Annotated in this window: 40 protein-coding genes and 2 pseudogenes (1 of these 42 only partly in view); 19 read left to right on the top strand and 23 right to left on the bottom strand. The window is 70.3% G+C overall.

The features are described from left to right. The first annotated feature begins 405 nt into the window (after positions 1 to 405). From ACFYQA_RS23750 to ACFYQA_RS23735, 4 genes are all read left to right on the top strand, one after another. Positions 406 to 654 (top strand): hypothetical protein, encoded by a 249-nt coding sequence (locus ACFYQA_RS23750; protein ID WP_388921207.1) that lies wholly within the window; start codon positions 406 to 408, stop codon positions 652 to 654. Beyond that, entirely contained in the window at positions 651 to 1,052 is a 402-nt protein-coding gene (locus ACFYQA_RS23745) for a DNA-binding protein (RefSeq protein WP_388921204.1), read from the top strand. Before ACFYQA_RS23750 ends, ACFYQA_RS23745 begins: the two co-directional genes overlap by 4 nt. Positions 1,053 to 1,456: 404 nt before the next feature. Next, positions 1,457 to 3,364: a TerD family protein gene (locus tag ACFYQA_RS23740; protein WP_388921201.1), complete on the top strand. Its 1,908-nt coding sequence runs from the start codon at positions 1,457 to 1,459 to the stop codon at positions 3,362 to 3,364. Positions 3,365 to 3,926: 562 nt separating this feature from the next. Next, positions 3,927 to 4,124, top strand: coding sequence for a hypothetical protein (locus tag ACFYQA_RS23735; protein WP_388921198.1), 198 nt, complete (start codon positions 3,927 to 3,929; stop codon positions 4,122 to 4,124). Between the two features lie 1,068 nt (positions 4,125 to 5,192). On the opposite strand, the gene ACFYQA_RS23730 is transcribed toward ACFYQA_RS23735, so the two are convergent. Continuing rightward, positions 5,193 to 5,792 (bottom strand): hypothetical protein, encoded by a 600-nt coding sequence (locus tag ACFYQA_RS23730; RefSeq protein WP_388921195.1) that lies wholly within the window; start codon positions 5,790 to 5,792, stop codon positions 5,193 to 5,195. 609 nt (positions 5,793 to 6,401) lie between these two features. On the opposite strand from ACFYQA_RS23730, the pseudogene ACFYQA_RS23725 reads away from it, so the two are divergent. The 4 genes and pseudogenes from ACFYQA_RS23725 to ACFYQA_RS23710 all read left to right on the top strand — a co-directional run bounded on the left by ACFYQA_RS23725 (position 6,402) and on the right by ACFYQA_RS23710 (position 9,542). Further along, a pseudogene (locus ACFYQA_RS23725) lies at positions 6,402 to 7,398 on the top strand (alpha/beta fold hydrolase). A gap of 142 nt (positions 7,399 to 7,540) precedes the next feature. Further along, positions 7,541 to 7,966, top strand: coding sequence for a VOC family protein (locus tag ACFYQA_RS23720; protein WP_388921193.1), 426 nt, complete (start codon positions 7,541 to 7,543; stop codon positions 7,964 to 7,966). 409 nt (positions 7,967 to 8,375) lie between these two features. Next, positions 8,376 to 8,957 (top strand): hypothetical protein, encoded by a 582-nt coding sequence (locus ACFYQA_RS23715; RefSeq protein WP_388921190.1) that lies wholly within the window; start codon positions 8,376 to 8,378, stop codon positions 8,955 to 8,957. Positions 8,958 to 9,029: 72 nt separating this feature from the next. Then, complete coding sequence (locus ACFYQA_RS23710) at positions 9,030 to 9,542, top strand: DUF6584 family protein (RefSeq protein WP_388921187.1); 513 nt, start codon at positions 9,030 to 9,032, stop codon at positions 9,540 to 9,542. A 164-nt stretch (positions 9,543 to 9,706) separates the two neighbouring features. Here ACFYQA_RS23710 and ACFYQA_RS23705 read toward each other — a convergent pair whose 3' ends face one another. The 3 genes and pseudogenes from ACFYQA_RS23705 to ACFYQA_RS23695 form a co-directional block, all read right to left on the bottom strand. Then, positions 9,707 to 11,164 carry an FG-GAP and VCBS repeat-containing protein gene (locus tag ACFYQA_RS23705; protein WP_388921184.1) on the bottom strand — a complete coding sequence of 486 codons (1,458 nt, stop codon included), beginning with the start codon at positions 11,162 to 11,164 and terminating at the stop codon, positions 9,707 to 9,709. A gap of 267 nt (positions 11,165 to 11,431) precedes the next feature. After that, a pseudogene (locus ACFYQA_RS23700) lies at positions 11,432 to 11,677 on the bottom strand (plasmid stabilization protein); the annotation flags it as partial. A 216-nt stretch (positions 11,678 to 11,893) separates the two neighbouring features. Next, positions 11,894 to 13,048 carry an aromatic acid exporter family protein gene (locus tag ACFYQA_RS23695; protein ID WP_388921181.1) on the bottom strand — a complete coding sequence of 385 codons (1,155 nt, stop codon included), beginning with the start codon at positions 13,046 to 13,048 and terminating at the stop codon, positions 11,894 to 11,896. A 218-nt stretch (positions 13,049 to 13,266) separates the two neighbouring features. Here ACFYQA_RS23695 and ACFYQA_RS23690 point away from each other — a divergent pair, with 218 nt between their 5' ends. Beyond that, the gene (locus tag ACFYQA_RS23690; protein ID WP_388921178.1) at positions 13,267 to 14,466 is read left to right on the top strand and encodes a YihY/virulence factor BrkB family protein; all 1,200 of its coding nucleotides are present in this window, start codon (positions 13,267 to 13,269) and stop codon (positions 14,464 to 14,466) included. A 137-nt stretch (positions 14,467 to 14,603) separates the two neighbouring features. Further along, positions 14,604 to 14,966, top strand: a complete 363-nt coding sequence (locus tag ACFYQA_RS23685; protein ID WP_388921175.1) for a hypothetical protein — start codon at positions 14,604 to 14,606, stop codon at positions 14,964 to 14,966. A 56-nt stretch (positions 14,967 to 15,022) separates the two neighbouring features. On the opposite strand, the gene ACFYQA_RS23680 is transcribed toward ACFYQA_RS23685, so the two are convergent. Beyond that, positions 15,023 to 15,379 carry a zinc ribbon domain-containing protein YjdM gene (locus tag ACFYQA_RS23680; RefSeq protein ID WP_388921172.1) on the bottom strand — a complete coding sequence of 119 codons (357 nt, stop codon included), beginning with the start codon at positions 15,377 to 15,379 and terminating at the stop codon, positions 15,023 to 15,025. Between the two features lie 207 nt (positions 15,380 to 15,586). Between ACFYQA_RS23680 and ACFYQA_RS23675 the strand changes: the two genes are divergently transcribed. After that, complete coding sequence (locus tag ACFYQA_RS23675) at positions 15,587 to 16,588, top strand: phosphorothioated DNA-binding restriction endonuclease (protein WP_388921169.1); 1,002 nt, start codon at positions 15,587 to 15,589, stop codon at positions 16,586 to 16,588. Here the strand turns inward: ACFYQA_RS23675 and ACFYQA_RS23670 are convergent. Together ACFYQA_RS23670 and ACFYQA_RS23665 are read right to left on the bottom strand one after the other, a co-directional pair. Beyond that, positions 16,577 to 17,065, bottom strand: a complete 489-nt coding sequence (locus ACFYQA_RS23670; RefSeq protein WP_388921167.1) for an HAD domain-containing protein — start codon at positions 17,063 to 17,065, stop codon at positions 16,577 to 16,579. The genes ACFYQA_RS23675 and ACFYQA_RS23670 overlap by 12 nt on opposite strands. Positions 17,066 to 17,077: 12 nt before the next feature. After that, positions 17,078 to 17,494, bottom strand: coding sequence for a DUF2000 family protein (locus ACFYQA_RS23665; protein ID WP_388921164.1), 417 nt, complete (start codon positions 17,492 to 17,494; stop codon positions 17,078 to 17,080). Positions 17,495 to 17,543: 49 nt separating this feature from the next. Between ACFYQA_RS23665 and ACFYQA_RS23660 the strand changes: the two genes are divergently transcribed. After that, the gene (locus ACFYQA_RS23660) at positions 17,544 to 18,425 is read left to right on the top strand and encodes an AraC family transcriptional regulator (protein WP_388921161.1); all 882 of its coding nucleotides are present in this window, start codon (positions 17,544 to 17,546) and stop codon (positions 18,423 to 18,425) included. Between the two features lie 185 nt (positions 18,426 to 18,610). Here the strand turns inward: ACFYQA_RS23660 and ACFYQA_RS23655 are convergent, their stop codons facing one another. Continuing rightward, positions 18,611 to 19,129 carry a YbjN domain-containing protein gene (locus ACFYQA_RS23655; RefSeq protein ID WP_388921158.1) on the bottom strand — a complete coding sequence of 173 codons (519 nt, stop codon included), beginning with the start codon at positions 19,127 to 19,129 and terminating at the stop codon, positions 18,611 to 18,613. Continuing rightward, on the bottom strand, positions 19,122 to 20,459 hold the full coding sequence (gene mshA, locus ACFYQA_RS23650) for a D-inositol-3-phosphate glycosyltransferase (RefSeq protein WP_388921155.1): 1,338 nt from the start codon (positions 20,457 to 20,459) through the stop codon (positions 19,122 to 19,124). Before mshA ends, ACFYQA_RS23655 begins: the two co-directional genes overlap by 8 nt. Before the next feature lie 353 nt (positions 20,460 to 20,812). Between mshA and ACFYQA_RS23645 the strand changes: the two genes are divergently transcribed. From ACFYQA_RS23645 to ACFYQA_RS23635, 3 genes are all read left to right on the top strand, one after another. After that, positions 20,813 to 21,604 carry a class I SAM-dependent methyltransferase gene (locus ACFYQA_RS23645; protein WP_388921222.1) on the top strand — a complete coding sequence of 264 codons (792 nt, stop codon included), beginning with the start codon at positions 20,813 to 20,815 and terminating at the stop codon, positions 21,602 to 21,604. A 146-nt stretch (positions 21,605 to 21,750) separates the two neighbouring features. Further along, complete coding sequence (locus ACFYQA_RS23640; RefSeq protein WP_388921152.1) at positions 21,751 to 23,010, top strand: NlpC/P60 family protein; 1,260 nt, start codon at positions 21,751 to 21,753, stop codon at positions 23,008 to 23,010. Between the two features lie 432 nt (positions 23,011 to 23,442). Continuing rightward, on the top strand, positions 23,443 to 24,891 hold the full coding sequence (locus ACFYQA_RS23635; protein WP_388921149.1) for a PP2C family protein-serine/threonine phosphatase: 1,449 nt from the start codon (positions 23,443 to 23,445) through the stop codon (positions 24,889 to 24,891). Between the two features lie 93 nt (positions 24,892 to 24,984). Here the strand turns inward: ACFYQA_RS23635 and ACFYQA_RS23630 are convergent, their stop codons facing one another. The 3 genes from ACFYQA_RS23630 to ACFYQA_RS23620 all read right to left on the bottom strand — a co-directional run bounded on the left by ACFYQA_RS23630 (position 24,985) and on the right by ACFYQA_RS23620 (position 26,825). After that, complete coding sequence (locus ACFYQA_RS23630; RefSeq protein WP_388921219.1) at positions 24,985 to 25,317, bottom strand: DUF2516 family protein; 333 nt, start codon at positions 25,315 to 25,317, stop codon at positions 24,985 to 24,987. 153 nt (positions 25,318 to 25,470) lie between these two features. Then, positions 25,471 to 26,100 (bottom strand): hypothetical protein, encoded by a 630-nt coding sequence (locus ACFYQA_RS23625; RefSeq protein WP_388921146.1) that lies wholly within the window; start codon positions 26,098 to 26,100, stop codon positions 25,471 to 25,473. 122 nt (positions 26,101 to 26,222) lie between these two features. Next, on the bottom strand, positions 26,223 to 26,825 hold the full coding sequence (locus tag ACFYQA_RS23620; RefSeq protein WP_388921143.1) for a helix-turn-helix domain-containing protein: 603 nt from the start codon (positions 26,823 to 26,825) through the stop codon (positions 26,223 to 26,225). A gap of 376 nt (positions 26,826 to 27,201) precedes the next feature. On the opposite strand from ACFYQA_RS23620, the gene ACFYQA_RS23615 reads away from it, so the two are divergent. Continuing rightward, on the top strand, positions 27,202 to 28,113 hold the full coding sequence (locus ACFYQA_RS23615; protein WP_388921140.1) for a GNAT family N-acetyltransferase: 912 nt from the start codon (positions 27,202 to 27,204) through the stop codon (positions 28,111 to 28,113). Between the two features lie 92 nt (positions 28,114 to 28,205). Here the strand turns inward: ACFYQA_RS23615 and rox are convergent, their stop codons facing one another. From rox to ACFYQA_RS23590, 5 genes are all read right to left on the bottom strand, one after another. After that, complete coding sequence (rox, locus tag ACFYQA_RS23610) at positions 28,206 to 29,675, bottom strand: rifampin monooxygenase (RefSeq protein ID WP_388921137.1); 1,470 nt, start codon at positions 29,673 to 29,675, stop codon at positions 28,206 to 28,208. 340 nt (positions 29,676 to 30,015) lie between these two features. After that, the gene (locus tag ACFYQA_RS23605; RefSeq protein WP_388921134.1) at positions 30,016 to 30,297 is read right to left on the bottom strand and encodes a hypothetical protein; all 282 of its coding nucleotides are present in this window, start codon (positions 30,295 to 30,297) and stop codon (positions 30,016 to 30,018) included. 364 nt (positions 30,298 to 30,661) lie between these two features. Beyond that, positions 30,662 to 31,387, bottom strand: a complete 726-nt coding sequence (locus ACFYQA_RS23600; protein ID WP_388921131.1) for a class I SAM-dependent methyltransferase — start codon at positions 31,385 to 31,387, stop codon at positions 30,662 to 30,664. Between the two features lie 90 nt (positions 31,388 to 31,477). Next, entirely contained in the window at positions 31,478 to 32,725 is a 1,248-nt protein-coding gene (locus tag ACFYQA_RS23595) for an aminotransferase class V-fold PLP-dependent enzyme (protein WP_388921128.1), read from the bottom strand. A 57-nt stretch (positions 32,726 to 32,782) separates the two neighbouring features. Further along, positions 32,783 to 35,038, bottom strand: a complete 2,256-nt coding sequence (locus tag ACFYQA_RS23590) for a phosphotransferase family protein (RefSeq protein WP_388921125.1) — start codon at positions 35,036 to 35,038, stop codon at positions 32,783 to 32,785. Between the two features lie 216 nt (positions 35,039 to 35,254). Between ACFYQA_RS23590 and ACFYQA_RS23585 the strand changes: the two genes are divergently transcribed. Beyond that, the gene (locus ACFYQA_RS23585) at positions 35,255 to 35,419 is read left to right on the top strand and encodes a hypothetical protein (RefSeq protein WP_388921122.1); all 165 of its coding nucleotides are present in this window, start codon (positions 35,255 to 35,257) and stop codon (positions 35,417 to 35,419) included. On the opposite strand, the gene ACFYQA_RS23580 is transcribed toward ACFYQA_RS23585, so the two are convergent. After that, entirely contained in the window at positions 35,410 to 36,261 is an 852-nt protein-coding gene (locus ACFYQA_RS23580; protein ID WP_388921119.1) for an HAD family hydrolase, read from the bottom strand. The two genes, ACFYQA_RS23585 and ACFYQA_RS23580, sit on opposite strands and share 10 nt — an antisense overlap. Further along, the gene (locus tag ACFYQA_RS23575; RefSeq protein ID WP_388921116.1) at positions 36,210 to 37,091 is read right to left on the bottom strand and encodes a GntR family transcriptional regulator; all 882 of its coding nucleotides are present in this window, start codon (positions 37,089 to 37,091) and stop codon (positions 36,210 to 36,212) included. The genes ACFYQA_RS23580 and ACFYQA_RS23575 overlap by 52 nt, the downstream gene beginning before the upstream one ends. 174 nt (positions 37,092 to 37,265) lie before the next feature. On the opposite strand from ACFYQA_RS23575, the gene ACFYQA_RS23570 reads away from it, so the two are divergent. After that, complete coding sequence (locus tag ACFYQA_RS23570; protein ID WP_388921113.1) at positions 37,266 to 37,454, top strand: hypothetical protein; 189 nt, start codon at positions 37,266 to 37,268, stop codon at positions 37,452 to 37,454. Positions 37,455 to 37,519: 65 nt separating this feature from the next. On the opposite strand, the gene ACFYQA_RS23565 is transcribed toward ACFYQA_RS23570, so the two are convergent. The 3 genes from ACFYQA_RS23565 to ACFYQA_RS23555 form a co-directional block, all read right to left on the bottom strand. Further along, the gene (locus ACFYQA_RS23565; RefSeq protein WP_388921110.1) at positions 37,520 to 38,458 is read right to left on the bottom strand and encodes a winged helix-turn-helix domain-containing protein; all 939 of its coding nucleotides are present in this window, start codon (positions 38,456 to 38,458) and stop codon (positions 37,520 to 37,522) included. A gap of 341 nt (positions 38,459 to 38,799) precedes the next feature. Beyond that, positions 38,800 to 40,071 carry a GNAT family N-acetyltransferase gene (locus ACFYQA_RS23560; protein ID WP_388921107.1) on the bottom strand — a complete coding sequence of 424 codons (1,272 nt, stop codon included), beginning with the start codon at positions 40,069 to 40,071 and terminating at the stop codon, positions 38,800 to 38,802. Positions 40,072 to 40,222: 151 nt separating this feature from the next. Further along, positions 40,223 to 40,861 (bottom strand): aerial mycelium formation protein, encoded by a 639-nt coding sequence (locus ACFYQA_RS23555; RefSeq protein ID WP_388921105.1) that lies wholly within the window; start codon positions 40,859 to 40,861, stop codon positions 40,223 to 40,225. Between the two features lie 178 nt (positions 40,862 to 41,039). Between ACFYQA_RS23555 and dtd the strand changes: the two genes are divergently transcribed. Next, positions 41,040 to 41,465, top strand: coding sequence for a D-aminoacyl-tRNA deacylase (dtd, locus tag ACFYQA_RS23550; RefSeq protein ID WP_386397494.1), 426 nt, complete (start codon positions 41,040 to 41,042; stop codon positions 41,463 to 41,465). Between the two features lie 80 nt (positions 41,466 to 41,545). Here the strand turns inward: dtd and ACFYQA_RS23545 are convergent, their stop codons facing one another. Continuing rightward, on the bottom strand, positions 41,546 to 42,273 hold the 3' portion of the coding sequence (locus ACFYQA_RS23545) for a YgfZ/GcvT domain-containing protein (RefSeq protein ID WP_388921102.1). Its footprint extends 238 nt past the window's final position; the window shows 728 of its 966 coding nt (coding positions 239-966); its start codon lies off the right edge, out of view; it ends in the stop codon at positions 41,546 to 41,548.

The following is a 42,273-nucleotide window of genomic DNA, read 5'->3' as shown; positions in this document are numbered from 1 at the left end:
AACATCGCCGCCGCCCTACGACACCACGCCCGCGACACTGACCGCCCCGTCAACCTTCTCCTGACCGCATGACCGACGACTTTGCCGGGGCCCTGTCACCGTGCTCGATCCAGGAAATCCTGGCGACCACGAATCCCATCCGGGTCGCCACTTCCCCGCTGGGCGAGACCGGACCGCTCGCGCACCTCGGCGAGCTGATGGCCGCGCGCCTCGGCAAGGAGCCGGCGAGACTCCGCCTCCATGTCGGTGCCTCCACGTCGGTCGACTCGCACCACCGGCCCGTCCACTACGGTCGTCCGGTTTCTCTGCACCGGGCCTGCCGGATCGCCCGGGACCACCCGCCCGTGGCGCCGCCCGGTTCAGCGATCACGACCCCCTCCGCGCATACTCCAGCATGCTTGCCGCATGTCCTCGACGACTCGCATCACCGTCACCCTGCCAAGCGACCAGGTGGCAGAACTCCGCAAGCTCACGGACAGCGTGTCCGGCTATGTGGCGGAAGCGGTCGCCCGCCAGATCCGGCACCAGTTGCTGGGCGACGACCTGCGACGCCATGAAGAAGAGCACGGGAAGTTCAGCGACGAGGAACTCACGCAAGCCCGGTCGAAGATCTTCGGCGCCCTCGCCCCCTCCAAGAACGCGGACGCCGCATGACGGGACGCATCGAGACCGTGGTCCTGGATTCGGAAGGGCTTTCGGCCTGGATCGCGCAGAACCGCAAGTTCCTCGCGCTGCTGCAGGTGTTCCACGAGATGGGTGCCGGCCTCGTCATCGGAGCGAACACCATCGTGGAGGTCAGCCACTCGCGTACCGACATGCCACGCCTCAACTGGCTCCTGTCGCGCATCAAAGTGGAACCGGTCACCGAGCAGGCGGCGAAGGCCGCTGTGGAACTCCTCAAAGCAGCAGGACTCCACGGCCACAAGTACGCCCTCGACGCCACCGTGGCCGGAGTAGCCCTTCGCCGGCCACAGCCGGTCGCGCTACTGACGTCCGACAGCGACGACATGACAAAGCTCTGCGGTAGCCGCGTCCGGATCGTCTCCCTGTGACGCACCGGCTCATTCGGTTGCCCTGATGGGTGAGTGACCACGCACGGTCCACCAGCGCCGACGTGCCGAGAACATGGCGGGCCGCGTAGCAGGAGACGAGAGCATGCGCGCCTGATGCGAGAAGCTCGATAACCGCTGGTCGCGCGCCCTCGATCGCCTGCGGACCGTACGCAGCTCACTCGCCCACGGCGGTCCCGGCACACCGGCCCAAGGGGAACGATGAGCAGCTTGCGGATCAGCCGATACACCCATTCCAGGAACTGGCGCTGAAGTACTGACAGCGCTTGCGACACCCGTCGATTCCGCAGCCGACGTGACATGACCACCTCGTCACAGCCTTCCAGACGAAGGCAAATCGCCATGCAGCTTGAAGGAAGACCGCATATCGGATCATCCTTGGCGCCATGAGTCTCCTTTCTCCCTCCTTCGACATGCCCGCCATGGGCGACTACGCCTATGACTGGGCCCTGGTCGATGTGGAGACCTCGGGACTCATGGCCCGGCGGGACCGGGTGCTGTCCATCGCGGTCATCACGGTCGGTCCGGACGGCGAGCAGACCGGGGAGTTCTCGACGCTGCTCGATCCGGGATGCGATCCGGGCCCGGTGGAGGTGCACGGTCTCACCGTCGAGCAGTTGCAGGGTGCACCGACCTTCGACCAAGTCGCAGGGCAAATCGGAGCGATGCTCCAGGACCGGGTCCTGGTAGCCCACAACGCCCAGTTCGACTACGACTTCCTGGCCCACGAGTTCGCCCGTGCGCGGATGTGGCTGCCGGTGTCGCAGCGGCTGTGCACCCTGGCCCTGAACCGCCAGGTGGATCCGCCTACGGACGACATGAAGCTCGGCACCCTCGCCGCCCACTACGGCGTCCCCCAGCAGCGCGCTCACGATGCACTGGACGACACCCGGGTGCTTGCCGGGATCCTGCGGGCGTCACTGCGTGAGGCAGCTCGGCTCGATCTGCCCCTGCCACTGGTGACCTGCCCGCCGCGGGCGGACTCCCAGTTCACGCCGAAACCTCCGAAGACCCCCTGTGCCTACCGGAATCCGGGACGTCCGGCTCCCGGCGGACCGCTCCAGCAGGGGATGAAGGTCGCGATCACCGGTGAGACCGCCCACGCCCGGGCGGAGCTGGTCGGGCGGGCGGTCGCCGCCGGGCTGAACCTGATGACCTCCGTCAGCCGGCACACCAGCGTGCTGGTCACCAACGAACCTGCGTCCGATTCGGCGAAGGCCCGACGTGCACTCGCCGAAGGCGTGCCGGTCATCGACGAGCAGACCTTCCTGCGGCTGCTGGCCGACGTACGTCCGGGGACAGCACATGAGGCGACAGCCGTCAGAGGCGCCCCGGTGACTGAGCCGGGAGCAGAGCAGACCGGCCCCGTGGAGCCGGTGTCCGCCACGGTCCCTGCCGCCCCCGCCCCGGAAGCAGCGGTTCTCCCCACGGCCTCCCCCGGAGTGCCGGTCCCCGCTCCGCGCCGACCGGGATCTCCCGCCGGCACCTTGGACAAGCCCCTTGCGGGACATCGGGTGTTGGTGCTCGGTGGTACCCATGCCGATGCCGTGGCAGCTCGTACCCGCGTCGTCGAACTGGGCGCGTCCGCGGCGGTCAACCTGTCCGCCGGCGTCACCGACGTCGTGCTCCTGCCGGAGGGGGAGGGCGACCGGCGCATGAAGCGCATCACCGCCCTCGGACTCCCGGTGCACGACCTGCACTGGCTCGGCTCCCCGACCGCAACGGAGCAGAACGCGGTGGCTCTCCGGCCTCAGGAGCCTCACGTGCTGCCGAGGGGCGGCGTCATCGACCTGCCCATGCCGCACGGCGGACCCGCGCCGGATTGGTACGTCACCGCCGGTTGGACCCCGCAGTCCGACGGCGAGATCGACGTCGTCGCCTTCCTCCTCGACGAGGACGAACAGGTCACCTTCGACGAGGACTTCATCTTCTACGGAGCCCCGGAGAACCCCGCAGGGACAGCGCGCCTGCTGACCGGAGGCCCTGCCGAACAGACCATCGCCCTCGACCTGGCATCCCTGCCGCCCGCGACGCGGAAGATCGTCGTCGCTGCGGCCATCGACGGCTCCGCCACCTTCGGAACCGTCGGCGCGATCCAGATCGGTGCGGCCCCCGGCAGCAGCGGGGCGCCTCTCGCCCGGGCCACCCTGGACGCCGCCACCACCGAACGCACCATGCTGCTCGTGGAGATCTACCGCAGGGGCCCGGTATGGCGCCTACGCGCCGTCGGCCAGGGCTACGACCACGGCCTCGACGTCCTCGCACGGGGATACGGGGTCGCCATCGACGACTGAATGACGGTGCCGGACTCGGAGTGTCCAGTCCCAGGTGATGGCTGAGTTGCAACCTTCTTCACTGGTTCAAGGCCCGCGCAGGCGCGGGCGCGCGCCACCTCTGCGGCGCGACCTGCCTCCTGTCTGCGCCCCGGCCGGCCGCGCCCGGCGGCGCGCTACGTGCTGCGGACATGAACAAGGAAGTCAGCCGCGGGTCAAAGACATGCCTCCGGCGGGGGCGCTCAGGCTCCGAGATGGCGGGGGCGCCCCCGGAGAGTGCCAGCCGTCAGCGGCGAGCGCGGGGACCCCATCCCGTCCGCCGTCGACCCAGGCAGAGCCGAGCAGACACGGCCCCTGGCGTCCAGGCCATTCGTACAGTGGCGCGCTCCACCTTGACGCCCTTGAACCACGCCCGCTCCACGGTGTGCGGGTCGACGGCGGACGGGATGGAAGCTGAGAAGAGTGGTGGGTTGGGGTGGCACTTCAGCGCATACACTGATCGCAGAACGTGCAAAATACGGCTTGCTGAGTTCTTCGAGCCTCTCAGCAGAGGCGGTATGTACCCTCGCCCCATAAAGGATCTGTGCCCGCCGCGCCGGACCTCCTGATCTGGGTCATAGCCTGGGTCCTCGTCACCGTGATGTTCTGGTTGGTGGCCCAAGCGACCGGCAGCCCGAATAGCTGGTACGCGAGCGCACTGCTCGCAGGGGTCAGCGTCGCCGCCGGAGAACTCGTAGACCGCTATAAGCAGAAGCGCCGCATACGAAAGCGCAAGTCCTGACCAGGTCCGAGGGGTGCAGCAGCCTGCCAAAAGCGCCCCTGTTTCTGACATCAGCGCCTGACACCAACGAGCGTGAACAGCGACGATCGGCGCCGAACCTCAGCGCGCAGTCAGTCGAGGTACGGGGCGGGTTGACCAACGTCGACGGCTCCCCATGATCGACCTGATAAGGATGAGGCCATAGGTCAAACCCTGTGCCCACCGCGGGGCGCCGTCCTCGACCTATGGAAGGCGCCCTGTCGGCTTGCATCATTCATTGGGACTCCACCGACCTCACGACGAGGAGAACATATGAGACTCGCACCTATAGCCGCCTTAGTTCTCTCGTCTGCCGCCTGCTCGCAGGGTGTGCGCAGGAAAAGACCGACTTGCAGCTACCCAGCCACCCAGGTCGGCGACAGAAGGCGCCTGGTACGCGAGCAGCCAGGAGCAGCGCCAGTAGTACTGCGAGGCTTGCCGCGCGCACCACCCGCAGTATCCCATCCACATCCCTTCTTATCCGTCAGCAGAGTCGGAGGACGAATTCGCCGACAACTTCTACGACGTACTGAAGGAGAAGTTCTGAGCGCGATCAGGTCATGTGTCAAGGGGGCGCCTTTCCTGACATCTCCTTCTGACAGCGATAGAGGCGAACGGTGCCGGTCAGCGCTGAACCACACCGGCCCGATACCAATGGCCGTGAGGGGGATGCCGACGAAGCCGAGGGGCCCCGGCCTCGACGGCGAGCTGTCGCACGAGGACCTGCGATTCACCCACCACTGGGCCTGAACCGACGTCATCAACAGCGCGACCGAGCGCCTCGACGCCCTCCCGAACCCCGGTTGACCAGCAGATCCATCTGCCCCGACGAGCCTGACCCACCCCACCGGAAGCATGGAACCCGGCGCCCACCCAAGGCGACCATCGGGCCGGCGGCCTGCCCACACGTCCCAGCAGGCGGAGATCACCAAAAGGGTCACTTTTGATCCGTCGCCAGAGGGTCGGAATTCAGGCGTCGCCGAGACGAAGAAGAGCCCGTCAGCAAGCTGACGGGCTCCTGCGAAAGACCGAGGCTAACCTGCCGTCAGGTCAGATCGTCGGTGTCTCGTCGACGACCTCTTTGTGCGGTTCGACAATGAACTTCCAGCCGTCGCTGGGCTCCATGAATCGCACTCGGGTCGGGTAGATGTCCAAGGCGCGGCGGTCACGATTCTGGCTGCCCGCGTTCTTCCGTCCCCGGGCCGGCTCCTCGAACAAGTCGACCTTGACATCCGGCACCGCGACGACTTCCTCGCTCCAGCGCTGAACGATCCCCGCACCGAAGGCGTCCCGGGCGGCGGAGTAGAGCGACTCCAGAGATTCCTTGTTCCCGTTGGGCACAAAGAGGGCGAGGTTCAGGAGGACGCCGGCATTCTGAAGAACCTCGATTTCCTCTCCTGCCTTGTCGGCAATCCAGATCCCGCGCTCTTCAGCGTTGTCCGGGAGAACGCGAACCTCCTGACCGAAGATCGTCCTCGCGGTGAAGGAACCTCCCTCAAAATTCTTACCCAGCTCCGTAAGGGAAGCCGGGGCGTAGCAGTCGAGAGGAAGGCCATCTATCTCTGCCGAGACGAAGATTCCGTCCTGGAGACCCAATTCCGAAACCTCTTCGGCCGTAAGACGTCGGGCCGCGATCTTCTCGGTATTCACGCCATTCCCCTTTTTTCGTGGCGTCCTGCAAATTCATTGAAATTCTACCACGAAAACGATCACTCAGTTCCCATTCAGTTCCCTTGGGAGGACAGCAGAAGAATTCTGCCACGTCACCGGCGAAACGTGGCAAGCGCAGAGAAATGCCGCGAGACTCAAGAGGTTACCCACCCGCTTCGGGGGGGTGCTTTCGGCAACCAGGCCAGCCGTCAAGTGGAATGCGAGCAGACTTAGCGGCGAGCGCACCCGGCTCGTCCGGGCGGTACCACCGTCGGGACGAGTTCCGCGCTTGTTCGCAGAAGGCCGGTTCGCCCCGGGCCAGGGTCGGCACGGGGTCCAGGGCGTCCGGCCGGGCGGCATCGGGTATCCGTCGGCGCATGAGCACATGGTGTCCTCGGGAGGCCGCGTACGGAACATGTCGTGATCGAACTTCTGAAGCGGGGCGCGGAACGGGGCTTGCGGAATCGGCAAACGGGCTCGCCCTCCCGACTGGGCCTCCCGGCAGAGTCTTCCGCATCATCGGCGTTGAGTCGGCGGGCCGACGGGACGACGGGACTACGGGAGAGGGCCGCCCCGGCGCACGGCGGGCCGACGGCCCGGAGGAGACGCATGGCGCAGCACGCCGCGGAGATCACCCACCGGTCGGCCCCCTCGCCGGGAGGCCGGATCCACCTCGCGGAGCAGGGAACCGGACCGCTGGTGCTGCTCGTGCGCGGCTTCCCGAGTCCTGGTACTCCTGGCACCACCAGCTGCCGGCCCTCGCGGCGGCGGGGTACCGCGCGGTCACCGTCGACGTCCGCGGCTACGGCCGCTCCTCCGGGCCGGCCGCGACGGACGCGTACCGGATGCTCGCTCTGGTGGAGGACAACGTCGCGGTGGCGCACGCTCTCGGCGAGGAGCCAACGGTGGTCGTCGGCCACGACTGGGGCGCGACCATCGCCGCGAACTCCGCCCTGCTCAGGCCGGATGTCTTCCGCGCGGTGGGACTGCTGAGCGTTCCCTGCACCCCGCGCGGCGGCCCGTGTCCCGGCGAGACCTTCGCCCGGACGGGCGGGGAAGAGCAGGGCGAGGGGGTCGAGGAGTTCCACGTCTCGTACTTCCAGGAACCGGGACGCGCCGAGGCCGAGATCGAACCCGATGTGCGCGGCCGGCTCGCGGGCTTCTACGCGGCCCTGTCCGCCGACACCATGCCCGCCCCCGGAGCCCCCGCCCCCCACTTCGGCAGCAGGGTCGGGACGCTGCGCGACCGGTTCCCCGCCGGCCGGCGGCCCGCCTGGCTCGGCGAGAGCGACCTCGACGTCTACGCCGGGGAGTTCGAACGCGCCGGCCTCACCGGAGCGCTCGACCGCTACCGGAACATGGACCGCGACGGGGAGGACCTCGCTGCCTTCGACGGCGCCCCCGTCACCCAGCCGTCCCTGTTCATCGGCGGCGGCCTCGACGCCTCCACGGCTGGCCGGCCGACGCGATCGAGGCGTACCCGGTCACGCTGCCGGGCCTGGTCTCCTCCCACCTCCTCGACGGCTGCGGCCACTGGATCCAGCAGGAATGCCCCGCCGAGGTCAACCGGCTCCTGACCGACTGGCTCGCCGCGCTGCCCTCCTGACGCACTCATGCGCGCCGCCCGGACCGTTGCCGAGGCGCCGCGGGTGGGCCGCGGAGCACGCGGACGCCTTCAAGGCGTAGGTCCCCCGTCCGCCCCCGCCTGCCTCCGTCCGATCGGCTGCCGGTCACGGCACAGTGGGGGTATGAAGGAAGACGGCAGGAACCTTCTGGCCAGGGGACGCGTGGCGACCAGGCTGCCGGCCCAGGACCTGGAGCGGGCGCGGCGCTTCTACTTCGAGAAGCTCGGTCTGGAGCCCGTCGACGAACGGCCGGGCGGGTTGCTGTACCGGTGCGACGGCACGGAGTTCGCCGTGTTCCGGTCGGCGGGTGCCTCGTCCGGCGCCTTCACCCAGATGGGGTGGCAGGTCGACGACGTCGAAGCGGTCGTGTCGGAGCTGAGGCGGCGCGGCGTGGTGTTCGAGGTGGTAGACCTGCCGGGGTTCCGGACGGAGGACGGGATCGCCGAGATCGAGGGCAACTATCCGAGCAAGGGCGCCCGCGGTGAACGCGCCGCATGGTTCCGTGACAGCGAGGGAAACCTGCTGGGCATCGGCGAGCCGGTCGTGTGACCGCGTCCACGGCAACCGCCCCGCCTGCGACGGTCACCACGGGCGTTGGCGGGCCCCGTCGATCGCCACCTGCCACCTCCGCCCAGACCGTCTCGCCCATGGGCTCACGGGGATCCCAGCCCCAGCGCTCGGCCAGGACGTCCATCAGGAGCAGACCACGGCCGGACTCGCCGTCAGGACACGAGGGGGACGGAACCGCCGGTGGCCGTGACTGCGTGGAGGTGGCGGACAGGGTTCCCCGACATCGTCCCCGTCCGTGACAGCGAGGACTCCGTCAGCGGCTCGGGAAGGGGCCGGCCGACGGCCCGCTCGGCCGCGGCGACGGCCGAGCGCTCCGCGGGTGGTTCGAGCGCGGCGAACGTCCTCGGTGTGCTTGGCAAACCACGTCTCGATACGGATCCAGGACTCGGTGATCGAAGACGTCATGCACCGGAGCATGTCAGCCCGGCGCGGTGCGGCGATGTCCGGCCGAAGGAATCGGGACTTCCCTGAACCGGTATCCGAGGGCGCAGTCGAGCAGTTGCCCTATTCTTCAGGCGTGAAGAAATGGTGGAGGTCTCCGGGTAGTGCCTTCCGGGCTCTGGATCGGGCTCTGGGTGGGCAGCAGCGGCCGGATCGGCTGCATCAAAAGGTGGCCCGTCACCCGGTCAAATTCGGTCTCTGCCTGGCCGTTCCCTTTACGTTGTTCTTCTGGACGGTGACGCCCGAAGGGGAACCCGACGGTTTCCTGGTCGCTGTGCTCGGCGGGCTGCTCATGGGCTCTCTCTCTTCGGTCTCGTGGCCGTTCTGGAGCGGCTTCGGCAGCGTCGGCTCAGGCGGCTGGGGATATGGGACGGGTCTTGAACGGGTGGTGCCGATGCCCCGGAGACAAAGGCATATCGGCTGTCTCCGGCCGCATCGGACCGTTGGCGCCGAGGTAGACCCTGAGCGCCACCACCGCATGCCCACGGTTTCGGCGAGCGCGTCGTCCCGGGCGATGACGACGATGTGAGCCGGCGCGACCACGAAGCCGGCCGACAAAAAGCAGTCGCGATGTTGCGCCACCCTGCCCGATCATGCGCATATGCCACTGACAGCCACCCTCGCCCGAGTCGACGCGGATCTGGCAGCCGGCCGGGTGCCCATGGCACGCCAACGTCTGCGCGGACTGGTCTCTTCACTGCCCAACGACCTCACGCTTCGCCGTCGCCTGGCCGAGGTGTACCGGCTGTACGGTGAGCCCGCGGAAGCCGGGCGCTGGATGTACCTCGAGGAGGACAGGAACGCGGATGAGACCTCCGCCTTCGAAGCGAGGTACCGGACTCCTCAGGAGCGCATGAGGGCGCTTGCGTGGCGCGGTCCCGAGTCGCTCACCGGCTCCAGGTTCGCCATGGAGCAGCTGACAGCAGTACGAGTCGCCTGCTCCGACGCCCTGGGCCGCCCGGTGGACTGGGACTCGCTGCCCTCCGCTTCGGACGACGAACCGGACGCCGGGAGAAGCAAGTTCACCGGGCTTCTGGCGGGAGCCGGATGCCTGACGGTGATCCTCGTGATGCTGGGAATCTGGGTGAACGGACTCATCGCCCTCTTCGACTGACGGTGAGCACGGGTGACGGATGCGATCAGGGCTCCACCACCGCTGCCCGGCGCACCGGATCGAAAGCGAAGAGGATCCGGATCTCGCTGCTCCCGGACGATCCGTGCAGCCCTATGCCTGCGGTTTCCTCCGTCGGCAGAGGGCTCCTGATCGGTCGCCCGGTGTCAGTGGGGGAAGGGGCCGCCGAGCGTCTTGTACGTCAGCTTGAGCGATTTCACCGTGATCGACTTCGAACCGGTGCCGGTGATACCGGACTTGGAGCCCTTCAGCAGGTGGACCAGACCCCAACGGGTGTTGTCCAACTGCTCGTTGGTGTCGATGACCAGATCGGCGCGGCCGTCGCGGGTGTAGTCGGTGAGCTTGAGGTTCCGGCCGAAGTAGTCGTCTTTCTCGACGGCTCCCCCGACACCGGACGTGTTCTGGTGGTACGTCTTGGCTCCGGTGCCGGACAGGCCGCCCTTGCGGCCGAGCAGGACCGTGACCGTGCCGCCCCGGCGCTTGCCCGCGTGGTCCTCTCCGGGCGCGCCGACGGCGAGGTCCGCGTAGCCGTCGCCGTTGACGTCGCCGGCGGTGACGGCGGCACCGAAGTAGTCCTCCTTCTCCGAGGAGCCGGGTACGCCTGCTGTGTTCTGGGTGAACTTCACCGGCTTACGCGTCGCGTTCGGACCGCTGGAGCCGCCGTACTGGATCGTGACGTAGCCCCGGTACTGGTCCGGTTGCTCGTAGCCGCGGCCCAGAGCGAGGTCGCCGTAGCCGTCCTTGTCGAAGTCGCCGATGGTGGCGAAGGGGCCGCCGCCGACCTGGTGGCCGCCGTCGTCCGGTACGCGCAACTGGCTCGCGCGTCGGGTGAAGTCGGCGCCTCCGCGGTGGAAGTAGGCACACAGGTCCACGTCGTCGTACCCGCCTTGGAGGTCGAGGCCGACGATGTACAGGTCCGTCGCACCGTCGGCGGTGACCGGGCCCGCCGCCAACTGGGAGGCGTTCAGGTAGCCGTAGCTCTTACCGAGGGACTCCCAGCCGCTCTTCCCCCCGCTGCGGGTGAAGGGACCCTTGAGCAGGACGGCACCGGCCCGGCTGTCGCTGATCGCGGTGAGGTCCTGGTCGCCGTCGCCGTCGAAGTCCCCGGCCACGACGTCCAGCCCGAACTGGTCGCCCGATCCAGCGTATTCGGGTGCGATGGGCGAGTGGAAGACGGTGCCGGAGCCGAGGCCCTTCGCCCCGCCCCAGATGACGGTCAGGCCCCCGCGCATCCGGATGTCTCCGACGGCCTCACCGGGTGAGGCCACGACCAGGTCGGCGTAACCGTCTCGGTCGAGGTCGGCGTTGGTCGCGGCGAATCCCCACTGGTCCCCTTTCTCCACCGCGCCGGGTATGCCGGGCGAGTCCTGATGGATGGTCTGGACGCGCGTGCCGGGGCCGGTCGACGTGCCGTAGACGACGGTGACCCTGCTGTCCTTGCCGTGCGTCCCGCCGAGCATGACGAGGTCGCGGTAACCGTCGCCGTTGAAGTCGTCGGAGAGCTTGGCGGGAGCCGCGGCCGCCGTCGGGGCCACGAGGAGGGAGGTGCAGACCGCCACCACGAGTGCAGTGGCAGTGGCGAGGACGGTGCGTGAAGCGCGCATGGTTCTCCGTTGTCAGTGAAGTGCCCGAAGGGCCCCGACGTGCCCGTAGGGCGCTTGAACTGCGATCTTGGACTCGCACAGATGTCCAATGGTTGTACGCGGCACGGACGCGGACACGGGTGCGGATACCGATGCGGGTGCGGGTGCGGGTGCCTTCGGCTCACGGCTCGTCGGCCGACTGCGGGAACTGTGGCTTCGTTACGTCCGCTGCCCAGGGGTATTCGTGGGGCGCTGTGGGCTCGTGTTCGTGCAACGGGCCTCCTCCTACAACTGGTCCCGGGTCGGCCCTTCCGCGCCACTGTGCGAACGCTCCCCGCCGCGCTGAGAGGCCGACTTCGGGTCACTCAGGGAGGCCTTGCCGGCGGTCCTGGACTCGCCCGACCTGGCCCGCTCCTTGTTGACCGTCCGGGCCGCGATCTCCTTGGCCCGCTTCGACGACTCGCCACGGTCCTCGGCGCTCTCCTTGATGTGTTCGTACTGACGTTCACGCTTGGAGCTGGATCCGGCCGGCATGGTGCTTCTCCCTGTCTGACGGAATCGCGGACTCGCGTCCGGACTGCGGTCGGGTGGCGGGCCCCTCCAGTGGCGGGGCCGTCGGGACCGACGGGTTCCCTGGGAACCCGCCCGAGCACCCGGCCGTCGTGCCCTCCCGCCCCCACTCCCGCCCCCGCCCCCGTCCCACTCCCAATCCCGCTCCCACCACTCGGCGGTGTCAGTCCTGCGCGGGTGTCAGTCCTGCACGAGTTGATCGGCCAGGCGATGCGCCTGGGCCAGCAGCGTTCCGTAGGTCGCCAGCGCGGCCGGATCGTCGGGCACGGCTGCCGGCAGCCGTCGGCGGAACTCGTCCAAGGTGCGGTGAAGTTCCCCGACCGCCTCGCGCAGCTCCTCAGCGGCGGAGTCGTCACGGCCGCCCGGACCGAACCGGGTCCGACCGTACAGCCGGATGGCGCAGGCCGTATGGCACAGGAAATCCGCGTAGGCACGGGTGAGTTCCGGGGCCGGCCGGTCCGCTTCCTCGATGTCCGCCGTCTCCCATACGGTCCTGGTCACGCCCGCGGTGTGGACGGCGACGTAGTCGAGCACGTCCACCGCGTCGGTGTACTCCCCGCCGGGCGGGGAGGGAGCCCGCTTGCGACGCCCGAGCGGGTTGACGCGCATGCTTTCCCGGCTCCAGCCGAGCGCCGACCGCGCCTGGTCGACCAGACGGCCCAGACGCAACGCCCGCACATGCCAGTCCCCGGCCGCATGGGCGTCCCACTCACCGGTGGCCAGCCCGTCGGCCACCGCGCCCAGGAGCTCGTACGCCTCCCGGGCCGTGTCCTCCAGCGCGGCGCGGGCGTCCCGCAGGTACACCGGAGGCAGGATCAGCACGTTGACCGCCACTCCGACCAACGCGCCGAAGACCGCCTCCAGGACACGGGCGGCCGACCCGGCGACGGTGACCTCGCCACCGGTCAGCACGAAAAGCGCACCGGTGGCGGCGTAGACACCTTGGCTCCCCAGGCGCTGCCACTGGCCGAGGAGCAGCACCGCCGGAAGCACCAGGGCCATCGCGACCATCGTGCTGTCCAGCAACAGCGCCACCGCCGCCGCCAGCGCCGTACCCACCCCGATCGCCGCGAGCTGCTGCAGCCCGTGCGCGACCGACCGGTACACCGTCGACTCCACCAGCACCACCGCGACCCACGGCGCCACGAACGCCATCGGCGCCTGGAGCCACCAGCCCATCACCGCCCACGCCACCCAGGCGGCCAGCGCCCCCTTGCCCGCCTGCACTGCCAGATCCCGCTCACGGCCCGGGCCTTCCCATGCCCGTCGGACGGCCGTGACGGCTGTTCCGGCCCAGCGCCGTGCAGCCCGGTTCGCCCTCCGTATCCACTCCATGGGACAGCAAGTGCCACACCAGGGACGAGACGCACCTACGGTTCCGGAATCGAAGCCGGCCGGTGCGGTCCGGCCCACGGCACCATCGGCGCGGAAGGCCGCGAACACAGGAGGGGACCTCGGAGCGGACATCGGAGGGAACATCGGAGCGGAGTCCGAAAGAGTTGACATGTCTCACCCCTATGCATGAGTGGCCGTGGGCCGGATACCCGCAGGGCATGGCGCGGACAGTGGGATGGCACGGAAAGCACGGCGGGCAGACCTCTGCCGAGAACCGCGAGGACGAGAACCGCCAAGCCGAGGACCGCCAGGCCGCGGACCACCAAGCCGAGGACCGCGAGGCTGTGGACCGCGAGGCCGAGGCGGGACGAGCCGGGGCAGGGCGAGCCGGGACAGGGCGAGCCGGGACAGGGCGAGCCGGGGCAGGGCGGGATCCCGACGCCGGACCTGGCGCGCAGGTGGAGGAGCGGGCGCCGGACAGCCCCACCGACCTGCCCAAACGCTCCTGGGGCGCGGTCCTGAAAGGCACCCTGAAGGAGTTCCAGAAGGACGAGCTGACCGACCGGGCCGCTGCGCTGACCTACTACTCGATCCTGGCGCTGTTTCCCGCGCTGCTGGCGCTGGTGTCGCTGCTGGGGGTCGTCGGGCAGTCGGCCACGCAGTCGGTCCTGGACAACATCCAGAAGCTCGCGCCGGGCCCGGCGCAGGACGTCCTGCGCACCGCGGTGCAGCAGATGCAGGGCCGGAGCGGGATCGGCTCGATCGTGGCGATCGTGGGTCTGGTGCTGGCGGTGTGGTCGGCCTCGGGCTATGTCGCCGCGTTCATCCGCAGCGCCAACGCGGTCTACGACGTCCCCGAGGGCCGTCCGGTGTGGAAAGTGCTGCCGGTGCGGGTCGGCGTGACCGTGCTGCTGATGGTGATGGCCGTGATCAGTTCGCTGATCGTGGTGTTCACCGGCGGCCTGGCCCGGCAGGCCGGCGATGCGCTCGGGGTCGGTGACGCGGCGCTGACCGTGTGGTCGATCGCGAAGTGGCCGGTGCTGGTTCTCCTGGTCACGGTGATGATCGCGGTCCTGTACTGGGCCACCCCGAACGCGAAGGTCCGCGGCTTCCGCTGGATCACGCTGGGCAGCTTCCTCGCGCTGGTGATCTGGATGGTCGCCTCGGCGGGGTTCGCGCTGTACGTGGCGAACTTCGGCTCGTACAACAAGACCTACGGGACCTTCGCCGGTGTGATCATTTTTCTGGTGTGGCTGTGGATCACCAACCTGGCCATCCTGCTCGGCCTGGAGTTCGATGCGGAGCTGGCCCGCCAGCGCGCCGTCGCCGGTGGCCATCCGCCCCACGAGGAGCCCTACGTGGAGCCGCGCGACACCCGGAAGTGGGACGAGGAGGACCGCCGCCGCCTCGATTCCTGACGGTCCGCTCTCCCGGAGGGGCACCGCCGAGTCCACGGCGGCGCCCGGGCGATCCCGTCCGTCACGACGACTGCGGGTGATGATCCGTACGAGGTGAGGGAGCGGTCGGCGCCGCCGGCCGGGCGTACAAGCAGCAGATGCTCGACCTGTTGGACATCCGGTCGGGACACTCCGTTCTGGACGCGGGGTGCGGCCCCGGCACGGATCTGCCGGCGCCGACGGAACGCGTCGGGGACGGGGGCGCCGTGATCGATGTGGACCGTGCCCCGGCCATGCCGACCCGGGCGCGCACGGACGGCCTGCGCCAGGTGGAGATCCGCGAGGGGGACGTCCGCACCAGGTCCCCGGGCAGGGCGAGGGCACCCGTCTCGATGGTGTGGGCAGACCGCCGGAACACTCCTGAGGCCCGCGGATCGCCTCATCCAGGCTTGCGCCTGGCCTTCCCGACGTCCAGGTGGAGCATCGCCCGGACAGCGAGCCGAGCGGGCGCCGGTTGGTGAACCCGTCGGGCCGAGGAAATCAGCGGTCGTCGGTGCCCGCTGCCGACCGCCGTCGGTCAGCCCTTCTTCACGACGCCGGACTTGAGCTGCATCGCCCCGAAGCCCTCGACCTTGCAGTCGATGTCGTGGCCGTCGACACCGTCGATCAGCCGGATGTCGCGCACCTTGGTACCGGCCTTGATGCCTGACGGGCTCCCCTTGACCTTGAGCGTCTTGACGACGACCACGGTGTCGCCGTCCCGCAGCACATTGCCGACGGCGTCCTTCACGACGCGCTCCCCCTCCGCGTCCCCGCCCTCCGAGCCGCTCTCGGGGTTCCATTCATGGGCGCACTCCGGGCACACCACCAGTGAATTCATCTCGTAGGTGTACTCACAGGCACACTCCGGGCAGGGGGGAGGATTTTCCATCATCTCGCGAGCGTATCCGGACATCAGTGCGCTCGGCGAACAGCCCGGGGTGCCCCTCGCGGGTGCCTGCGGGCCCCTTCGAGGACCTTGTCCACCGGTGCCGTTCACGGCGCGACCTGCCCCGGGGAGTCCGCACAGTGGCCCGGCGAAGAGCGTGGCATGACCACTACCACTCGGCCGGAACACGGGACGTCACTACGATCACCGGTCATGGACTGGGTCGAGCGGGCAGCCGAGTTGAGGCAGTGGAGCAAGGGGGCGGTACGGGCTCCGCACAAGCCGTTGCTGTTGCTGTACGCCCTCGGCCGGTTCCAGCGGGAGGGCGACGACTGCGGACTGCGCTACAGCACCGTGGAAGAGGACCTGAAGCGGCTGCTGGCCGAGTACGGGCCGCCCCACAGGACATCGCCCGCCTACCCGTTCCATCATCTGGTCAGCGACGGGGTGTGGGAGGTGCGTACCGATCGCGGGGCCGGCAGTCCGGGCACCGGGGTGCGGGAACTGCGTGCGAGGGGCGCCACCGGGCAGCTCGTGCCGGAGCTGCGGGTCGCGTTGCGGCGGGAGCCGTCGCTGCTCGGCAGGATGGCGCGGGTGCTGCTCGACGCGAACTTCCCGCCCTCGCTGCACGACGAGGTGTGCGAGGCCGTCGGCCTGGAGTCGGCGCCGGACCTCCCCGAACGGCTCCCCGACGCCCGCAGGCAGCAACGGGACCGCCGGATGCGGGACTTGGTGCTCACCGCGTACGAGTACCGGTGCGCCTTCTGCGGCTATGACGGCCGGCTCGGGAGCGTGTCCGTCGGACTGGAGGCCGCGCACGTGCGCTGGTGGGCGTTCGACGGCCCGGACGACGTCGACAACGGGCTGTGTCTGTGCTCGCTGCACCACAAGCTCTTCGACAAGGGCGTCCTCGGGGTCGGATGGGGGTCCCCCCGCTCATGGGGGTCCCCCCGCTCGAGCGGAGTCGAGAGTGGGGGAGAAGCCGAGAGCGAGGAAGAAGCCGCGAGCGGGGGGAGTCACCGCATCCTGGTCTCGCAACGCTTCGTCGGGCACGGCGCCGCGGCCCGCGCGCAGGTGACCGAGCTCTCCGGGCGGCCGCTCATCGGTCCGCAGCCGGGGGCCGCCCCCGTCGCGGCGACCCACCGCTCCTGGCACATCGAGCAGGTGTTCCGGGGCGACCCGCGCCCGGCCCACGCGGCCCCGTCATCGGTGTGAACTCCTGCGCAGCCACTCCCCCACCACCATGACGTCCTTCTCGGTGAGGCCCTTCGCGGGGTCCACCCGGAGCAACAGGGCGGGCGCCGGGTGGACCGACTCGATCCACAGCCGGTCCATCGCGCCGATCTCGTCGTCCAGCCAGACGAACGGGCGGTGCCCGGCCCACTCCGACAAGGGGCGCGTCTTCCAGTGGAGGCCCCGCGGCGCGGGCGGGTCGGTCTCCGGCCAGTCCACCACCGGCAGCCTCGGCAGGCCGAGGCGCGGGGCGATCGTGTCGTTCGCCTCGTGCTGCCAGGTCGTCGCCCACACCAGGTCGCAGGGCAGGGCGAGCAGAGAGGCGCCCACGGTGGGGTCGAGGCGGCCCAGCAGGGGGTTGCCCCCGTGCGTGAGCGGCTCCCGCGCGGTCTCCCCGAAGGGGATCAGCGGGCCGTCCACGTCCAGGAAGAGGACCGGGCGAGGCGGTGGGACCGGCATGCGCCCACCGTCTCACGGGTGCATCCGCGCCCCCTTCAGGACCTTGTCCACCGCGTTCCTCGGGCCGTGGACGGCCAGGCCGACCAGGTCCAGGTCCGCCGTGCCCACGGCGCGAACCGCCGCGCGGTTGGCGTCGTCGTGGCCCGTGGCGAACAGGTCGCCGGTGAACAGCGCGCGCGGCAGGGCACGGGACAGCGCGCGCGTGTGGGCCGCCGTCAGGGTCTCCTTGGTGCCCTCGAAGACCAGGACCGGCTGGCGGAACATCGGCAGGTAAGGCACGTCGTCCGCGTCCTCGTAGGGCTCGCCGATCAGTTCGGGGACCTTGCTGCCCAGGCCGCTGACCAGGAACGCGGTGACGTTGAGGCGCTGCCAGGTTTCCAGGTCCTCGCGCAGCAGGACGGCGATCTTCGTGTCGAAGCGAGTGCTCATGCCCTGAGACTGCCGATCGGCGTACGTCTCCGTCTTGTACGTTGTTTGCATGGCCGCAGCGCGCGCGGAGCGCCCCGAGCGGATCGTTTCCGCCTGGCGGCCCCGGGTTCCGGGTGTCGTCGAGGTGTTCCACGCCCGCTTCACCGAGTACGCCTATCCGATGCACGTCCACGACGCCTGGACGCTCCTCCTCGTCGACGACGGCGCCGTACGGTACGACCTGGACCGGCACGAGCACGGCACCCCGCACGACACCGTGTCCCTGCTCCCGCCGCACGTTCCGCACAACGGCGCCTCCGCCACCCCGGACGGCTTCCGCAAGCGGGTGCTGTACCTCGACGGGACGCACCTCGGGGACGAGCTGATCGGGTCCGCCGTCGACCGGCCCGACCTGCGTGATCCGCTGCTGCGGCGGCGTGTCGGGCAGGTGCACGCGGCGCTGGTGGAGCCCGGCGACGAGTTCGAGGCGGAGAGCCGGCTGACGCTCGTCGGGGAGCGGCTGCGGGCCCATCTGCGGTCGCGGGACACCGCGCGGGAGCCCCTGCGTGATCCCGTCCTCGCGCGGCGGCTGCGGGAGTTGCTCGACGAGCGGGTCGTGGAGGGGCTGCGCCTGGCGGAGGCCGCGGGGCTGCTGTCCGCGCATCCCGCCCATCTCGTACGGGCGTTCAGCGGCGCCTACGGCATCGCCCCGCACCAGTACCTGATGTCCCGCCGGGTGGGGCGGGCCCGTCGGCTGCTGCTCGAGGGCCGGCCGCCGATCGAGGTCGCGGTGGCCACCGGCTTCTACGACCAGGCCCATCTCACGCGGCACTTCCGGAAGCTGGTCGGCGTCACGCCGGGCCGTTACCGGACCACATTCGACACCGTTCCCCCGGTGTCGGCCGCCTGCACGGGCGGGGCGGTGAACACCCCGAGGGCGGGGCTTCCGTGAACGCTGCCGTAAGAGCTGCCGTGAGAGCGAATCCGCCTGTGCGCCTGCGCGTCCTCTTCACGCAGGAACCCTGAACGCCAGGACCCGCGTCACGGCAGACCGACAACCCATGCCCGCACACATATTCGAGGGCTCTGCGGTGAACTGTATTGGCCTGCGGAGACCTTCGGTGACCTGCGGTGTTCCTACTCGCCCGCGGGCCGCTCGATCAGTCGCGCGAACGCGTCCAGGTTCCGGGTCGACTCGCCGCGCGACACCCGCCAGGCATGCTCCTTGCGGATCGCGGTGGCGAACCCGAGTTCCAGAAGGGTGTTGAAACTTCCGTCGGCGGCCTCCAGGACCTGGCCGAGCAGCCGGTCGACCTCGTCGGGGGTGACGGCGGCCAGCGGGAAACGGCCGGTGACGTAGATGTCGCCGAGCGGGTCCACGGCGTAACCCACGCCGTACAGCTTGAGGTTGCGCTCGAGGAGCCAGCGGTGGACGGCGGCCTCGTTCTCGTCGGGGTGGCGGACGACGAAGGCGTTGAGGGAGAGCGAGTGACGGCCGACGATGAGGGAGACCGTCGTGGACAGTTTCCGGGTGCCGGGCAGCTTCACCACGTACGTGCCGGGGGTCGGACTCTCCCACTCGAGCTCCGCGTCCTTCAGTACGCCCTCGACGACCCGTGCCGCCCGCTGCTCCGCTTCCGCCGCCCTGTCAGCCATGGTGGGAGCGTACGTGACGGCGGTGCGCCTGCGTCGCGGCCGTGTAGACGTCGGCTGTGGCGGCGGCCGCCCTGTCCCAGCCGAAGGACCGGGCGTGCAGGGCGGCGGCCTCGCCCATCCGGTCCACGAGGTGCGGCGCGTCGGCGAGATCACGCAGCACGCGCGCGTACGCGCGCGGGTCGTGGCCCTGGACGAGGAAACCGGTGTCCCCGTCCCGTACGGCCACCGGCAGTCCGCCGACCGAGGCCGCGAGCACCGGGGTACCGGCCGCCTGCGCCTCTATGGCGACCAGCCCGAAGGACTCGCTGTAGGACGGCATGACGAGGACGGACGCGGCCCGGAACCAGTCCGCGAGCTGCTCCTGCCCGACCGGCGGACAGAACCGTACGACGTCGGCGACGCCCAGGCGGGCGGCGAGCTTCTGCAGCCCCTCGGGCTTGGCGAGGCCGCTGCCGCTGGGACCGCCGACCACGGGGACGCAGATCCTCGAGCGCAGCTCGGGGCGCTCGCCGAGCAGGACGGCGACCGCGCGGAGCAGCACGTCCGGAGCCTTGAGGGGCTGGATGCGGCCCGCGAAGAGCGGGATCAGGGCCTCCTGGGGCAGGCCGAGGCGGGCGCGGGCGGCGGCCCTTCCGTCGGCTGGGCGGAAGCGGGACAGGTTGACGCCGGGGTGGACGACGGCGACCTTGTCCTGCTCGGCCTCGTAGTGCCGGACGAGTTCGCCCGCCTCGTCGGCGGTGTTGGCGATCAGCCGGTCCGCGGCGGCGACGATCTGGGTCTCGCCGATGACGCGGGCCGCCGGTTCGGGGGTGTCGCCGTCGGCGAGGTTGGCGTTCTTGACCTTGGCCATGGTGTGCATGGCGTGCACCAGGGGGACGCCCCAGCGCTGGGCGGCCAGCCAGCCGACGTGGCCGGAAAGCCAGTAGTGGGAGTGGACCAGGTCGTAGTACCCGGGCCGGTGACCGGCCCAGGCCTGCATCACGCCGTGGGTGAAGGCGCACAGCTGGGCCGGCAGCTCCTCCTTGGCGAGGCCCTCATAGGGGCCCGCGTCGACGTGCCGGACGAGGACACCGGGCGCCAGGTGGACGGTGGGCGGGAGGGCGGCGGCGGTCGCGCGCGTGAAGATCTCGACCTCGATGTTGATCGCGGCGAGGCACTGGGCGAGTTCCACGATGTAGACGTTCATGCCGCCGGCGTCGCCGGTGCCCGGCTGGTGGAGCGGGGAGGTGTGCACGGAGAGCATCGCCACACGGCGGGGCCTGCGGTGCAGTCGCAGCCGTGGGGGTGCGGCGGGAGAGCGCCGCCCGAGCCTGGCGATGTACTGGCTCACGTGCCGGTTCTCCTCGCTGCGGGCATGGCTGTGGGGGCATGGCTGTGGGGGCACGTGGTGCGCCCGCCAGTTCCCCAACACCGGAGGGACACGTTCCCATTTCCGGACGACCTCCCCGGATCGCGACTTTGCCGAATCATTACCGAGTATCGCTCAACCGTTCGAACGTGGAATGTGTGGGGTGCGCGGGCGGCGCGGGAGGCGCGGCACCGGCCGATGCGGACCCGCTCCGGGGCCCGCATACCCTCGTACGCATGACCGCCCGCGCCGTCGCCCTCCCCCACTCTCGGCTTCTCCCCCACTCTCGACTCCGCTCGAGCGGGGGGACCCCCATGAGCGGGGGGACCCCCATCGTGGGCGCGGTGACGCGCGGGACCACCAACCCGAACCGCCTGCGCCGCATGGACCGCTGGATCGCGGCCACGCACGGCGCCGAACTGCGCCGCACCGAGCACCCCGTCGCCGTCGACCTCGGCTACGGCGCCGCCCCCTGGACGGCGGTCGAGCTGCTGCACCGTCTCCGTACCGTGGCTCCGCGCGCGCGGGTGGTGGGCGTCGAGATCGAACCGGCCCGGGTCGCGGCGGCCCGCCCGTACGAGCACGAGGGGCTGTCCTTCCGGCACGGCGGCTTCGAGATCCCGCTCCCCGGCCGGCCGGCACTGGTCCGCGCGGCGAACGTCCTGCGCCAGTACGACGAGGCCGAGGTCGCCGCCGTATGGCAGCGGCTGTGCGCACGGCTCGCACCGGCCGCCCCGGAACGGGGCTCGCGCGGAGGGCTGCTGGTCGAGGGGACCTGCGACGAGATCGGACGGCGGCACGTCTGGGTTGCCCTCGGCCCCGAAGGGCCGCGCACGGTCACGTTCGCGACCCGCCTCGGCTCCCTGGAACGCCCCTCGGACCTGGCGGAACGCCTGCCGAAGGCACTCATCCACCGCAACGTCCCCGGCGAGCCGGTGCACGCCTTCCTGCGCGACTTCGACCGCGCCTGGGCGGCGGCGGCGCCCTACGCCTCGTACGGCGCCCGCCAGCGCTGGATCCGTACGGTGCGGGGCCTCGCGGCCGACTGGCCGGTGACGGACGGCCCGGCGCGGTGGCGGCAGGGCGAAGTCACGGTGCGGTGGGAGGCCCTGGCGCCCCGAGGGTGAGTCGTTCGTCACATCGACGGGGCGATCGTCATGACGAGGAGGGGGAGACGGGAAGGGTCACCTCTGGTTCACTTCACAGGTCGGCGTGGCAACATCCCCCGAGCAGCAGGATGTTACTGACGATTAACCATTTTGGGGGCGGGGTCATGAAGGCGGGCAGGCGCACTCTGACGGCGACGGCGGTGGCCGTGGTCTGCGCGATCACCGTGCTGGCGGCACCGGGCGCGGCGTTCGCCGCCCCCACCCCCCGACCCTCCCCGAGCGCGGCGGCGGGCGCCGGCGCGCATCCCGGCACGGACCCCGAGGTCGCACCGTCCAAGGATCTCGAAGCCGTCCGCAAGAAGCTCGAGAAGTTCTACCGCGCGGCGGCCGTCGCCACCGAGGAGTACAACGCCGTCGAGGAGAGGACGAAGCAGCAGTCCGCCGAGATCGTCAAGCTGACCGGGAAGATCGTCGAGGGCCAGGAGAAGCTGGACGACCTGAAGGACCGCGCGGGCGCCGCGGCCGCCTCCCAGTACCGCGACGGCGGACTGCCGCCCGAGGCCCACCTGATGCTGAGCGACACCCCCCAGGACTTCCTCGTCGACGCGGGCCGGATACGTCAGGGCCAGCACGCGGCCAAGGGCCTGCTCGGTGAGATGAAGCGCACCCAGGAGGACTTGGAGCAGTACGCGGAGGACGCCGAAGCCCAGTGGCGGAAGCTGGAAACGGGCCGCAAGGCCAAGGCCAAGGCACAGCGGAAGATCGAGAAGAGGATCGCGGAGGCCGAGAAGGTCGAGTCCGAGCTGGAGCAGGAGGAGAAGGAGCGCCTGGCCGAACTGGAGCGGCAGGCCGCCCGGAAGGCCCAGGCCGCCTGGCTGAAATCCGGCGCCCTCGAAGGCACCGCGGCCGCGGCGACCGGGCAGGGTAAGAAGGCCGTCGCGTACGCCACCGCCCAGATCGGCAAACCGTACGTGTGGGGCGCCGAGGGCCCGAAGGCGTACGACTGCTCGGGGCTGACCTCACAGGCGTGGATATCGGCCGGGCAGGCCATCCCGCGCACCTCGCAGGAGCAGTGGAGACAGCTGCCGCGCGTCGCCGTCAAGGACATGCGGCCGGGCGACCTCATCATCTACTGGGACGACGCCAGTCACGTCGGCATCTACACCGGCGACGGCTCCATGGTGCACGCCCCACGCCCGGGCCGGACGGTGACGACCGCCGGCGCCGGTTCGATGCCCATCCTCGGGGTGGTACGTCCGGGCGGGACCGCCGACGAAAGCGGAGGCGACACCGGAGGCGGAAGCAAGAACGAGAACGGGCGTGGCAACGGGAGCGGGAGCGGAAACGCGAACTCGGCATCGCACACGACGACCGAGGCCAAGGACGCGGACACAGGCACGGACACGGACACGGCCGCGAACTGAGTGACCCGGGTCTCGTGCCCTTCCACCCCGCTCGGCCCACCCGCTCGGCCCACCCGCTCGATCCGCCCGTGACCTGCACCACGTGACCCAATCCACGCAATGGGTGTCACCAAACCCCCGTGGACGTGACGTTCGTCATTCCGGCTGCATCTCCGAGCCTGTCCAACTGGTGCCCATTACGCGGCATATGACACTGGCTGATGGCCGGGCAACGTGCTCCACACCATTCCGCTGCGGCGCCGACACCCGCTATCGTCCCCGCTGGAAAGGGCACCCCTGCTCGCACGGAGTCGGTGAACACGGGACGGGCCGAGAGCCCACGCCCCCACCACGCCCTCGGGGGGAGGGAAGGAACCCGGAACAATGCCCGCATCCGTACCGCGGCAGAGAACGCTCCCGGCCGCGGAAAGCGGTCAGGCGCACGCCGCATCCATGAACAGCGGTCCCGCCGAGGGTGCCCCGGAGGCGGGGACAACGGCCCCGCACACGGCGGAACACCCCGCGATCAGCACCATCGGCAGCACCGCGAACGGCAGCGTCGAAGGCGACACCTGCACCGAAACCGACATCGACACCGCGCACCACACGGGGAAGGCCAGGACCAGGATCACGCCGGACAGCGCCGAGGCGACCTCGCTCGCCCCCACCAACCTCACCCTGCTGCTGATCGAGGACGACCCGGCAGGCTCGCCGATCGTGCCCGAGCTGCTCGACCGGGGTGGCAGGCCGATCCGCGTCCGCACCGCCCGCAACCTCACCGAGGCCGAGCGGCTGCTGACCGACGACGTCCACTGCATCCTCCTGGACCTCGCCCTGCCCGCACCCGGCAGCCGGCCGGCAAACGGCGGAAACGGGTCGAGTGGCGCGAACGGTAGCGGCGGTAGCGGCGGCGATGAGGGCGACGACGAGCTCGCCGTGCTCAAGCACGTGCTGGAGCTCGCGCCCCGGCACGCCGTCCTCGCACTGACCGCGTCCGGCGACGCCGAGCGGGGCGCCGAAGCGGTGCGCGTGGGCGCCCAGGACTATCTCTTCCGTGACGAGCTGGACAGCAGGCTGCTGAGCAGGGCCATCCGGTACGCGGTGGAGCGCAAGCGGTCCGACTCGGCCGAGCGCCGGCTCGCCGAGGGCAGACTGCACGCCCGGGAGAACCGCCGGCTGGAACGCGGACTGCTGCCGACGCCACTCCTGGACGGCTCCCCGCTCCACTTCGCCGCCCGCTACCGTCCGGGCCGCTCGCGCGCCCTGCTCGGCGGTGACTTCTACGACGTCGTCCGCACCCCGGACGGCACCGTGCACGCCATGATCGGCGACGTCTGCGGCCACGGCCCGGACGAGGCCGCCCTCGGCGTGGAGCTGCGGATCGCCTGGCGGGCGCTGACCCTGGCGGGCCTGTCCGGGGACGAGCTGCTGGGCACGCTGCAGCAGGTGCTGGAACACGAGCGCGCGGACGACGAGATCTTCGCGACCCTCTGCACGGTGGACATCTCCCCCGACGGCCGGGAGGCGGGCCTGTGCCTGGCCGGCCATCCGTCACCGCTGTTCGCCCGCCCGGGGCACCCCGCGCGGCTGCTGCCGTACGACGACAACGGCCCCGCGCTCGGACTGCTGTCCGACGCCCGCTGGCCGCGTACACAGGTGGAGCTGGGCACCGAGTGGAGCCTGATGCTCTACACCGACGGCCTGATAGAGGGCCGCGTCGGCGACAGCGGGGAACGGCTCGGCCAGGACGGCATGGTCGGTATGGTCCGCCGCCAGCTCACCGACGGCCTGCGCGGCGAGGAACTGCTCCGAGCGGCGGTCAACGAGGTCCGCGCCCTCAACGGCGGCGAGCTGGCCGACGACGTGGCGGTACTCCTCCTGGACCGGGTGCCACAGCCGTAACCGTGGCCGGTCCAGCCCTGTCCGATCCGGTCCGGTCCGGTTGACCTGGTCCGGTTGACCTGGTCCAGTTGATCCGGCTCCGGTCCGGTGCCTTTACCGACCGCCGTTGTACGGGCCGTAGGGGCCGTCGCTGCTGGAGCCCCGCCGGCTGCGCCCGCCGCCGGAGAGGCCGCGCAGGGCGGGACGGACGTCGACCATGTAGACGATGGTCGCGATGAGCCCGATGATCGGCAGGAACGACATGATGTCGAAGATCAGGTTCACTACGAAGGCGAGCCCAAGGATGATCAGCCAGAACGGCTTGGTCTTCTTGTCCGCCGCGCGATAGGCGTCCTCGCGGCGAATGGCCGCGTCGATCAACGCGAAGCCGCTGAAAACGATCAGGGCCATGCTCAGCAGCCACATGAACCCAGCGAAGCCCTGCATCAGCACAACGTCCACCACCCGACTCGGCTCGTCCTTACGCGGTCACCGTACCCGCAACCGCCGGCCGGCTGTCCGTAGAACGGGCCGGACACCACGAGAGTGCCCAGCCCGTTCAGTTCCACCCACTGCTCACCGCTGCCGCTCCGCTCGCGGCTACTTGGCGGGCGGCGTCGTCTTCTTGGCCGTGGCCTTGCGCATCGGAGCCTTCTTGTCGGCCGACTTCTTCGCCTCGTCGAAGGCGGAGACGGAGGCGGTCGGAGCGGCCTTGCCGCCCTTGACGGCCTCGTCCTCCTTGACCTCGACAGCCTCGAGCTTCGGCTTGGGCTCGGCCTTCGGCTCGACGGCGACGGCGATGTCCTCGATGCCCTCGGCGGCCTCACCGCGCCACGTCTTCACGGTCTGCTCGCCGTGCTCGGCGACCTTCTCGTACGTCTCGCGTGCCTTGACGGCATACTCGGCGGCGACGCCGACGCCCCGCAGCGCGAGGTCCTGGGCGGTCTCACCGAACTTCTTGAGGTCGGTGTCGAGCGAACCGAAGAACTCGCCGACCTTGGCCTGGACGGTCTCCTGCGTCTCCTTGGCCCTGATCGTCGCCCTCTCCTGGACGGCCTTCGGGTCGGTGTGCCGCACGGCCTCGATGCGCGAAGGAGCCTCGGCGCGGATCTGCTCCACCAGCCCCGGCACCTTCTTGGCCTGCTGCAGAGCGAGGTCGGCGGTGCCGGCGGCGAAGTAGAGGGGGGTCGGATTGCTGAAGGTCTTGCGCAGGTCGTCGGTGATGGCCATGGTGAGGATCCTCCCGGATTCGTTTTCGGCTTGGTTTTCGTCTTCGTCTTCGTCTGAGGGTCTGTGTGATCCGCGGCGGCGGCCGGTGCCCTGGTCCGGCTCAGCCGGCCGTCTGCTGCGGATCATTGGTCAGTTCCGCCGGCCGCACGGGGGCGGCGCTTGGCTGACGCACCGCCACCGCCCTGACGTCCCCTCCGTGTCCCAACACCACCCCCGGAACCGTCCGTAGCGTCCGAAGCCTCCTCGACGTCCACAACCTCGGCTCCCTGAGCGACACCGGCACCGCCGACGACACCCACGACATCGACGGAGTCGACGGCGTCGACCGTGTCCACGCCCCCGGCACTCCCCGTCGTCTCACCGTCCTCGGGACCCACAAACCCGTTTTCCTTGCGGAAGGACTCGTAGATCTGGAGCAGCACCTGCTTCTGGCGCTCGGTCAGGGTGAGATCGGCGAGGATGACCGCCCGTGTCTCCACGTCGTCGCGGTCCCGCTCGGCGTCGAGGATGCCGGCGCGCACGTACAGCGTCTCGGCGGAGATCCGCAGCGCCTTGGCGACCTGCTGCAACACCTCCGCGCTCGGCTTGCGCAGCCCACGCTCGATCTGGCTCAGATACGGATTGGACACCCCGGCGGCATCGGCGAGCTGTCGCAGCGACAACTGCGCGTTGCGCCGCTGTTCCCGCAGATAGTCACCGAGATTGCCGACGTTGAGTGATGCCATGCCTCCACCCTGCCGCACCCCGCTAACTATTGCAAGCACCTGCTTGCAATAGTGCGCCACGCGATGCAGGGCCGGAGTGTGACTGAGCACGGCAGGTGTCCGTTCCCGGTACATCTGCGGCTTCCCACCGGATCCGCCCGGTGAAGTGAGCGAGTCCCGGACGAACCGTGCGGCAAGCTGCCCTCCGCCAGGCCCTCTCCCCGCGCCATTCGGTCGCGACCAGCGGCGCCCCGTCCACTCGACCGAGTCGTTCGACCTTCTGCCCCGGCGAACCGAGGCGCGGGCTGGGCCCGGCTCGGTCCCGAGACCCACCGTGTACTTCCTCGCCCTGGCCGAAAACCATGGGGCGTACCTCCAGCACGAAGAATCATGAAGCATGCGACCGGATGAATGGCACCTCACCGAAGACGTCGACGAGTTCCTCGTCCGAGCCGGAGACTTTCTGCGCTCCCGGCCCGGCGCGCACGTCATGCAGCTGACCTGGGCCGAAAGGGTGCGAGCGCGTGGGGCGGAGGCGTTCGGCACCGAGGCCCCCGTCTTCGGCGTGCTGGAGCGAGCAGGCGAGGTGCACGCCACCTTCTTCCGCCTCCCGCACCGTGGTCTCGGCCTCTCCCCGCTCACGCCCGAGCAGGCCGACTCCCTCGCCGCCCGTCTGGCCGCCCTCGGGCGCTCCCTTCCGTCCGTCAACGCGGACCACAGCGCCGCCACCGCTTTCGCCGAGGCCTGGCAGCGGCACACCGGCGCGACGCCGAGACTCCGCGACACGCGGCTCCGTCTGTACCGCCTCGGCACGCTCACCCCGCCGGAGCCGCTGCCGTCGGGCCGGGGCCGCATCCTGGGCGAGCAGGACCTTGAACAGGTCATGTTCTGGTGCGGCGAGTTCGCCAATGCCGTCGGGGAAGACGTTTCCATCGACGCCGACACCTGGGCCTCCACCCGCTTCGCCGACAAGCGCTACACGCTCTGGGAGACCCCGGACGGCACCCCCGTCTCCATCGCGGGCATGAACCCGCTGATCGGCGGCCAGATCCAGGTGGACATCGTCTATACCCCGGCCCACCTGCGCGGGCGCGGCTACGCGGGTGCCGTGGCGGCGGAGGTGAGCCGGGCCGCGCTGACCGCGGGCGCGAGGGACGTCGTGCTGTTCGCGGACCTGGCCAACCCCACCAGCAACGCCCTCTACCAACGCCTCGGCTATCGCACGCTCACCGACTGGGCCGCGTACGACTTCTCGTGTGCCGCACCGGACGTCGGTGGAGAGCGGGCGAACTCGCGGCGCACCGAGTGAGCACCCGGGTGGGGCCTCGCTCCCGCTCGATCCGCCCGGTCCCGTGACCGGCCGGCCGTTCGACTGACCGACCGGCCGGGGCGGGGCAGCGCTCAGCCGGTGGCCGCGCCGAACCACCTGGGGAGCCGGCCGAGGAGATCCCGCTGGTCCTCGCCGACCCACGCCACATGTCCGTCCGGCCTCAGCAGCACCGCGGGGACGTCCGGTTCCTCGCCGGCGTCGACGACGTGGTCGACCCGGTCCGCCCAGCCCTCCACCGAGAGCCGGCCGCCGGTCCGGTCGAGCAGCAGTCCGCGTCCGCCGCGCATCAGCTCGTACAGGCGTCCTTGCTTCAGCCCCACGTCCCGCAGCCGTCGGCCGAGGAGTGCGTGGCCCTCGCCGAAGTCGTAGCGGATCCCGATCGCGGTGATCTTCTCGATCAGGTGGCGGTTCACGTCTTCGAAGTCCATCAGCTCCGACAGCAGTCGGCGCACCGCCTGGGGCCCCGGTTCGGCCGACAGCAGGAACATCTGCGCGCGGGTGTTGTCCAGCACGTCGGCGGCCACCGGGCGCCGTTCGGTCTCGTAACTGTCCAGCAGCCCCTCCGGTGCCCAGCCGCTCACCTCGGCGGCGAGTTTCCAGCCGAGGTTGAAGGCGTCCTGGATACCGAGGTTGAGGCCCTGCCCACCGGTTGGCGGGTGGATGTGTGCCGCGTCGCCGGCCAGCAGCACCCGGTCGGTCCGGTAGCTCTCGGCGAGGCGGGTGGCGTCGCCGAAGCGGGAGATCCGGCGTGGCGAGTGCACGCCGAAGTCGGTGCCGGCGAACGCCCTTAGCTGCCGCTTGAGTTCGTCGAGGGTCGGCGCGACCGTACGGTCCTCGGCCACGCCCTCGGCGGGCACGATGACGCGGTGCACCCCCTCCCCCTCGGGGATGACGCCGAACCGGAACTGGGTCTTGCGGACCTCGGCCACCACGGCGGCCACCGTCTCCGGCGGTACGCCCAGTTCCACTTCGCCCAGCAGCGTCTCGACCCGGGAGGGCTCGCCGGGGAAGCCGACGCCGAGCAGCCTGCGCACCGTGCTGCGGCCCCCGTCGCAGCCGACGAGGTAGCGCGAACGCAGCCGCGTACCTCCGCCTCCGGCTACGCCCCCTTCGGCGGGGGTGCCCCCACCGGCCGACTCGGCGGTCACCCCGTCCGCGTCCTGGCTCAGCCCGGCCAGTTCGCAGCCGTACCGGATCTCGGCACCGAGGGCGACGGCGTGCTCGGTCAGCAGGCGCTCGGTGACCGGCTGCGGAATGCCGAGGACGTACGGGTGCGCGGTGTCCAGCCGTTCGGGCCACCCCTTGTCGATGCCGGCGAAGAAACCGCCGACCGCGTACTGCTTGCCCAGCGCGAGGAAGCGCTCCAGTAGACCGCGCTGATCCATCACCTCGACGCTGCGCACGTGCAGCCCCAGCGCACGGGCGTACCCGGTCGGCCCGGCCTCCTTCTCCAGCACGAGCACCCGCACACCCTGCAGCCGCAGCTCGGCGGCCAGCATCAGTCCGGTCGGCCCGCCGCCGACCACGATCACGTCAAACATGAAAACCCCAACCCCCGGATGAACGATGCCGGATGCCGCACGGACCGTGCCGCGGGCGACGCCGACGGTTCGGCGCCCCCAAATGAGGCGCATACCTCGACAACAGCGCACACACATCGTGAATCGCTGATTTACGCAGGTTCCGGCCCAGGGCGACGATTCTGCGGCACGACCGGGGCCTTGCCGCAAGCCCCCCGGTGCGCTATACGTTGAGAAGGGCAAGGAGACGGATTCTCTCCTTGCCTTTGTCGTTTCGTCCTCCCGGGCCTCTCAGACCTCCCGGGCTACTCAGATCTCCCAGGCCCCCTCGCCGATCTGCCTGCCCGAGCCGGGACGGACGCTACGAGCCCCCGTACAGCCGCTCCAGGTCCACGAGCAGGACCTCGCCCCGGTCGGCGGCCGCCCGCAGCTCCGGGGTGAAGCCCGCGCCGCTGTAGCAGGCGGGGGTGGCGTGGCTGGTGCCCCGACTGCGGCGTCCCGACACCGCCCCGAGCCTCGGGCCCGTGCCTTCGCCGGTCGCGAACGCTGTGAGCTCGTTCCACTCCCATTCCCGGTCGAACATGTCCGGTGGCCTGGGAAAACTGCTCGCCGTGGACAGCGGCCAGGGCAGAGACCGAGCCATGGGATCGGCCTTCCTCCCTCTTAGGGGCATACCGCTTAGAAGTACATCTCCAAAAACGAGGCGAGGAGCTTTCGGCCATACGAGGGCGGTGGTCCGGAGCCGATCGGATGCCGTGCGGTGATGCTCCACGAGGTGACGGCCCCGGCGGTGCGGGCGCCGGTGGTTGACCTTCACCTTGGGTGAGGCCGCAGCCTCAGGAAGGCCGGGCGGAGGGCTCGGCGTCAGGAACGGTGGTGAGCGGCATGCACTTCGAGTTGTACCGGATCCGTGCTCAGGAACTCATGCGGGAAGCCAACGAGTACCGGCTCGCCCGGCAGGCGAGGAGCGCGCCGCCGGATCCGAGGGCCGTGCCCGCCACGTGCCCCTACGCACGCCGCGCGACGAAGACGAACTCCCTGCCCGGCCGGTCGGGAGCGTCGCGTACCTCCTCCACCACGTAGCCCTGCTCGGCCAGTTCCGTCCCGATCTCCTCCCGCTCACGGAAACGCAGCGTGGAATCCGAGGTCAGCACCTGCCCGTCCGCGGCAAACACGTAGGTCCAGCGGAACGTCACCAGCGGCCACGCCACCTCGACCAGCTCGACCCAGCTCTCGACCGCGCCGGCGCCCGGAACATCCGTCACGCTGTACGAAGCCGCACGGTTCCATCCCTCCCAGGCACGGGCGGCCGGGTCCCGGGTCTCGAAGACCAGGCGCCCGCCGGGTCGCAGTGCTTCGCGAGCGCCCCGCAGGGTCTCCCGCCACCTCCAGGGATCGACGATGGCCTGGGCGACGTTCGCCGTCATGGTCGCCAGGTCGGCCCGCAGCGGCGGAAGTGCCGTCGCGTCACCACAGATCCAGCGCACTCGCTCGCTGCCCGGCTTGCCCCGGGCCACGTCGAGGGACGCCCGGGCGGGATCGACTCCGACGGCCTCGATCCCGCGGCCGGCCAGCAGAAGCGCGAACACCCCCGTCCCGCAGCCGATGTCCAGCACCTGACGCGCCCCCTCCGCTTCCGCCGGCTCGAGGTAAGCGTCGAGATCGCCGCGATCGGGGTCGAGGACGTCATACATCGCAGCGAGGCGCGGATGCCCGAAGCACTCATCAGCCATGCGTCCGAATGTAGGAGGGGCGAGCTCGAACTGCCCACTGAATTTCCCGGCCGGGACCGGGACGCGGGTGTGACGCCAGGGACAGAGGGTCTAGAAAGCGCGGTGCCGCTGTTGGGCGCGGGCCGCGCGGGCCCACTCTCCGATGATCGGAACGCAGTGCTCGGCGAAGTACTCGTAGTCCTCGGCGGTGTTGTAGACGTGGGCGGAGAGCCGCAGATAGCCGATGCCGTCGAAACTGGTGAAGGCGGCCTCCACCCCCAGTTCCCCGGCCGCCCGGTCGCGCAGCGCGTCGGCCGAGACGCGGCTGTCGGCCAGGCCCTCGGGCAGCCGCACCAGCCGCATCCCGGGTACGGGCATGCCGACGTCCACCGGGCCGTCGAAGCCTGTCAGTGCGGCGAGCGCGGCGCCGATGGTCCGCTCGGCGTAACCGGCCAGGTCGTCCATGTACCGGCGGGCGGCGGGCCAGCCCCAGGTGCTCTCGACGAAATCAATCGCGGTGGCGGCGGCGAGAGGGCCGGTGGCGTCGATCGTGCCCTGCTGGTCGAAGCGGTCGGGGTACGGGTCCTCGGCCCCCCAGGAGTCGATCAGCGGATACAGGTCGTCCCGCTGCGGGCCACGGGCGACCAGGGCGGCGGTGCCGCGCGGCGCGCAGGCCCACTTGTGCAGGTTGCCGACCCAGAAGTCGCAGGCCGGCCCGGCGAGCGGGGCGGCGATCAGTCCCGGCGCGTGCGCGCCGTCGACGAGCAGCGGGACACCGCGCCGCCGCGTCTCGGCGCCGATCCGTTCCACCGGCATGCGGCGGGCGGTCGGCGAGGTGATCTGGTCGACGACCACGAGGTCGGTGGCGTCGCTCAGCTCGGCGGCGACGGCCTCGTACGCCTGCTCCTCGTCCGCGTCCAGCGGCACCGTGGCCGTACGGACCCGGCCGCCCCAGCGGCGTGCCAGGCGCTCGGCGCTCATGGTGACGGCGCCGTAGCCGTGGTCGGTGACGACGATCTCCCCGCCGTGGCGGCGCTCGAGGTTGGCGTGGACGACGCTGGCGCCGGCGCTCGCGTTCGGCACCAGGGCGAGGTCACCGGGGTCCGCCCCGAGGAATGCTGCGAGGTCGCCCCTGGCCTCCGCGAGCCGTTGCGGCAGCGCGGGGAACCAGACCACCGGCGCGCTCTCCATCTCCTCCCGCACCCGCTGCTGGTGCTCCTGTGCCACCAACGGGACCGCCCCGAACGAACCGTGGTTGAGGTGCCGCAGGGCCGGGTCCAGTGACCACGCGTGGAGGGCCGGCCGGCCGTCGGCCAGCAGCAGGGGGCGCGGTGCGGTGGTGACCTCGGTCTCGCTCACATGACTCCCCTCCGGGTCCCGGGAGAGGCCCCGGGTACAGCCTTCTCGCACCGGCGGTCATCGGATCCCCGGAACGGGAAGGCCCAGGACGCAGGACGACTCGGGATGGTGGCACGGGATGTCCGGCCATGACAATCCCTCGCCGGCAAAAGGGGCGGTGGTACGGGTCGGCAGGCCCAGCGTCCCGGTCGCCACCGCCAGCGTTATGGCGTAGGAGTCCACCGCACGCTGGACGTTGGGGGCGTCCAGGCTCGCTCCGGTCACGATACGGTCGAGGTCGATGTAGGCGGAGCGCACGATCTCCAGCCAGCGGTACACCTGCCAGTCCCTCTGCCAGTCCCGGGTGCATTCGGGCGGCAGCCGGCGTTCCCAGCGGCGGAACATCCGCTCGCGGATCTCCGGGCGGGTGGGCGTCAGGTGCATGTGGCGCACCAGGTCGTAGAGGGGGTCGCCGACCAGGGCCATCTCCCAGTCGATGATGGTCAGCGCGAAGGCGTCGTCCCTGCGTACCAGGTTCCACGGGTTGAGATCGCCGTGCAGCAGGGAGGGCTTGCGGTGGCTCACCTCGTGGCGGGACAGGAGCTGCCGAAGGCGGTCGGCGTCCGGGAGCCCGAGATGCCGCGCCAACCGTTGTGAACGCTCCGGAAGTTCGGCCACCAGCAGGACCAGTCGCTCTTTGAGCGAGGGGTAGGACCCTTCGGCCCCGACCAGCGGATCGAGTGGTGTGCAGTCCACCCGTGTCAGGGCGCAGAGCTGGTCCACGAGACCGTCCGCCTCGTGCGGCAGCAGACCGTTGACCGGGTGGTTCGGGGGGCTGCCGGCATCGGCGGGGCCCTCGTAGGTGTGAATGGTGAAGGGATCGTCCGAATGGCTGACTCCGAGCGCCAGGGCCCTCGGCGCGGCCACCGGGACGGGCGCTTGTTCGATGAGCCGCAGGACGGCGTGCTCGCTGAGGATGCCGCGTTCCCGGCCGCATACGTCGGGCAGCTTCCGGCGGACGACCACGGGGCGGTCGATGCTCGGCACCCGCACCACCGTGTTGAGGTGAGCGGTGCCCTTGAAGACGCGGCCGGCCGGAGCCGCTCCCTCGAGCGCCAGGGCCTCCCGCACCGCCGCTTCGGGGAAGTCCGCGGGCTGCTCGAGGCGCCGGTCCGGTTCCCAGGTGAAGGCTCTGCCCCTCGGGCTGCGGCCGGCACCGCTCTCCTCAGGGCGGGCGGCGAGCCAGCGGAACAGCGCCCGCTCGATCTCCCTCTTCCCCGGCACACTCCTGAGCCGCAGCGGCTCGGCGGCCGCCTCCAGGGCCCTGCGCACCTCCGCCGTCGCCTCGTCCAGTCTGTTCTGAGTGAACGACTCCTCGAGGGACCGCGCCGCCCGTATGACGTCGGGGTACACGGACTGGGCGCGCTCGAAGGCCAGGTAGTGGCACAGGTCCTTGCCCAGGCGGTTGACGGCGTTCGGGCGGACCTCGCGCATGGCGTCCGCCCAGGCGTCCACCACCTCGGAGAACTGATGGGCCGGATACCGCATCCGCACCAGATGAGTCGCCAGGTCGTGCAGCGGATCACCGTAGGTCGCCAGTTCCCAGTCGACGCAGATGGGCGGCCGGTCACCGGCATACGACAGGATCAGGTTGTCGCGGTGCAGGTCGGCATGGAGCAGGCTGTACGGTCGCCGCCCCATGACGGGGACCCGCTCGGTCAGCCTGAGCAGAGCGTCCTCGGGAATGCCCAGGGCCACGAACAGTCCACCGAACAATGCCCAGTTGGGCTCTCTGATCTGTTGATCCGCGAGATGTGCCAGCGTACGCAGAAAGCCTTGGCTGTCCGTGTCGTTGCGGGGCCAGGCGGGCGGCAGCGGAGGAAGTCCGTTACGGCGCACCAGCGCCATACCGGCCAGAAGCCGGGCCAGTTCCCGGACGAGCAGGGAGTCGACGGGTTTACCGTTCCCGCAGACGCTGGAGAGCGGGACTCCTTCCACATAGCTGTGGATCGCGAAGTCGTCTCCCCTGGCCAGGACCTCCGGCACGTACGGCAGGGTCCCTCTGATGGCGTTGAGGATCTCCTGTTCGTTCTGCCATGTCCTGATCACCACCGACAGCGCTCTGGTACGACGGATCCGCACGGTCACGGACGTACCGGCCGCGCGGCCCAGCGGTTTCGCCATGGCTGGTGTGACCGGCATGACGTAGTTCTGATGGTGGTGGCCGCTGATCGCCTGCCCCACCTGTACGGCCAGACTGACGAAGGTGCGGTATCCCGGCGAGGGCGTGGGATGTTCCCCGAGGACGGGACGGGGAAGGGGGGGTGCGCCCACTGGCCACTCCGGAAGGTGCGAGGGGAGTCACGACATGGCAAACGGTAGGCACGAGGCCGGTACCACGCATGAGGAACGGCGGGCGACGGAGCGGCCCGCCGGGCGCACTGGGTGGTGTACCACCGCTCTGCGGGAGGACCTCGCGGGCTCGTCGGAGATTGGCTTGTCAGCCTCTTGATACGAGCTCCGGAGAGCGTTTGCTCAGTCGGTGCGGGCATGCTACCGGAAGCGGGCTCCGGTCCGGCTCAGACATCGGTGGAGAGCAGGTTCCACGCCGGGTCGAACCACTGCCGCACACTGCGGACCCGGCAGGACGGGCGGGCCGTCGGCACCGCCCTGCTGCCGGCCCTGCTGCCGGCCCTGCTGATGCTTCAGGCCTGAGGTGCCGTGCGGAGCAGGGTGAGTACGGGTTCCAGGGAGGACAGGATCACGGTGGCGCCGGCGGCTTGCAGGATCTTTTCCTTCTCCTCGTTGCGGGCGTAGCCGAGGAAGGGCACGCCGGCCGCCTCGGCGGCGTGGAAGTCGGAGGGGGTGTCGCCGATCATCAGGGCGGAGTCCGGGGCCGCGCCCATGGCGTTCAGGGCACGGTTGATGCAGTGGGGGTCCGGTTTGAGCCGGCTGAGCTGCTGGGTGCGGCCGTAGATGTGGGGGGCGAAGCAGCCGAGGAGGCCGCGGTCGGCGAGGTACTTGCGGGCCACGTGGGGAGAGTTGTTCGTCGCGATGGCCGGCCGGGAGCCCACCGCCGTCCAGGTGCGGATCAACGGGTCGGCGTAGGCGGTGGGCCGTGCCGAGGACGCGGCCAGCATTTCCTCCTGAGTGAGCCGTGCCTCCAGCTCGGCCACCAGGTCGCTGCCCGGGTGCCTGCGGTCGACGGCGCGGAGCACCGCGTGCGGGTCCAGCGACTCGCGTTCGGGCTCTGTGAGCAGCCCGTGCAGGCCCCTGCCCTCCAGCCATTCGACGAGGTCCGTCGCCACCCGTTCCGCCGAGTGGCCGGCGAACAGGCGGCAGATGGGCCCGTCGAAGTCCCACAGCACGACGCGGGCGCCACTGATGAGTTCGTTCAGTTCGTTCAGTTTGTCCGGGTCGTTGAGGTCCTTCCGGTGGTTCTGGTCCTTCCGATCGTTTTCGGTCTCGTATGTCACCGATTCGGTCTGAGTCGCGTCAGAAGTCACTAGGAGAGTGTCAGGTCCGTCGTGATGGTTTCCCAGAGGGCGTCGAACCACTTCTGGGATTCCTCCACGAACGACTGGTCCCGCTGCCCGGCCTGCTTGGCGAAGGAGAAGAGCAGGGACTGGGAGCCGAGGGCGTCGTACATGTCCAGGGTCTGGGTGCCCCACTCCTCCTCGCGCCTGGCGAGCATGTAGTAACCGAGCAGCGCCTCCTGGCCGTTGAGCAGGTAGAGCTTCATCGGCGGAGTGAAGGGCAGGGCACGGAACCTGACGTGGACGTCGATGCCGTGGGTGTGGCGGACGGCCTGCAGGTTGTGCTGGAGCACCTGGGCCTGGGCGTTGCGCATCTGCAGCCAGCGCTCGTGGACCGGGTCGTCGCCGTCGGCGTCCTCGTCGACCAGGACGGGGAAGGCCAGGTTGATGGTCCGGGACGGCAGGAGGACGCGGAACTCGATCGACTCGGGGCGGAGTCTGCCCTCGTGGATCAGCCGGACGGGTTCGCCGACGGCGACCATCAGCGTCTCGGAAGTGTGGGACACGACGTCGATACGGACGTGTGCCGCGGAGAAGGCCTCGGTGAGACGGGGGGCGAGACCGACCATGGTCGGCTGGGGCTCGTCCGACGCCGGGGCCGGTTCGGCGATCCGGGGCGGGCTGCCCTTGCTGACGTTGCTCAGCAGGCCGTCGTCCGCGAGAACGCGCAGCGCCTGGCGGACGACCCCGCGCTCCACGCCGAACTCCTCGGCGAGCTCGGCCTGGGTGGGCAGGCGTTCGCCGGCCCTGAGCTCCCCGGCGCGGATACGTTCGCGCAGGATGTCGGCGATTTCCTGGGGCGATTTCCTGCTGTTGCCGTTCACTGCGACGTTCTCCTGGGTCACGACCAAACGCTACAACTTTGATCCATCTATGGTGAGTTGTTTGAGAGTTGTTTATAACTACCTGCCAAGTGGGGACAACCTAGCTAGAGTTGGTTACCAACTTGACCGAGTTGGCGGAAGTTCCGCTTCCGCTCACAGGAAAGCACGAAGCAGCACGAAGCAGCACGAAGGGGGAACATCGTGCCAGTCCTCGCTCTCATCTCCGCAATCCTCGTCGTCACCCTCGAGCAGTACGTCGAATGGAAGTACGGCATCGCCGGCATCATCGGCCTGCTGCTGCTCACCGTCGGCATCAAGGCCCGCAGTCCGGGCGTCAGCTCCGCCGGAGCCGTCCTGCTCGCACTGCTGATGACTCGGCCCGCACTCTGAACCACCCGTGCCCGCCGAGCCCCTGCCGAGCCCTGTAGAGCACCTGCCGAGGGGGCAGGGAGACGTCAGCTCGTGAGCTGCAACTCCGAACTGATCGTCTCCCACAACGCGTTGAACCACAGCTGGGACTGCGTCACGAAGGCGTTGTCCCGCATCCCCGCGCCCTGCTCGAACGCGAACAGCGCGGAGCGGGTGCCCTGCGCGTCGTACGTCTGAACGTTCTCCTGGTCGATCTGCGCCTCGCTGCGGGACAGCGTGTAGTAGGCGAACAGCGCCTCCACGCCGTTGAGCAGATACAGCTTCACCGGCGGGGTGAAGGGCAGCGCCCGGAAGGAGACCCGCACGTCGATGCCGTGGGTGGCGCGCAGGGCGAGCAGATTGTGCCGGAGCACCTGCCCCTGGGCGTTGCGCATCGCCAGCCACCGCTCGTGCACGGGGTCGCCACCGCGGCCGGCGTGACGGTCACCGTCCCGGCCGTCGCCAGGACTCCCGACCGCCACCGGGAAGGCGAGGTCGATGTTCCTGCCGGGCAGCAGGACGCGGACGTCGACCTTGGCCGGTTTCATCCGCCCGGCATGGATCCGGCGCAGCGGTTCGCCGATGGCGAGGGTGAGGGATATCGCGGTCAGGCAGACGGCGTCGATCTCGACGTGCTCGGCTTCGAAGGCGGTGGCGATACGGGGTGTGAGGGCCACCGTGGTGGGCTGGGGCGGCGCTCCCGGGCCGGTCGGCGCACCGCCGGGGTGGCCGGCGACGGTCGCCGGGGCACCCTTGGCGACGTTGGTGAGCAACTGTTCGGACTGCAGGATGCGCAGCGCCTGGCGTACGGCACCGCGCTCGACGCCGAACTCGTCCGCGAGCTTCGCCTGAGTGGGCATGCGCTGGCCAGGTCGCAGCTCCCCGGACCTGATCCGGGCGCGCAACTCGTCGGCCACCTCGCGATGTGTCTTCTGTGGCCGCTGTGGCCTCTTCCGTCCATTGACGGTGGCGTATTCCGGGTCCACGCCGAAACCCTACAACTTCTCGCCATCTTTTGGCAGTTCAGTGGAAGGTGGTTATGAGCCGCATCCAAGCGGAGATAACTTAAGAGAAGTTGGTCGCCAACTTGAGCAACATGGTCGGACCTCCCAGGAGGTTGGCCATCACGGTGACGGTGGGGACCACTCCTCGAGCCGCCGACCGGGCTTCCCCTCCGGAGGGGAGCCGGGAACCCGGTCGGTCAGCACCAGCGCAACAACCACAACTGAACAGCAGGAACAGAACAGCGAGAACGGCTACGGATGCACAGACACCCGCCGAACGAGGGAGAGGAGGAGAGAGCCACACCGAGGGAGCGCGGCAGCGCTCAGAACAGGTCCGGGCACCATGGGCGCCTGGACGTACGCAGCAGGGCGTCGGCCTCACGGGCGGCGCCCGCTCGTTCTTCCCGGACCCGGCCCAGCGCCGCCAGCCGCACCGCCGACTCGTCGCCCAGCCACAGCGGCGCCAACTCGGCGACATCCAGGATCAGATCGACGTCATCGGTGGTCGCCGCGCACGTCCCGGTGCCGTCCGCCGACGCCTGGAGCCGGTAGCGCCCGCCGGCCAGCCCCGCGCCGTCGGCCACCTCCAGTACCAGTGACCCGGCCGCCTCGTACGTCCGGGCCTCCAGCGCCCGTACGACGTCCAGGACGCGCACCCACAGCCAGTCCGCGTACGCCGTCACGACGGCGGCGCGCGGGTCCGGCAGGAGGAACGGAAGCAGGTCGTCGGGGGCCCGCCAGCCGCTCTTCACCTTCACGATCCAGTCGATCGAGCACAGGTAGCGCCACAGCGCCCGCTCCGCGGCCGGGCTCACCGCGAGCAGCCAGTCCACCCGCGCCGTGTTCAACGGCTGCTTGGAATCGCCCCACGTGTCGTCCGCCGTGTAGGAGACCATGCCCTCGACCTCGCCGTCCGCCGAGCGGTACACCGCGAAGAAGGGCTCGTTCCACGGCGTGGAGGAGCGAATGGCTCCGGTGGCGGTCTTCCACCACAGGTCGGCCCGGCCGACCGCGCCCGGCTGGACCCCGCGCACCCGCTCGTGCAGCTCCGGGCCGAGCTTGCTCACGTCCTCCGCGTCCACGAGGTCCACCCGCCCGCCGTCCTCCGGGCGGGACCGGCGCGGATCGAGACCGGTGCGCGGGACGTCGACGGTCCACTCGGTGGCCCAGGTGGCGGGGCCGAAGCAGTAGCGGCCGTAGATCGGGTACTCGGCGGAGATGAGGGTCGCGACGACGTCCCCGCGTTCCTTCGCGGCGGCGAGGTCCTGCGCCATCATGCGGGTGAGCAGACCGCGCCGGCGGTGCGTGGGGGTCACGCTGACGTTCGTGATGGCGTCGGCCGGCACGGCGGCCCCGCCGACCGCGGTGAGCTCCTGCGGGAAGGACCGGAACGTCGCGACGCAGCGGCCGCCGTCGAAGGCCCCCAGCGACCGGCCCGGCAGGAACTGCAGACGGCGTACGTCGAGGGCCTCCGGGGAAGGGGTGGGCTCCCGCAGGAACCCGATGTTCAGGGCCCGGTTCCAGTCGGCGAACTCGGTCTCGGTGATCGGGCGTACGTCGAGGTCGGTGCGGGGCGTTCCGGCGCTGGGGGTCATGACTTCACGGTAGGTCGCCTCCCGAGGAGGTGTCGCGCGCTTTTCCGACCGTCCCACGGCCCCGGCCCGGCCCCGGCCGGATGCGGCTCCGGTCACCGGATGCAAGCCGCCCGCCCGGCATCCGTCCCTGCCCCGCCCCGTCCCGCCCGCCTCACACCAGCAGGTCGTCGACCTGGGCCTCCCCCTCGCGGTACCGGCGCGCGATCTCCGCACTGCAGTCGTCGGCGGTGCGCTGCAGGAGCTGCCGGCTCCGGGACACCTGCTGCTCGTACCCCACCAGCCGCCCCATCGCGGCCGTCAGCTCCCCGTCCGTACGCGCACCCAGGTCCGAGAGCTCCACCTCGGCGAGCATCTCCGCCGCCAGCCGCCCGTACTCCTCGCTCTGCGGCGTCCCCAGGGTCACATGGCGGGCGGACGAACGCCGGCGCACCGGGGTGTCCCGCAGGATCTCCGCCAGCCGCTCCACCACGGACGCCTCCGCCGGCGCGGTGACCGAGGACGCGCCCACCGGTGTACGCCGGGCCAGTTCCGCCCGCAGGATGTCGATCCGTCCCTGGAGCAGCCGCCGTACATAGCTGAGGTCGGCCTCGTCGCGCTGGGCGTTGCGGCGCAGCGTGCGCAACTCGGGCAGACCGCGCACGGTCAGGGCCGGCCCGGGCCCCGGGTGCTCCTCGGGCAGTGCCGGGCTGTCCGTGCGCTGTGCGGGCGGGCGGTGGAACTCGCGTTCCCCCACCCCCGCCCGGGCCGGCAGGACAGGCCCGGACTGCTGCCCGGTTCCTGGTGTGCTCATGTGCCTCAACCGTCCCCTCGACCGGTGTGTGCCGGCATCGTGTCACCTCTGAGGGCCGCTGTGCGACCGAGTGCTCCCGATCCGCCCCAGATGGGGGGTAAGGAGTAAAAATAGCCCGCCTGGGGGCCTTGCCCGGACCATCGTCGGTCAGCTGTTCGCGGACCGGCATGATGGACGTATGCGTGCAGTGGTGCAGAGGGTGGACGGCGCGAGCGTCGTCGTGGACGGCGAGACGGTGGGGGCGATCGAGGGCGAGGGGCTGTGTGCCCTGGTCGGCGTCACCCATGAGGACACCAAGGAGAAGGCGGCCCAGCTCGCCCGAAAGCTCTGGTCGGTGCGGATGCTCCAGGACGAGAAGTCGTGCAGCGACATCGACGCCCCGATTCTGGTGATCAGCCAGTTCACCCTTTACGGCGACGCCCGCAAGGGCCGGCGCCCCACCTGGAACGCCGCCGCCCCCGGGGACGTCGCCGAACCGCTGGTGGACGAGGTGGTCGCCCAGCTGCGTGCGCTGGGCGCGACGGTGGCGACGGGCCGCTTCGGCGCGCGGATGCGGGTGTCGCTGACCAACGACGGCCCGTTCACCGTCCTCCTCGAGATCTGATCCACGGCACATCCGCACATCCGACATGACCCGCCTCCGCCGCGGATCAGGGCCCGCCGCGGAACGGATCTCGACGCGGATCAGGGCTCGACCACGGTCTCCTGGGCCGCCGCCGTGTCCCCGGCCATCAGACGGGCGTCGACCGGAACGTTCCGCTTGACCAGAGCGAGGGCGACCGGGCCCAGCTCGTGGTGGCGTACGGACGTGGTGACGAAGCCGATCCGGCGGCCGTCCGGACCGTCGTCCGCGATCCGCAGATCGGTGCCGGCCGGCGGCAGATGGACCTCGCTGCCGTCCAGGTGCAGGAAGACCATCCTGCGCGGCGGCTTGCCCAGGTTCTGGACCCTGGCGACCGTCTCCTGACCCCGGTAGCAGCCCTTCTGCAGATGCACCGCACCGCCGATCCAGCCCAGCTCGTGCGGGATGGTGCGGTGGTCGGTCTCGAAGCCGAGCCGGGGGCGGTGCTGCTCGACCCGCAGCGCCTCGTGGGCGAGGATCCCGGCGGGTGACCCGGCCTTCCCGGCGTACGACTCCAGGTCCGCGCGGGGCAGGAACAGATCACGGCCGTACGGCATCTCCCGGACGGCGACGCCCTCCGGCACCTCCGCGATGGAACCGGCGGGCAGGTGCACCACCGCGAAGTCCGCGGTGCGGTCGGCGGTTTCGACCCGGTAGAAGAACTTCATCGACTCCAGGTAGGCGATCAGCGCCTCCTGGGTGCCGGGTTCGACATGGGCCCAGACGGTCTCGCCGTCGTCGACGAGGTAGAGCGCGTGCTCGATGTGGCCGTTCGCGGAGAGGATCAGCG

Source organism: Streptomyces sp. NPDC005774, from assembly GCF_042871645.1.
Taxonomy (GTDB): domain Bacteria; phylum Actinomycetota; class Actinomycetes; order Streptomycetales; family Streptomycetaceae; genus Streptomyces; species Streptomyces pratens.
Note: the sequence above shows the minus strand (reverse complement) of the source record. Positions and strands in the feature narration are given on the sequence as shown.

Excerpts from the sequence above, each read along its gene's own strand:
- ACFYQA_RS23750 (WP_388921207.1), top strand. The coding sequence starts at position 406 with ATGTCCTCGACGACTCGCATCACCGTCACCCTGCCAAGCGACCAGGTG.
- ACFYQA_RS23745 (WP_388921204.1), top strand. The coding sequence starts at position 651 with ATGACGGGACGCATCGAGACCGTGGTCCTGGATTCGGAAGGGCTTTCG.
- ACFYQA_RS23740 (WP_388921201.1), top strand. The coding sequence starts at position 1,457 with ATGAGTCTCCTTTCTCCCTCCTTCGACATGCCCGCCATGGGCGACTAC.
- ACFYQA_RS23720 (WP_388921193.1), top strand. The coding sequence starts at position 7,541 with ATGAAGGAAGACGGCAGGAACCTTCTGGCCAGGGGACGCGTGGCGACC.
- ACFYQA_RS23710 (WP_388921187.1), top strand. The coding sequence starts at position 9,030 with ATGCCACTGACAGCCACCCTCGCCCGAGTCGACGCGGATCTGGCAGCC.
- ACFYQA_RS23705 (WP_388921184.1), bottom strand. The coding sequence starts at position 11,164 with ATGCGCGCTTCACGCACCGTCCTCGCCACTGCCACTGCACTCGTGGTG.
- ACFYQA_RS23695 (WP_388921181.1), bottom strand. The coding sequence starts at position 13,048 with ATGGAGTGGATACGGAGGGCGAACCGGGCTGCACGGCGCTGGGCCGGA.
- ACFYQA_RS23690 (WP_388921178.1), top strand. The coding sequence starts at position 13,267 with ATGGCGCGGACAGTGGGATGGCACGGAAAGCACGGCGGGCAGACCTCT.
- ACFYQA_RS23685 (WP_388921175.1), top strand. The coding sequence starts at position 14,604 with ATGCTCGACCTGTTGGACATCCGGTCGGGACACTCCGTTCTGGACGCG.
- ACFYQA_RS23680 (WP_388921172.1), bottom strand. The coding sequence starts at position 15,379 with ATGATGGAAAATCCTCCCCCCTGCCCGGAGTGTGCCTGTGAGTACACC.
- ACFYQA_RS23675 (WP_388921169.1), top strand. The coding sequence starts at position 15,587 with ATGGACTGGGTCGAGCGGGCAGCCGAGTTGAGGCAGTGGAGCAAGGGG.
- ACFYQA_RS23670 (WP_388921167.1), bottom strand. The coding sequence starts at position 17,065 with ATGCCGGTCCCACCGCCTCGCCCGGTCCTCTTCCTGGACGTGGACGGC.
- ACFYQA_RS23665 (WP_388921164.1), bottom strand. The coding sequence starts at position 17,494 with ATGAGCACTCGCTTCGACACGAAGATCGCCGTCCTGCTGCGCGAGGAC.
- ACFYQA_RS23660 (WP_388921161.1), top strand. The coding sequence starts at position 17,544 with ATGGCCGCAGCGCGCGCGGAGCGCCCCGAGCGGATCGTTTCCGCCTGG.
- ACFYQA_RS23655 (WP_388921158.1), bottom strand. The coding sequence starts at position 19,129 with ATGGCTGACAGGGCGGCGGAAGCGGAGCAGCGGGCGGCACGGGTCGTC.
- ACFYQA_RS23640 (WP_388921152.1), top strand. The coding sequence starts at position 21,751 with ATGAAGGCGGGCAGGCGCACTCTGACGGCGACGGCGGTGGCCGTGGTC.
- ACFYQA_RS23635 (WP_388921149.1), top strand. The coding sequence starts at position 23,443 with ATGAACAGCGGTCCCGCCGAGGGTGCCCCGGAGGCGGGGACAACGGCC.
- ACFYQA_RS23630 (WP_388921219.1), bottom strand. The coding sequence starts at position 25,317 with ATGCAGGGCTTCGCTGGGTTCATGTGGCTGCTGAGCATGGCCCTGATC.
- ACFYQA_RS23625 (WP_388921146.1), bottom strand. The coding sequence starts at position 26,100 with ATGGCCATCACCGACGACCTGCGCAAGACCTTCAGCAATCCGACCCCC.
- ACFYQA_RS23620 (WP_388921143.1), bottom strand. The coding sequence starts at position 26,825 with ATGGCATCACTCAACGTCGGCAATCTCGGTGACTATCTGCGGGAACAG.
- ACFYQA_RS23615 (WP_388921140.1), top strand. The coding sequence starts at position 27,202 with ATGCGACCGGATGAATGGCACCTCACCGAAGACGTCGACGAGTTCCTC.
- rox (WP_388921137.1), bottom strand. The coding sequence starts at position 29,675 with ATGTTTGACGTGATCGTGGTCGGCGGCGGGCCGACCGGACTGATGCTG.
- ACFYQA_RS23605 (WP_388921134.1), bottom strand. The coding sequence starts at position 30,297 with ATGGCTCGGTCTCTGCCCTGGCCGCTGTCCACGGCGAGCAGTTTTCCC.
- ACFYQA_RS23600 (WP_388921131.1), bottom strand. The coding sequence starts at position 31,387 with ATGGCTGATGAGTGCTTCGGGCATCCGCGCCTCGCTGCGATGTATGAC.
- ACFYQA_RS23585 (WP_388921122.1), top strand. The coding sequence starts at position 35,255 with ATGCTACCGGAAGCGGGCTCCGGTCCGGCTCAGACATCGGTGGAGAGC.
- ACFYQA_RS23560 (WP_388921107.1), bottom strand. The coding sequence starts at position 40,071 with ATGACCCCCAGCGCCGGAACGCCCCGCACCGACCTCGACGTACGCCCG.
- ACFYQA_RS23555 (WP_388921105.1), bottom strand. The coding sequence starts at position 40,861 with ATGAGCACACCAGGAACCGGGCAGCAGTCCGGGCCTGTCCTGCCGGCC.
- dtd (WP_386397494.1), top strand. The coding sequence starts at position 41,040 with ATGCGTGCAGTGGTGCAGAGGGTGGACGGCGCGAGCGTCGTCGTGGAC.